This window comes from Halorubrum sp. T3 (assembly GCF_000296615.1).
In the GTDB taxonomy this organism is placed as follows: domain Archaea; phylum Halobacteriota; class Halobacteria; order Halobacteriales; family Haloferacaceae; genus Halorubrum; species Halorubrum ruber.
This window is the reverse complement of record NZ_ALWQ01000009.1, coordinates 1-57,671: the sequence shown is the minus strand read 5'-3', so window position 1 is coordinate 57,671 and position 57,671 is coordinate 1. Positions and strand designations below refer to the sequence as shown.

The 57,671-nt window shown below is 56.2% G+C and carries 41 protein-coding genes and 4 pseudogenes (1 of these 45 running past the window's edge); 19 read left to right on the top strand and 26 right to left on the bottom strand.

Translation table 11 applies throughout. The features are described 5' to 3' along the window. From B378_RS16130 to B378_RS0101580, 9 genes are all read right to left on the bottom strand, one after another. Positions 1–505: the 5' portion of a transcription initiation factor IIB family protein gene (locus tag B378_RS16130; protein WP_082224210.1), read on the bottom strand. 416 nt of this gene lie to the left of the window's left edge; the window shows 505 of its 921 coding nt (coding positions 1–505); its start codon is at positions 503–505; the stop codon falls past the left edge of the window. Positions 506–952: 447 nt separating this feature from the next. Next, a complete protein-coding gene (locus tag B378_RS16125; protein ID WP_237738309.1) occupies positions 953–2,311 on the bottom strand; it encodes a hypothetical protein in 1,359 nt (452 codons plus the stop codon). A gap of 224 nt (positions 2,312–2,535) precedes the next feature. Then, positions 2,536–3,753 (bottom strand): poly-gamma-glutamate biosynthesis protein PgsC/CapC, encoded by a 1,218-nt coding sequence (locus tag B378_RS0101605; RefSeq protein WP_026046121.1) that lies wholly within the window; start codon positions 3,751–3,753, stop codon positions 2,536–2,538. Continuing rightward, positions 3,750–5,807, bottom strand: a complete 2,058-nt coding sequence (locus B378_RS16120; protein ID WP_082224202.1) for a CapA family protein — start codon at positions 5,805–5,807, stop codon at positions 3,750–3,752. Before B378_RS16120 ends, B378_RS0101605 begins: the two co-directional genes overlap by 4 nt. Positions 5,808–6,175: 368 nt before the next feature. Further along, on the bottom strand, positions 6,176–7,744 hold the full coding sequence (locus tag B378_RS15685; protein WP_026046120.1) for a Mur ligase: 1,569 nt from the start codon (positions 7,742–7,744) through the stop codon (positions 6,176–6,178). Beyond that, positions 7,741–8,910, bottom strand: coding sequence for a poly-gamma-glutamate biosynthesis protein PgsC/CapC (locus tag B378_RS0101595; protein ID WP_017342079.1), 1,170 nt, complete (start codon positions 8,908–8,910; stop codon positions 7,741–7,743). Before B378_RS0101595 ends, B378_RS15685 begins: the two co-directional genes overlap by 4 nt. A gap of 401 nt (positions 8,911–9,311) precedes the next feature. After that, positions 9,312–10,445, bottom strand: a complete 1,134-nt coding sequence (locus B378_RS16600) for a homing endonuclease associated repeat-containing protein (RefSeq protein ID WP_155118165.1) — start codon at positions 10,443–10,445, stop codon at positions 9,312–9,314. A 211-nt stretch (positions 10,446–10,656) separates the two neighbouring features. Further along, positions 10,657–11,556, bottom strand: coding sequence for a DNA-binding protein (locus B378_RS0101585; RefSeq protein ID WP_017342076.1), 900 nt, complete (start codon positions 11,554–11,556; stop codon positions 10,657–10,659). A gap of 592 nt (positions 11,557–12,148) precedes the next feature. Continuing rightward, positions 12,149–12,409 (bottom strand): HalOD1 output domain-containing protein, encoded by a 261-nt coding sequence (locus tag B378_RS0101580; protein ID WP_017342075.1) that lies wholly within the window; start codon positions 12,407–12,409, stop codon positions 12,149–12,151. A 121-nt stretch (positions 12,410–12,530) separates the two neighbouring features. On the opposite strand from B378_RS0101580, the gene B378_RS0101575 reads away from it, so the two are divergent. Beyond that, a complete protein-coding gene (locus B378_RS0101575) occupies positions 12,531–12,791 on the top strand; it encodes a helix-turn-helix domain-containing protein (RefSeq protein WP_017342074.1) in 261 nt (86 codons plus the stop codon). 2 nt (positions 12,792–12,793) lie between these two features. Here the strand turns inward: B378_RS0101575 and B378_RS0101570 are convergent, their stop codons facing one another. Next, entirely contained in the window at positions 12,794–13,303 is a 510-nt protein-coding gene (locus B378_RS0101570) for a hypothetical protein (protein WP_017342073.1), read from the bottom strand. Further along, positions 13,300–13,692, bottom strand: a pseudogene (locus tag B378_RS15680) (ArsR family transcriptional regulator); the annotation flags it as partial. The pseudogene B378_RS15680 and the gene B378_RS0101570, both read right to left, overlap by 4 nt. Between B378_RS15680 and B378_RS17225 the strand changes: the two are divergent. Next, positions 13,681–13,854 (top strand): annotated as a pseudogene (locus tag B378_RS17225) (transcriptional regulator TrmB); the annotation flags it as partial. The pseudogenes B378_RS15680 and B378_RS17225 sit on opposite strands and share 12 nt — an antisense overlap. A 37-nt stretch (positions 13,855–13,891) precedes the next feature. Here the strand turns inward: B378_RS17225 and B378_RS0101560 are convergent. From B378_RS0101560 to B378_RS17220, 3 genes and pseudogenes are all read right to left on the bottom strand, one after another. Continuing rightward, positions 13,892–14,326 carry a PIN domain-containing protein gene (locus B378_RS0101560; RefSeq protein WP_017342071.1) on the bottom strand — a complete coding sequence of 145 codons (435 nt, stop codon included), beginning with the start codon at positions 14,324–14,326 and terminating at the stop codon, positions 13,892–13,894. Next, positions 14,327–14,578 carry an AbrB/MazE/SpoVT family DNA-binding domain-containing protein gene (locus tag B378_RS0101555; protein ID WP_017342070.1) on the bottom strand — a complete coding sequence of 84 codons (252 nt, stop codon included), beginning with the start codon at positions 14,576–14,578 and terminating at the stop codon, positions 14,327–14,329. It abuts the gene before it with no gap. A 91-nt stretch (positions 14,579–14,669) separates the two neighbouring features. Next, positions 14,670–14,864: pseudogene (locus B378_RS17220) on the bottom strand (hypothetical protein); the annotation flags it as partial. 250 nt (positions 14,865–15,114) lie between these two features. Here B378_RS17220 and B378_RS16590 point away from each other — a divergent pair. The 3 genes from B378_RS16590 to tnpA all read left to right on the top strand — a co-directional run bounded on the left by B378_RS16590 (position 15,115) and on the right by tnpA (position 17,927). After that, positions 15,115–15,963, top strand: coding sequence for a PQQ-binding-like beta-propeller repeat protein (locus B378_RS16590; RefSeq protein WP_237738308.1), 849 nt, complete (start codon positions 15,115–15,117; stop codon positions 15,961–15,963). Between the two features lie 174 nt (positions 15,964–16,137). Continuing rightward, a complete protein-coding gene (locus B378_RS16095; RefSeq protein WP_082224198.1) occupies positions 16,138–17,355 on the top strand; it encodes a PQQ-binding-like beta-propeller repeat protein in 1,218 nt (405 codons plus the stop codon). A 182-nt stretch (positions 17,356–17,537) separates the two neighbouring features. Beyond that, positions 17,538–17,927: an IS200/IS605 family transposase gene (tnpA, locus tag B378_RS0101545; protein ID WP_017342068.1), complete on the top strand. Its 390-nt coding sequence runs from the start codon at positions 17,538–17,540 to the stop codon at positions 17,925–17,927. A gap of 377 nt (positions 17,928–18,304) precedes the next feature. Here the strand turns inward: tnpA and B378_RS16585 are convergent, their stop codons facing one another. After that, positions 18,305–18,595, bottom strand: coding sequence for a hypothetical protein (locus B378_RS16585; RefSeq protein ID WP_155118163.1), 291 nt, complete (start codon positions 18,593–18,595; stop codon positions 18,305–18,307). Positions 18,596–18,839: 244 nt separating this feature from the next. Here B378_RS16585 and B378_RS16090 point away from each other — a divergent pair. After that, positions 18,840–18,989 (top strand): annotated as a pseudogene (locus B378_RS16090) (RNA-guided endonuclease TnpB family protein); the annotation flags it as partial. 78 nt (positions 18,990–19,067) lie between these two features. On the opposite strand, the gene B378_RS0101540 reads toward B378_RS16090, so the two are convergent. Next, on the bottom strand, positions 19,068–20,972 hold the full coding sequence (locus B378_RS0101540; protein ID WP_017342067.1) for an ABC transporter ATP-binding protein: 1,905 nt from the start codon (positions 20,970–20,972) through the stop codon (positions 19,068–19,070). 493 nt (positions 20,973–21,465) lie between these two features. On the opposite strand from B378_RS0101540, the gene B378_RS16580 reads away from it, so the two are divergent. Beyond that, on the top strand, positions 21,466–22,839 hold the full coding sequence (locus tag B378_RS16580) for a hypothetical protein (protein WP_155118161.1): 1,374 nt from the start codon (positions 21,466–21,468) through the stop codon (positions 22,837–22,839). Positions 22,840–23,081: 242 nt separating this feature from the next. Here the strand turns inward: B378_RS16580 and B378_RS0101535 are convergent, their stop codons facing one another. Then, the gene (locus B378_RS0101535) at positions 23,082–23,351 is read right to left on the bottom strand and encodes a hypothetical protein (protein ID WP_017342066.1); all 270 of its coding nucleotides are present in this window, start codon (positions 23,349–23,351) and stop codon (positions 23,082–23,084) included. A gap of 36 nt (positions 23,352–23,387) precedes the next feature. Further along, on the bottom strand, positions 23,388–23,744 hold the full coding sequence (locus tag B378_RS0101530) for a hypothetical protein (RefSeq protein ID WP_017342065.1): 357 nt from the start codon (positions 23,742–23,744) through the stop codon (positions 23,388–23,390). Between the two features lie 113 nt (positions 23,745–23,857). Between B378_RS0101530 and B378_RS0101525 the strand changes: the two genes are divergently transcribed. The 3 genes from B378_RS0101525 to B378_RS15670 all read left to right on the top strand — a co-directional run bounded on the left by B378_RS0101525 (position 23,858) and on the right by B378_RS15670 (position 26,089). Then, complete coding sequence (locus tag B378_RS0101525) at positions 23,858–24,679, top strand: CBS domain-containing protein (RefSeq protein ID WP_026046118.1); 822 nt, start codon at positions 23,858–23,860, stop codon at positions 24,677–24,679. A gap of 197 nt (positions 24,680–24,876) precedes the next feature. Then, positions 24,877–25,518 carry a hypothetical protein gene (locus B378_RS0101520; RefSeq protein WP_017342063.1) on the top strand — a complete coding sequence of 214 codons (642 nt, stop codon included), beginning with the start codon at positions 24,877–24,879 and terminating at the stop codon, positions 25,516–25,518. Between the two features lie 64 nt (positions 25,519–25,582). Beyond that, a complete protein-coding gene (locus B378_RS15670; protein ID WP_017342062.1) occupies positions 25,583–26,089 on the top strand; it encodes a hypothetical protein in 507 nt (168 codons plus the stop codon). On the opposite strand, the gene B378_RS16085 is transcribed toward B378_RS15670, so the two are convergent. The 5 genes from B378_RS16085 to B378_RS15995 form a co-directional block, all read right to left on the bottom strand. Continuing rightward, positions 26,073–26,513: a hypothetical protein gene (locus B378_RS16085; RefSeq protein ID WP_082224197.1), complete on the bottom strand. Its 441-nt coding sequence runs from the start codon at positions 26,511–26,513 to the stop codon at positions 26,073–26,075. The genes B378_RS15670 and B378_RS16085 overlap by 17 nt on opposite strands. Position 26,514: 1 nt before the next feature. Beyond that, positions 26,515–27,042 (bottom strand): hypothetical protein, encoded by a 528-nt coding sequence (locus B378_RS0101510; RefSeq protein WP_017342061.1) that lies wholly within the window; start codon positions 27,040–27,042, stop codon positions 26,515–26,517. 235 nt (positions 27,043–27,277) lie between these two features. Next, positions 27,278–28,672, bottom strand: coding sequence for a hypothetical protein (locus tag B378_RS16080; RefSeq protein ID WP_082224196.1), 1,395 nt, complete (start codon positions 28,670–28,672; stop codon positions 27,278–27,280). Positions 28,673–28,674: 2 nt separating this feature from the next. Beyond that, on the bottom strand, positions 28,675–31,896 hold the full coding sequence (locus B378_RS16075) for an AAA family ATPase (protein ID WP_082224195.1): 3,222 nt from the start codon (positions 31,894–31,896) through the stop codon (positions 28,675–28,677). An 85-nt stretch (positions 31,897–31,981) separates the two neighbouring features. Beyond that, positions 31,982–33,547 carry an ATP-binding protein gene (locus tag B378_RS15995; RefSeq protein ID WP_082224194.1) on the bottom strand — a complete coding sequence of 522 codons (1,566 nt, stop codon included), beginning with the start codon at positions 33,545–33,547 and terminating at the stop codon, positions 31,982–31,984. Between the two features lie 318 nt (positions 33,548–33,865). On the opposite strand from B378_RS15995, the gene B378_RS0101480 reads away from it, so the two are divergent. The 8 genes from B378_RS0101480 (at position 33,866) to B378_RS0101440 (ending at position 50,197) form a co-directional block, all read left to right on the top strand. After that, on the top strand, positions 33,866–35,980 hold the full coding sequence (locus B378_RS0101480; RefSeq protein ID WP_017342055.1) for a VWA domain-containing protein: 2,115 nt from the start codon (positions 33,866–33,868) through the stop codon (positions 35,978–35,980). Continuing rightward, positions 35,980–37,755 carry a HEAT repeat domain-containing protein gene (locus B378_RS0101475; RefSeq protein WP_155118159.1) on the top strand — a complete coding sequence of 592 codons (1,776 nt, stop codon included), beginning with the start codon at positions 35,980–35,982 and terminating at the stop codon, positions 37,753–37,755. Before B378_RS0101480 ends, B378_RS0101475 begins: the two co-directional genes overlap by 1 nt. 85 nt (positions 37,756–37,840) lie before the next feature. Further along, positions 37,841–39,691: an ADP-ribosylglycohydrolase family protein gene (locus B378_RS17455; RefSeq protein WP_082224193.1), complete on the top strand. Its 1,851-nt coding sequence runs from the start codon at positions 37,841–37,843 to the stop codon at positions 39,689–39,691. Between the two features lie 3 nt (positions 39,692–39,694). Further along, the gene (locus B378_RS0101465) at positions 39,695–40,168 is read left to right on the top strand and encodes a CRISPR-associated ring nuclease (RefSeq protein WP_155118157.1); all 474 of its coding nucleotides are present in this window, start codon (positions 39,695–39,697) and stop codon (positions 40,166–40,168) included. Then, on the top strand, positions 40,168–41,217 hold the full coding sequence (locus B378_RS16065; RefSeq protein WP_192812421.1) for a hypothetical protein: 1,050 nt from the start codon (positions 40,168–40,170) through the stop codon (positions 41,215–41,217). Before B378_RS0101465 ends, B378_RS16065 begins: the two co-directional genes overlap by 1 nt. 1 nt (position 41,218) lies before the next feature. Next, positions 41,219–42,607, top strand: a complete 1,389-nt coding sequence (locus B378_RS0101450) for a tetratricopeptide repeat protein (RefSeq protein ID WP_017342049.1) — start codon at positions 41,219–41,221, stop codon at positions 42,605–42,607. A 634-nt stretch (positions 42,608–43,241) separates the two neighbouring features. Continuing rightward, entirely contained in the window at positions 43,242–46,448 is a 3,207-nt protein-coding gene (locus B378_RS0101445; RefSeq protein ID WP_017342048.1) for a PD-(D/E)XK nuclease family protein, read from the top strand. Continuing rightward, positions 46,448–50,197, top strand: coding sequence for an exodeoxyribonuclease V subunit beta (locus B378_RS0101440; protein WP_017342047.1), 3,750 nt, complete (start codon positions 46,448–46,450; stop codon positions 50,195–50,197). Before B378_RS0101445 ends, B378_RS0101440 begins: the two co-directional genes overlap by 1 nt. 141 nt (positions 50,198–50,338) lie before the next feature. On the opposite strand, the gene B378_RS16575 is transcribed toward B378_RS0101440, so the two are convergent. Continuing rightward, positions 50,339–51,568, bottom strand: coding sequence for a hypothetical protein (locus B378_RS16575; protein ID WP_155118155.1), 1,230 nt, complete (start codon positions 51,566–51,568; stop codon positions 50,339–50,341). A 150-nt stretch (positions 51,569–51,718) separates the two neighbouring features. Between B378_RS16575 and B378_RS17180 the strand changes: the two genes are divergently transcribed. After that, positions 51,719–52,936: an HNH endonuclease gene (locus B378_RS17180; protein ID WP_082224192.1), complete on the top strand. Its 1,218-nt coding sequence runs from the start codon at positions 51,719–51,721 to the stop codon at positions 52,934–52,936. 103 nt (positions 52,937–53,039) lie between these two features. Here B378_RS17180 and B378_RS17210 read toward each other — a convergent pair whose 3' ends face one another. Further along, complete coding sequence (locus B378_RS17210) at positions 53,040–53,750, bottom strand: hypothetical protein (protein WP_237738307.1); 711 nt, start codon at positions 53,748–53,750, stop codon at positions 53,040–53,042. 312 nt (positions 53,751–54,062) lie between these two features. Beyond that, the gene (locus B378_RS15655) at positions 54,063–56,192 is read right to left on the bottom strand and encodes a phospholipase D-like domain-containing protein (protein WP_017342045.1); all 2,130 of its coding nucleotides are present in this window, start codon (positions 56,190–56,192) and stop codon (positions 54,063–54,065) included. Positions 56,193–57,671 lie beyond the last annotated feature (1,479 nt).

The following is a 57,671-nucleotide window of genomic DNA, read 5'->3' as shown; positions in this document are numbered from 1 at the left end:
CTTCGATAGATCTGCCACGAAGCAGATCCTCGGTCTGAGCGCTCCGAAAGAGCTGGCACGCCTGGTCACGAATCGACTCGGAGAGTTCGAACGCACTCGCCAACCGACGTACTTCGCCCAATCCGTGGGCGAGATTCCGTCCCGCTTTCGACCGCCAGCGACCACGGGTCTGCTCACGTCGCATCCGGGCCAGCCGCCGGCGCTTCTGCCCTGAGAGTTCGTTCCCGTGTACATCGGTTCCGTGGCCGATCTCCGTCGAGAGGCCTCGATCATGGCGGGCCGCAGTCAGCGGTGCGCCTGTTCGCTCGCGCTCGTCCGCATCGTACGCTCGCCACTCTGGCCCGTGATCGATACGTTGTTCCTCGATAACGAGTCCACAGTCCTCACAGACCGTTTCCTTGACCTTCGTAGTGACGTGTCCGTCGCACTCGGGACACTGGTTCGCACTCGATTCCGTTCGGATGTCTTCGTCGAAGCCAGTTCCGTAGATGTCTCTGGTTGCCATCATTTCACCGTGTTTCGGGAACCCTCCAGTACAGCGAGCCCCTCACCCATTGAGGGGCAAATAAACGGTATCGAGTACCGACCCCGATTCAGCTTGATAGTGGCTCAGAATGAGGTGCTTGGGTCACCGTAGTGTACCCGACTAATAGAGCCGATGTATTTACCGTTGACTCCGAAGGGGACTAAGGATCCACAGCTTGACTACCACTGTTGAGGGTGCGGCCGACTCTAGAGACGCACTCATCAGTGTAGATTTTTGAGCGCCAGCGGTCGGTTCCAACGCCGCAGGAGCGAGCGAGTAGCAGCTCTCGGTCCGCCTGCATTTCGAGGTGAACCAGTACTTTTGTGGTACAAACACTCGGTCATTTACCGGGAAACAGTGGGGAAGGGGAGAAACGCTGCGAGTCATTAAGACACAATAGGTGGCTATGAAAAAATCGCGTGAGAACTACGAAACTGGGACTTCATCTGGCCTTTCAACCCCCGATCTGCCCTGTGCTCGCGAGTCGATTTCTGAATCGATCTCTCGCATGAACTCGTCAACAGTGTTCCCCATAAGTATCACGGGCCGATCGTGATGGAGCAGCCGGTCTAACACAGCTTCTGGATCGGCGTCAACGTCTATCTCCGTGACCTCGCACTTCGTTTCTTTCGCGAATACGGAACTGTCACTACCCATCACGTATCCAGCGTCGATGATCCCCTGGTCAGCAAGGTGATCGAAGTACGAAACGAAGGAGGCAGTTCGACCGCGTCGGTCTGGCCGCAAGAATACAAATGGTGTAATACGATCAGAGTTCTCAAGAGCTTGTCTAACCGCTTCAGTACTCTCGACGTCGTTCACCTCCGCTGCATTAAAAATGAGCCCGTTCGGGACAGTAGTCCATGCGGGCTGAATCTCCTCGAGATACGCTTGGATCTCATCCGAAGGAACAGGAGATTCACCAACAGCCGTAAGAGTGTGGTTCACCGCGTGAGCTGTCTCCGCCCCAAGTAGCCCCTCGTGCTCTTGTGGGATTGCTACTTGTTCGATCGTCGCCCCCGTGGCCGTGATCTCACGTTCCAGATACTCATAGATGACCGGATGCTGTTCACCGCACACGATGTGGGTATTAGGTGGAACTGATTTGGCAAACGACCGTGCGATTTCGGCTCGGGTTTCGCCAAGCGTGTCTTGATGGTCACGCCGAATATTAGTCAGGACAATAACGTGGGGGTCTAGGAATGATTCATTAATCAAACGTGTTGTATACTCCGTAATTCCTTGATTCTCAAAAATTGCGACATCTTCTGGGGAATATTTCGCGAGCTTGGGGACGTACTCTCGAAAAACATTGATATTCTCATATAGGGTTGTTCTGGGTCCTTCGCGGTTCAACGGGACTACACCACCGTTGTGGATTAGGTGGGGTTGATTCCCAGTAATTTTTGTTAATGTGTCATATCCCCGTCGCCTGAACACGTCGTCAAGTCGGCGACTAGTCGAAGATTTCCCACGAATGCCAGAGACAACTATCCGTGTGTCTATCTTCTGGATCGTCCGACGGTGTTTGAATCCCCGAATTGGGAGCGTAACTAGGGAACGAAGCGCCGCTAGTACAGAGGTTGAGCCGACATCAAACGCTGATGACTGTTGGTTCTGGTTTCGAAGGAGGAACGCGGTTTCTGTAACGCTGGCAACCGAACAGAATGACTTAGCTGCCGTCACACCATCGGATTTGGCCTCGTATGCCTTGGTCGACCGCGCAAGTACATTGTCACCATCAACAAGCACCCACTCGTACTGGCCGCCATTATTGACGGTCATACACTGTACATCAGTAACCTGGTCACTCGCCGGAGTGCCATTGAACTGTTGCTCCGGCAGATCTTCGATGACAGATGCCGCTGCCCGGACGTGATTAACTGCCGCGCGAGCCTGTTCGGGTGAAGAAAACGTCTCTGTAGACTGGGTTAAAACGAGACTGTTGGTTCGCAATCTCCATCGCCACCCCGCTGAGGTATCGTACACCTCGAACCGGCTATCACGGGTCATGTATCTATCTCTCGTGACGTTTCATTGTTGAGTGCGGCAGCATCTTGGCTATTATCAGGCTGATTCAGAATAGACCGCTCAGAAATTTCCTCTTCGTCGGGTTTTCGGATCGTTCGCCACTCAACATATCCGAAGCACACGGCGACGATGCTCAGGCCGACTATTATCTCAGTGAGACCAAATTGGCGGGGAAATCCCCTTGGAAGGACTGCTCCGGTGAGTCGGGTCAAGCACAGCAAGAAGACGAACGATCCAAACTGAAGGGGGACGAACAGCCGTCGACTAGCCGGCTCTGCGACGTGAATGTTGTACGCGTTTACCCCCGCTAAGATACCGACAAAGAACGCTGAAAGACCACGTGTAATCCCCAGTTCAATCGATAACGGTATGGCTGCGACGATGCCAAACGCTGCGCCAATGCCGACGAGCACACGCCCGTACAACAACGACGAACGATGAACCAGTTGTACAGCAATATATGAAATAACGAGGAGACAAATGTATAGAAAGACGAGTCGGCGGTCAGCGAGCGAAAAGATCGCAAGCAGTGCCACCGAAACAACTCCAATTCGGATGTCGTACCGCTCACGGACACGCTCTGACAAGAGCATTCCAACCGCGAACAACAACACGGTTACAAGCCGAGGGAGGATGACCGGCGACAGGGGCTCACTGACGGCGACACCTTTCCAGGTTGCCACATCTGCTGTACGGGAGTAGAGCGTAATGGGGGCGGCAGTCGCAAGGGTGGGTGCGAACTCTGCCGAGACAAGGAACCAGCCAAGCCCGAACAAACATACGAACACCACCGCCGCAGTCAGTAGATCCCAATAACGGGTCTCGTCATCAAGCTGGTGATAGTTGTATGCGGCAAGGCCAGGCAGAATACTCCCGATAAACACAACTGTCTGGAAGAGATCTTGGATGAGAAAGCCGAATGTCAGGAAGATTGTGACCGGTATCAGGCTCCCAATTAAGATTGCGTAGATCAGTTCATCCCGGCCGTAAATCAATGTCTTATTCTTCAACAGCCCGAGTCCAAGATACGCGACGGCACTACTAAGAACGTAAATTGGGAACATTACAAAGCTTTTGAGGGTGTACACTGCGAGAATTGGTATCGCAATTGTACCGCCAAGTCGGTACCCGTATACCTGTGTCAATCCTGCCACTGCGAGGAGCCCGAACGCGGTGACGATGACGGCGACGATCACTGCCAGCGCACCTCGCCGCCAACCGGGATTGTGTGGATGGTTGCCCCCGATGGACCTCGGATAGTATCGAACTGCCTGCCGCCTTTGACATCAGCCGGTTCCCATTCAACGAGACTTAACGAGTCAAACGCTGCCCGCAGGACATTGACACCGTCAGGCGGACTCAAGAACAGGAAAACATCGATATGTGTGGCATCGACAGGACGCTCTAATTCAACTGAGAAATTAGCCCATTCACGCTCTGTTGGCGCCAGCGGCATTTCCTGTGATTGGAACGAACTCCCAGATGTATCGTCGTACCACGAGACTAGTAGGCGTAGCTCTCCCTCCGCGTTCGTTCGGTATGTTCCTGATAGTGTGAACTCCTTATTGGAAACCGGCAGACGGTTCCATGGTGACAGTAATGCTCGATTCTCGTTTGCTCGAACACGGACAAGTTCGATCCCGCCAGAATCATTCTGGCCAATCGGTTGATCACTGCTACGTGATTCACGGCCGTAGCGCCACAAGGTTCCCTCGTACGCGTCGCTGTCAACGTCGTGATCATCGAACGACCCGGTAATGAATCGTTCACGACCGACCTGTACTGAGTCATCAGAGTCAGTGATCCACCCACGCACTCTGCGTTGGATTCCACCATCGAGCGTTAATTGTTCTCGTGGGGGGCGTTCGACACTAGGCTGGTAGGTTAGTGTATCATCAGCGATCGTGAACGAACTGTCTGAGAGTCCGGCGAGTTCCCATGTCAGCCTGTTTCGGAGTGGTCCGGTCACGCCCCGTGGAGCGTATCCTTCAATGAGGATCGGTTCCGCTCGTGCCGACTGTACTCCGTTCTGAGTTACAGTCACCTGTAGGACGAACGATCGATATGTGGTCCACAAGTTTTGGTCAAAAAAGAGGTTACCCATCGACCACGCGATCAACGCGCCGTCACGCGTCTCAAGCCCTCCCGACACGTGTGGGTGATGGTTTACTACTAAGTCTGAGCCAGCAGCGATCGCGGTATCAGCCAGATCTTGAAGTTCCTGTGTAGGCGTCCGTTGGTATTCCTCGCCGCCGTGAATCTGTGTCACGACTACATCCGCACGTTCGGTCGCAGCCTGTACGCCGGCACGGATCGTCTCGGGCGTCGCTTCAGCGACTCCCGCACGATCCTGGACCCTGAGCGTTTCGCCGTCACGGTTGACTGTGTACGTCGCAGTCGTCTCATCAGCCGCCCAGTTGCGGTCATACTGTCTGCCCGCTGTCGTCGTTACTGAAACGAAGCCAACGGTTACCCCATCACGTTCGAGAACGGCCGGGGAGATAGCGGTGGAGGGCTCTAAACCGGCACCGGAGTGAGCAACCTCGGCCTCATCGAGAGCTGTTATTGTCTCTTCGAGCCCCGGTGTGAGAGCATCGAAGGCATGTGTGTTCGCAAGTGCCGCGTAATCGATGCCGGCATCAGCCATCGCCGCTGCAGCGACTGGATGGCTGGTGAAAACAAACGCCTTCGACGGGTGTCGCCATTCTGATGTCGTTAGCGGCGTCTCAAGGTTTATTGATGTAATATCTGCGTCTTCGAGGAGCGGCGAGACCGAATTGAGTAGTCGGTCATGAGAATCACGGCGGTCACCCGGTTGTAACCGATAGTAAAATCGAAGCGGATCGTCTCTTGGTTCGTAGTACCGCCGTCCAAACATCGCGTCTCCACCGAACGCTAAGCTGACTGCTCCCTCTCCCGATTTTAGTGTGACGTTCCTCGTCGATCCTGGTGAGAGTGCTCTCGTAACTGAATTGTACTCTGGGTGGTCGAAGCGAACCCAAGCTGGGAAGCCGCCGAGAGAAATATCGTATGACCCATCAACATCGGTGGTAGTTTGTGTGATTTCGCTGCCGTTCCGATAAGCGGTCACCGACGCGTTTGTTAGCGGATCGCTCCCTGTGGTGACGGTCCCGGTAGCCGCCGTCTTGACGCTATCGCTATCTGAGACTATTTTCCGAAGTCGGTGAGAACATCCAGCAAGAGAGGTCATTCCAGCGGCTGAAAGTCCCAAGTACCCTCTTCTATTCAACTTAGTTTGTTTGTCTTCTCTACATATTTGACTTCAACGATGTGTCGGAGGCGTTCTTCGTTATCAGATCTCGACAGGGAACCAACGGTCGAATCTTACTGTGTTCTGCTCCGTTGAATCCGCAGAAGGCGGCGGGATAGGGCCACTCTGTACTCGGTCTAGGAGCGCTGCCAAGAGAATTCAGAGATAGACTCTTGGCAGAGAGGAAGAAGATCAAGATCTCTGTATAAATCGATCCAACTCCTTGACGACGGAGAGCGAGATAACCGTGCCTTCAGAGATCGTACTCCCCGTGCCGTCATCGGATTCAACAGAGCACAGCGGTCTGTTATTTTATTCCGAGAGGCACAATAGAATCCCGGAAACTCTCAGTCGGCTTCCTCAATAGCGACTTTCGTCGCTCGCGTTGTGATTTCGTCTTCTAAATCTCGCATGAAGTCATCGACTGTGTTCCCCATCGTTAATACGGGATAGCCTTCTTCGAGCATATCGTCAAGTACCTCACCGGCGTCTTCGTCTCGATCATGTTCGGTCACCGGGACATCGACATTCGAAGCAAACACTCCCGTGAACGCGCCACCAGCACGCGCTCGCTCAATCAAGTCGCGTTCGGCTAGTGTATTTAGGTACTTGGCGAACGAAGCGGTTCGGCTCCGACGGTCGGCCCGGAGGTAGACGAACGGCAAGACGTGAGTATTACCAGCCAACGACTGCCGAATTGCCTCCGTACTCTCAATATCGTTGATTTCGGCGCCATTGAATATACGTCCATTTGGGAGCCGAATCCAGCTTGGCTGGATGGCGTCCAGATACGCGTTCAGCTGTTCTTCCGGTACCGGCTCCATGTCCAGCCATCGCAGTACGTCATTAACGGCGTAGACGGTTTCGGCTCCGATCCGGCCCTGCTGATCGTCCGGGATTGTGACCTGTCGCATCTCACCGCCCTGCTGTTCGATCTCTTCGCGCATATATTCGGCAAGGACTGGGTTCTGCTCGCCATTGACAACCTTCGTGCCTGGGGGAATTGTCCGGGCGAACGCCCGAGCGAGGTCACGGACGGTCTTGCCTAGCGTATCCTGATGGTCCTGCCGGACGTTCGCGATGACGACGACGTGGGGCTTGATGAATCGTTTGTTGATCAGGCGAGTCGTATACTCGGTAATTCCCTGATTCTCGAAGATACCAACGTCCTCTGGTGTGTATGACTCAAGCTGTGGGCCGAACTCGCGCAAGACGTTGATATTTTCGTATAGTGTCGTGTACGGCCCCGTCCGTTCGATAGGGATGACGTCCCCGTTGCGAATCAGCAGTGGATGGTTACCAGTAATTTTCGTGAGTGTATCGTACCCTCGCCGCCGGAATACGTCATCGAGACGCTTGACCGTTGAGGACTTCCCGCGAATGCCTGAAACCACAATTCGTGTGTCGATATTCTGAAGAAATTGTCGGTGTTCCCGCCCGCGAGCCAACAGTGATAACGCTCCACGCACGGTCGACATCCCAACCTCGAACGGGTCATATTCGACAGCTTCGTCCTCGATACCGACCAGATACACCGGAATTGCTCCCGTTGCGAGATGGCGAAACCGCCGCATTGCTTCGCGAGCGGTAGCTCGCTCGGTGTAGGTAAAGTTCGGAACGGCGAGTGTCTCACCATCGGCTTCGAGCGTCCATTCGAAGATTTCGAGTGACTCGTCACCTCGCACCCGAAGCTTCGGTGTCTCGCCGTCTGACGGTGTATCGACGTATTCGAACTCGTCGGGCTCGAACGATTCGAGTTCTGCCGCGGCGTCACGAACACGATCGATTCGTTGCCGTGCCGCTTGTGGCGTGTCATATCGGTCTGTCCCGATCGCTAGACACACGTCGGCGTCACTAAGCCGCCAATGCCATCCTTCCTCACTCCGCACCACTTCGAACATCCCCTGTTCGTTCATTCTTGATCACCGCCCGAGAGGATCGACGACTCGAACACGTCGTCGTGCGACGGCTGGTAGACGGTGTAATACTCGACAATCGCCAGACAGACGACCGCGACGAGCACACTCGTAGCGAGTTGTGGAACCGCAAACTGCTGAGGGAATCCCCGTGGAAGGATGCGACCCGTCGCTCGCGCGAGCGGCAACATTACCGCGAAGGTGCCAAGCTGTAACGGGATGAAGAGCCTGCGTTTCGGCCCCGGAGCAGTGTGCCAATTATACGCGCCGATCCCCGCGAGAATCGCAACGAAATACGCCGATAGTCCCCGTGTGATCGGGAGCAGCAGCGTGATGGGGACCGCTGCGATGAGCGCGAACGCCGTGGTGGTCGAAATCAAGACGCGTCCATATAGGAGCGTGACGTAATGGACAAGCGAGAGGAAGCCGAACGAGAGGGCGAGCATCACTACGTACAGTAGGACAAGCCATTTGCTCGCGAGTGCATAGATCGCCAGGAGCGGGAGAGCGATCAGGCCCATCCGGAGCCCGTAGCGCCCACGGACGCGTTCAGAGACGAAGAGTCCGAGCACGAAGAGCCCCACTGCGACGGGTCGAGCCAAGATTGTCGGCTCCAGTTCGGTCTGGAGCGCTGCGTTCTTGTACACTGCCACGTCGGTCGTCGTCGTGTAGAGCGCTGGCGGTGTCACCTCCCCCAGTGTCGTCGCCAGCTCGGGCGTGATGAGCAGCCACCCACAGGCTACCAGCCCAGCGTAGAGTCCCGCTGCCGTGAGCAGGTCGTAGATTCGGTACTCTGGTTTGAGTTGGTGGTAGTTGTACGCTGCAAGGCCGGGCAAAATACTCCCAATAAACACAACCGACCGGAGTGACTCCGGGAATAACGATCCGAACCCCACGAGCAGTAGTAGTGGAACGCCGCTCCCGATCCCCATCGCGACGAGTAGTTCATCCCGACCATAGAGCAGCGTCCGTTGTTTTACGATCCACAGACCGAGGTACGCGAGGATAGTACTTAGCACGAAGATCGGCAGCATCCAGATGTTTTTGAGGGTATAGACTGCCAGCACGGGAATGGCGATCGTGCCGCCTAGTCGGTACCCGAAAAGCTGAGAGATGATTCCGACTAACAGGAGCCCAAAGGCGGTGATCCCAGCTGCAACTAACACGGGTCACACCTCAGTTTACGAGTACCACGGCACACACATGTGGATCAGAATTGGAATGTAATATGACTATTCTTTTGGATTACCGAACGGAGACGTGTCCAACGATTAGCTGTCTTCTATCGCTTTGACTTACACGTGTGTTGCTGAAGCCGCTCCGGGAGACCGACCTTCCCGCAGACGGGACACTCCCGCAGGGGTGTCGGCGGCAGGTCGTCCCAGGCGTCCAGGGCGGCCTCTAACTGTGCTTCCACGAACGGCGAGTTGGTCGTGCGGCGGGCTTCGCGGAGGTGAATGCGAAGCCGATCACGGGCTGTGAGTGTCGTGTTGTCGGTCATAGTGAGACGGGATAGGGGGTGTCCCCGCCACCCATCGCTGGGGGCGATAAACACCACCGGACGCGGTTAGCGAAGATCCGGCTGGAGCGGAGCGAACTCCTCCCACATCGTATGGTGGCGCTGACAGAGCGTGATCAGGTTCTCAAGCCGGTTCGACCGTTCGTAGTCCAGAACTCCCTCCGCGTCGATGAATGCGCCAAGCGGCGTAATGTGGTGGACGTTCAGGTCACGGTTCCAGCGTTCCCGGTGGGTCTCGCGGTCAATCGAACAGCCCGGCATCTGGCACTCGAAGCCATCCCGTTCCAGCGCACGCTTGCGCTGTCGGTACCAGTTCGGGCCGTACGAAATGTCTCCGTAGCCGCCCTTCCAAGTGGGATGATCTGGGCCGCTCGGATGGCCGCGATATTCCATCCCGGCTGCCTCCACAGCCCGCTTCCATGATCCATATCGTCGGATGTACGGATAGATCGTGATCTCTCCGTGTTCTCTCATATCCACAGTTGAGGGGACATACCCCAGTTCATCGCGGAGCCGAGTGAGCTCCGTCAGTAACTCCTCTTCCGGGATATTTCGCCGCGTATGTGGGTCAAAACCTGCCTCCTGAAGTGCAGCGTTCCAACTACCGAATCGCCGCTGAGCGACTTTCGTTGCGTACTCTCCTTGTTCATCCATTTCGTAGGCGGTCGGTGGCCGCCCAAGGTCCTCTGCGAGCGCCTGAATTGCCGTGAGTACTTCTTTCGGTGTAACCTTGGCCGATTTCGTTGTCGACAGCCCTGCAGCGTCGAGGCCGGTATTCCACGATCCGAATCGCCGTTTCACCACCGCTGGAGATACTTCCCCATGTGCCTTCATTTCCGATACTGACGGAGAGTGACCGAGCATCTCGGCCACGCGCTGTAACTCGTCGATTACCTCCGTTTCTGAGTAGGAATGGTCGAGTGGTTCAAGCCCCGCCTCGTGTAGTCCTTCTTCCCAACTGCCAAACGTTGATTGGACGGCACCAGCTGTGAACTCTGTCTCTTCCTCAACCTCGGGTTGCATCGGCGTTCGGCCTTTTTGCTCGGCGACGCGTCTGAGTTCCTCGATGATGTGGTCCGGTGTGATTGACCGCTTGTGGCCTGCCATGTGGCCGGCAATCTCGACGTTCGTTTCGAACGATTCGCCACAGATGTCGCACGTGTAGTCTCCTTTGACTTTCATGCGTAGATCCGAGCGTTGGGCACGCCCGCACCCCTCGTGGGGTCGGACAAACACGCCCGGTCGCGCACCGTTTCCCCCGGTTTCAGGGATAAATCTCAGACCGAGTCTTGAGGTCGTGGCTGCGCGCGCAGCGAAGCGAGCACGGAGCGGAGGGTGGGGCGGCGGGGTCTGGGTCGGTCCGGCACACAGCAAAAAAAGAAGCTCCGACTGGCTATGCTTCCCACCACCGACCGCGCTCTGGGAAATGAAGGGTCGACCAGCCAGTGACGGCCAGTGAGACGCGTCCTTCGTACCAATTTCTCGCTGCTCCGTGGATGCGCACCCGTTCACCCTCTTCGACCCAGGGGGCATTTGATTTCTCCCAGATCGTTACCTTCGTTTGCCCACTTTCGTCTGCGATGAGGCCAACTTGAGCGATGGCTGGTGAGTCACTGTCCCAGAGCACCTCGATTTGCCCTTCAACACTCACCTCTTTGCGATCGACATCTTCGAGGGCGTCGATGGGCACAGTGCTCCCGGGGGCCGTCTGCAACTCCTCGAACACCCGCACAACCGCACTCGTCATGTCCGTGCCGTCGACGACTGCTTCGGCCAGCCGTCGACTGATCGCCGCACGCGACCAGCCATCCAACCGCGTCGCGAGTCGGTCTGCCTCCGTGTTCACTTTCGCCAGTTCATCCTGGGAGAGCTCCGCTCGGGGATCCTCTCGTTCGGGGTCGGCCATCGGGTCCACGCTTGCGGCCCGCCTCTGGAACTCCCGCCGGCGCTTCGCGCTCCCTTGCGCGGCGACCTCTCGCGTGCGCTGCTCCCGACCGTCCTGCGTTCCCAGCTCGGCTTGGGCACTGATGCGCTCCAGTTCGGCTTCCCGCGCCCGAATGCGCTCTTCCTGTTCGAGGGTGACGCCGTGAATCCGGTCCTCGCTCGTGTCCGCGATCCCGTCCGGGTGGTTTGCATCCACCTTGGCCTGCGTCTCCTGTTTGACCGCGGCCTCGAACTCCGGCGTCTCGTCGACGACCGGGAAGCCGTCTTCATCGACCGCCTGCTCGCCCGCTTTCTCGAATGCCTGTTCATCGACCGAAACGACCTTTCCGCTAGCGTTGTTACTGGACATTGGAATCACTCACAAGGTGATTTCCGACGAAGGCGCTCACGCGCCGACACCGCGATGCTCCTACATCGCGGTTTTCCGACGACAACGACCGACAGAACCATCTGCGCGCTCTCGCTCGCGCCTTCGCGAGCGCCCTCCCGGGCGCGAGCGAGAGCGCGCCCGCACGGAGGGACACAACCAGCGCCGCGCGCCGACCCGCCCGGAGCGAGCGACCAGCGGAGAAAGCGTGAGGGGTGAGCAGCTACGCCGCGCAACCCCTCGCGCTTACCCGCTGGCGTCGAGACCAGATTCACTTTAGCCCGGAACGGGCGCGGGCGGTGCGGAGAGCGCCCGCACGCCCGGAATGGTCGGTCGCGAGCGACGCGGAGGGCGGCAGCGGCGAGCGGGGCGGGCCGTTACGTACGCACCCGTTCAGCCGGCTACGTCGCTCGGTGGGCCATCCACTGTCTTGGCGGACTCAGAAAGGGCGAGGCCGCCTCGGCCGTCCCCGGACCCCGCAAGCACCGCAGGGACGAGGCGCGCAGCGGTGGTCGCGGGACGTCGAGCGGCCGAGGGCTTTCAGGAACGATCCCTATCTCGGACCCGCACGTCGTTATTCGCCGACGGACTGCGATTCGTCCTCGACGATGACGTCCACACCGTCCGGTGATACATCGAGTGGGATCCCCTCGACAGTGAACTGAACGGTGATGTTCTCATCGGCGGAGGCGATCACCTGTTCGAGCGCATCGGGGTCGACGTAATCGTGGAGCTGGTAGGAATCGTCCTCGAGTCCACACGTCTCCAGCGTCTCAATTATCTCGACGAGAAGGTCATTCGGTCCGCCCGAACTGTCCGATGGAGGGGAATGCATCTGAACGCTCGGAGGTTAGGGTGGCAGGCGTTTAAAACGCTAGGAGTCAACCACAGAAGCGCAGAGCTTTGCTACTTGACTTAGCGCGTTCGGGATAGCGTCGGCGCAACCACAAGCGATTATGCGCTTTGACGCCGACTGGATGTCTCGCGCCGATGACCGCATTCTAGAGCATCTCTCTGAAGCCGGCCCCGACACCCCGAAGGAGATGGCGGACAGCGATCGGGTCCGATTCTCCCGTCAACACATCAATGCACGCTGCAAGACGCTGGTCAAATACGGCCTTCTCGTCCACCTCGGCAACGGCGTCTACGACATCACGCGAACGGGAGAACAGTATCTCACCGGCGACCTCGACGCTCGTGGCCTCGACCCCGAATAGCGTCAGCTGTCGCCGTCGACCAGGTCCTCGATAAACCGGAACCCGTTCACGAACGTCACCGAGTCACCGTAGCCCTCGCTCGCGAGCACGGTTTCGGCTCCCTCGCCGGCCGCGACATCGGTCGTGTAGATATAGACCTCGGTCGCCGTCCCCACACTGAGGTGCTGGGCAGCTAAGGCGGCGAGGGCGGCGTCGGCCCGCTCGACCTCGTCGGCGGGTCGGTCGTCGGCGTTCGCGATGAACCGTTGGACACCGTCCATCACCCGGGAAACGACAGGCTCGGAGAACTCGAGCGGTGACGCAACGGTCGCCCAGCCCTCGTCGATCGCGGTGTCAATCGGTACTTCCTCGACGTCGGGGTCGTCGATGGTCAGCTCCGCGTACACCCGTTCGGGTAGAACGAAGGCGACGTCGTTCCGGCGAGCGAATCGGCGAACAGCCTGGTACTGACTGTTCAAGGGTTGTCCCATCGCGACGAACAGGCCGGTGTCAGCGATGTGGAGCCGGCTCACGCGTCGTCAGCGCCGTCGTCGTCGATGTCCAACTCGTCGAGTCCCGCTCCTGACTCCTCAATCTCGTAATGTTCGTGGACGACGGGGCGGAGTGCCTGGAGGATCATCTCCGCAGCTAGCGGCGAGATGTCCAGATCCTCGGCCATCAGGCGGTGGGTCACTTCGCCGCGCTCCCGAGCGACGGCGTAGGTGAGCGCCGTCGCGAGGCCGGCGACGCCGTGGCGGTCGATGTAGGTGTCGATGTCGGCGTCCGTCTCGCGGCGGCCGACGGCGTCGATGAGTGCCGGCGTGATCGTGTACTCGCGGTCGCCGGCAGCCGTCGTCACGGTCAGGTCGATCTCCCGGGCGGCGTACCGACGGGGTTGCTCGTCGTTGGTGACGTCGACGACGCGGACCTCCGAGCGCAAGCGGCGAAGTATGGACTCGAAGACGAAATCGACGCCTTGATTCGCTACCTCGAGACGCACGGCGAGGTCGACGGCGATCGGCTACCAGAGTGGGACGAGTTCCAGAAGCTGGCGGCTGAATACGAAGTGCTACTACCACAATGAGACCGAACATCGACACCAGCCGTGGCGTCTGCCAGCGTCAGTTCGGATCGTAGGGATTCGTTGCTGTTTCAAGTCGATAGACATCCTCCATAGTGTCGAAATCGTCGTCAAACGCATACAGGTAGCCGAGCCCCTCGGTGTACATATACGCGACAATACAGGCGTCCACGAAGGATAGCGGTTCGTGTTGGCGAAAGAGGGCCTTTCCTGTCGCAAGGGCGTCGGTGGTGAGTGAGTCGATGTGGAAACGGGCGTTTTCTTCGATGCGATTGAGCAGATCGACGGCTGCGTCGTGGCCGGCATGGGTCGTGAGACCGTTGAGCGTCTCAGCGAGAACGTAGTCGAGGACGACTGCCTCCGGGAGCGTTCCACTATCGATGCCTTCGAGCACGGGAAGCGCTGCATCGTGGGATCCATCCCGCCGGTATGCGGCGGCAAAGAGGACTGTCGTATCAATGAGCGCACGAGGCATTTACTCGATGTCGACGCCCCAGGCGTCGTGATCGCTCGTTACATCGGTCAGCTCCTCACCAGCGTAGCCGTCGAAGTCGGCGAACGTGCCCGTTTGCTGTTGGATCACTTGGACCCGGATGCTCCCGTCGTCTTCGAGATGCCAACGGAGTTGATCACCATCGTCGATATTGAGTTCACGCCGAATTCGGGCAGGGATGTTTGCCTGGTTTCCAGACACCTTGCTTTCGGCGTCAATTCTGTCGCTGCCCATACCTCCCGGTATGCGGCTGACCGTGAAAAGCCTAGTGTGCCGCCACACTAGCCCGTAAGAGTAAACCGATTCCGACGAAGAAAATGGTGATCTACCCTTGGTTCGTTGGGAGCCGGCCGTCTGGTCGGGGCACATGGCCCCGTTTGATTACGTGATCGACGCGACGCAGGTGCTTACAGCCGCCTTCAGGTGAGCGCTGCTGCCAGTCAGGACAGGACGATTCGTCGGTGACGTCGACTTTGTACCTGTTGCCGGACGCGGACTGTACCTCGTAGCGGCCACCTTCGGGAGCGACGCGGAGGGCGGCAGCGGCGAGCGGGGCGGGCCGCGAGGTACACACCTGTCCAGCCGGCCACATCGCTCGGTGAGTCATCTACAGTCCTGGCGGACTCAGAAAGGGCGAGGCCGTCGCGTCGTCGACGTCATCGAGCAGGGGTGACACAGAAACCGTGTGGCGCCGGCGAGCAGCTGCCGTGAGAATGTTGGCTTGGTCGGTGTACGATGTCGACGAGGCGGGAGGACCGTCAACGTCGCAGATGCGCCGACTCATCCGAGCGCATGTCGGCATCGCTGAGTCACCAGAGGCGGCCGATGACTCCAGCTTCCGGAAGCCAGACCTCCAAGCGATTGCTGACGAACTCGACGTCAACTCGGGGACGGTTGCGGCCGAGGCGACCATCCCCTCATCGTTCTCAGTCGTCACGGCATCGCACGGCCTCTATGTCCAGCGGCAACGGCCGGACGATGATTGGAAATACAGTGTCGTTGCGTTTGACCAGGACTTGACGCAGCGCTGGCAGGTGGACACGGAGAGCCAAATCGGCCGATCACTGGAACCGACAGAAAATGGAGTGCTCTACACGGTTGATGGTGAGCTCGCGGAGTTAGGCTCGGAGACCGGTGACACACGCTGGGCCGTCAGCGGCTGGGCCAATTCGCCTCGAAGCCCCGACGTGCTCCCAGGAGGGGCCATCTACGCTGGGAGCGATCCGATGAAACGCATCTCCTCAGCTGGTGAGGTACAGCACACCCTTCCGACCGGAGTCGCGGGCGATGTCGTTGCCGCCCCGGCGACAGGCAACGTCTATGTCGAAGACAACAAGCACATCTATCGGGTCGACCCGACGACTGGAGAACGCCGCTGGAGCTACGCCTCACCCGCTGAAGGATACACCAATATTGCCTCACTGCCCGGCGAGGCGGTTGTTGCCACACGAGGAAATACTGGAGTCACTGTCCTGGACGTGGTAGACGGAGCGACTGGCACCCGCAAGGGTGAGGTCAAACTGGACCGCGGGTTCTCCGAGGCTACCGCTGTCGGCGATCTTCTGATCGTGGCTAGCCACGGTAGAATCGGCGGTTACGATATTTCGACGGTCCTGTGACCTTTTAACCAACAACTAATCAAACAGCTCACGTTCGTTGGTTAAAACAATGGGGTCCGGCTGTTTCGATTACGCAGCGCTGTTGAATGTAGCGCGCGTATCTCGCAGGTAGCGTGAGTAGCCGAGGCCAACCGCGGGGTGGAATGAAGTGAGAGTAGGCTTTCTCTGGTGACAATGGCTGACCGGACCGTACGGATGTATAATCCAACGCACCGATTACAACGTCAGCAGGCGCCACCGCTAACTGACGAGCCAGTTGTCCAGTGGCAAAACCAATTCAAAAACGCAGTGCGTGAGGTCGCTGTCTGGAATCAGACAGTCTATGCTAGCATAAACAAGACCGGCATCGTCGCTCTCGATCTCGATGGCACAGAGCAGTGGCGCTTCGAGACTGATGCCGGCGTGTCCTCCTCACCGGCAGTGGTGGATGGCACTGTCTATGTCGGGAGTGACGATAACCACGTCTACGCGCTTGATGCGACCACTGGGAGACAGCAGTGGCGCCGCAGAACTAACGGGTGCGCGATGTCGTCGCCGGCAGTGGTGGATGGGACTGTCTACATCGGGAGTCGGGATTACAACGTCTACGCTTTGGATGCATCCACTGGGACACAACAGTGGTGCTTCGAGACTGACGGCCGGGTGGATTCGTCACCGGTAGTGGTGGATGGAACTGTCTATATCGGGAGTGATGACCACAACGTCTACGCTCTTGATGCGACCACCGGGAGCGAGCGGTGGCGCTTCGAGACTGGTTTCAAAGTGAGGTCGTCACCCGCAGTGGTGGATGGCATGGTCTACGTCGGGAGTGATGACAACCACGTCTACGCGTTAGATTCGGACGGGGGAGGACTGTTGTCTCGGTCGCCTCAACAGTGGTCCTTTGAGACTGATGGCCATGTGCGGTCATCACCGGCCGTGGTGGATGGAACTGTCTACGTCGGGAGTGACGACAACCACGTCTACGCTCTAGATGCGACTACTGGGAGCCAGCAGTGGCGCTTTGATGCTAACCTCAGTGTGTCTTCGTCACCGGCAGTAGTGGATGGCACGGTCTACATCGGGAGTGACGATGCCAATCTCTACGCGGTTGATGCCTCAGACGGCACTACGCAATGGGCCTTCGAAACCGGGGGGTGGGTCAGATCGTCACCGGCAGTGGTGGATGGGGCCATTTACATCGGAACAACGGACTATTCTGACGACAACCACGTCTATGCGCTGGAAGGCACTGGAACCGAAGTGTACAGAGAGAAACCTGAGCACATAGGGACCAACACCCGGGCCTCTAAAGCGTGTTCAAACTGCGAATTTGACCTGTCTGAGTACGATAATCCGCAGTTCTGTCCGAAGTGTGGGACCAAGACAACTGTAGGCAGAAACTCTGAATAGAAATCTATGATCCGTGACAGTGGGCCAGTCCGATCGTTGTAAAGGTACGAGCGCATACCTCCGTTTTTAGGTGCGGGTCAAGCGGACAATAGCCGACAACCCTATGGACGACGCCACGGCTAGATTTCCCACCGTTCTATCGATAGTGATTAGAAGCTGACAGGACATAATGTGTGGCACGGATGAAGCTCACACGGGACTCGACATATAACCTCGATTACCACATCGTATGGTTGCCGAAAGACACCACTCCGGTACTTGCCAACGAAGTCGCCAACCGTGTCCGGTCTATCCTTCACGAAATAGCTGAGGACAAAGGCCTCGAGATACTCGATCTCACCGTTCAGCCCGACCACGTTCACCTGTTCGTTAGTAGTCCATCCAAAAACGAACCGGCGCTACTCGCCGACTGGTTCAAAGGTATCTCCTCGCGGAAGTACAATCACCGGTACGCCGACCACGACGGCGAGCAAATCAGGTGGGCGGAAGGATACTACGCAGAGACTTCTGGGCAGGTGTCGAGCGAGACTATCGAGGAATATATTCAGCAACACAAGGAGACCGATTCTTGACCGAATTCACGAAACCGCTTGAACGCAAATCTGTGGATCCAAACGCCCACAACGGATGGACTCCCGAGAGATGCGAGAGGCCTACAAGCATACTCTCTAAGACGCCTTTGACGGCCGGTGTACCACGCAGACCGTCACGATTCACGTGGTGGTCAAATACGATCTGAGCGAATACGAGAAGCACGCGTTCAACATACACGTTCCGCAATTGACTGCCCCACAAGACACCCAAGCCGATGCTATCACGCAAGTGATACTCGGGACGTATGCGTCTTGAAATCAGAGGACAGGTCCTGGCCTGAAATCCCGTGGTGGGATTCTCGCGTCTTGAGGCGCAAGAGGAGGTAAATCTCTGGATTCGGTTCCGTTGACGGAGTTTAATTATCAGTCGTAGATTGAGAGGTATATACTCCTGTGTCACCGGTCGTATCACTGAAATCGTTTTCATCATCGTCTTGATTCGAGGTCACGATCGAATAGCCAAGCTGTCGGAAATAATCAGCAATCGCTTCTTGCTGAACGTTGTTAATAGTCAAAGCCCCGTCGGCAGATACAGCGCACTCTGTCGAGAAGCTATGTTCCACCAACTTCACCAAAACGTCTTGATCAACCTGTGAGAGGATGGATCCTTCAACTACGATGGTTGGGTCCAGTGTTTCGAGTGTCACTGATAGTTCAGCATCCGAGGATGGGGCACATACACAGCGATCTTCTGGTCCATGACAGTTCAGGCACCGCTCTTTGTCATCCGGAGGTAGATACTCCGGGCGGAATTGACATTCACAGGCGAATTTTGGCTTGCCACACTCCGAACACACTGTTGAATCGCCACTCATACTTCGGTTCTACTATGTGGGATCCGCGTACTTAACATGTGTTAGCAGACAAACTGTATACATCGGCTTCATTTTCCTTTCTCGCGGATACGACCAGCTAAGAGTGGGACACTCCGAAGAAACGCCTGTGGAGACTGCGCTCCCTGTGGATACATCCGTGTCTGTAAAGCGCGTCGTGGAAGCAGGAAGCCCCACCCTCAAGGAACCAGCGTCAGCTGGTGAGTAGGGTGGGTAGTTCACATGTTCAGGTACGTCATTTCCCCGAAGACTCACCAGCTGGCACAACGTCAGCGACAGCCGTAGGTCAGTCGTCAGCAGTAGACGCTTCAGCCTGCCCTTGCCAGAGGTTCGCATATGTTCCCGTGCCGGCGACCAGATCTTCGTGATTGCCCTGCTCGACGATCTCGCCTTCATCCATCACAACAATCTCGTCTGCGTTCTGAATCGTCGAGAGCCGGTGGGCAATAATGAACGCGGTCCGCTCCTCAACCAGCCGCTCAAGGCTTTCTTGAATCAACTTCTCGGTCTCTGTATCGACGTCCGATGTGGCCTCATCAAAGACGATGATCTCAGGATCATTGAGCAGTGCTCGGGCGATAGCGAGACGCTGCCGCTGGCCGCCTGAAAGTTTGATACCCCGCTCGCCAACTTGTGTGTCGTATCCATCCGGGAGGTCCATGATGAACTCGTCAGCTGCGGCGGCCTCTGCCGCCTGCTCAACCTGAGCACGGGCGCTTTTGTCAGGGTCTTCTGCCCACTCGGCGTCAAGTATCTCGCGGTCGCCGTACGCAATATTCTCTGCGACAGTCCCCGAGAACAGGTACGGATTCTGCTCCACAATGGCGATCGAATCCCGTAACGACTGGAGATCATACTCCCGGACGTCAGTCCCGTCAACCCGGACTGCCCCGTCATCGACATCGTGGAAGCGGGGAATGAGTTTCAGGAGTGTTGACTTGCCGGCCCCGGTCGCCCCGGCAAGCCCGATGGTTGTTCCCGCGGGAACATCAAGCGAGACGTTTTGGAGGACAGGCTCGCGGTCCCCGTAGGCGAACGTCACATCGTCAAACGTGACCCTCCCGTCGACCGACTCAGGGACGTACGCCGAGTCAGGGCTGGTTATTGTCGGCTCGCGGCCAAGTAACCCGAACACCCGCTCGGCACTCGACTTCGCAAGCTGGTACTTATTGGCTGACTTCCCGACACGACGCATCGGCGAGTACAGCCGCCGCAACAGGAGGAAAAAGAGCGCGAACCCACCAAGGGTCAGTGCCCCTGCCTGGCCAGGAATGCCGGTGATGATATCAGTGCCACCGATGTAGAGAACGAGGACGAACACGACGCCGGTTAACAGCCGCAGCGTCGCAAAGAACCCACGTCGGATTCGCAGCGCCGCGACCTTCTCATCGTGGTACGCCTCGCTCTGCTCAGCAACCCGATTCTGCTCAAAGCCATACCGGTCGAACGACTTAATCACCGCAGCGCCACCAAGGTTGTTCTCGAGCCGCGTGTTCAGTCGAGCGACGGTCTCGCGAATCGATTTATACCGCGGCTCGATCCAGGTGAGAAACTGGCTACTCGCCAGTCCGATGACCGGGACCGGTGCGAGCGCGATGAGCGCCAGCTTCGGCGAGTATGTCCACAAGATGATGGCAATCCCGCCGACCGTTGCGATCACGCGGATGAGTTGTCGAAACTCCGTGTTCAGGAACTGCTCAAGCCGATTGATATCGCTGTTAAGAATCGACATCATGCCGCCCGTCTGATGATCGGCGAAGAAATCCATCGAGAGCCGCTGGAGATGGTCGTACGTGTCGTTTCGCAGATCACGCTGAACCTTCTGCGCAGTCGCTTGAAGCAGATACCGGGACACAAACCGAGCAACCGACCTGACCAAGTACGCGAGAACCGCGATGAGCACGAGTTGTTCAAGGACCGCGAGGCGAGCCGCTTCGCCGGTGATCTCACCCGGCGGCAGTAAGCCCACGTCGGTCAACAGTCCCGCGTCGGCCGAACCGCGGATCGCTCGATCGATCGCGGCTGCGACGACGATCGGTGGGATCAGTCGGGCAAATCTCGTGAGGAACGCCGCGAGCACGCCGAGCGTGAGAGTTACCCAGTAGGGCTTGGCGTAGCTGAGCAAACTCACCATCGGGTGGCCGTCGACGTTCTCCCGAGCGTGTTCGAACCCGCCGTGGTCGTCTGTCACTGTGTTCGGTAGCCCTCTCGCGCACAAGTATCCGGTGACATGTGCTGTTGAAACACTCAGTTGTACTCGGGTGCGTCGAGGAAGTTCGTAGTCGACACCATCGTCGTTGCGACCCCTCACGTCACCCGCTCGCTTCACGGTGTACATTTGGGTAATCCGCTCACCAATGCTACGGGAACAAAACCCCAGGCGATTGAGGGGGGGCCAACGAACTCCAAATCGTCTGTTATGGGGGTGACCAGACTAATCCTGACGCTGAATAGTATTGATGAAGCACCGCACCGTTCTCCAAATTAGTGTCACTTGTCTGGCTTTGTGCCAGTCCGTAAATTCTCGCGGTACTCGGCCCACGCGTCGTACATTTCGATCACCTTCTAGTATGCTGTAACCTATTTTGAGAGCGGGGTGAGGACGTCATCAAGAAGTCAATCTTCTGGTTTCAGTTTCACTCTCCTTGACTAACTCTTTTGTCTGTCTTTAACCGTGTGTCTCTATGCGACGATACGGTCTCGTTCTGCTACTTATCATTGTGGTCCTCGCCGCTGGCATTACGGCTACAACAGCCCAACAAGCCCAGAACAAAGGCCCTGAAAGTTGTATAGATGCTTTTTCAGCCCAACAGTGGGAGTCGGCTCGGCTTACAGGAGAGGTACGACTCGCTGAGGAGGACACAGTCCAAATCACATATGATGGTCACGGTGAATTGAGCCCATTTGAGATCGACCCACCCGCTGCGGCCACCGTTGTCAACACGACTGGATTTTCGAAAACCGCGGATGGGACCTATTCCTTTGATGGACAGCAGGCAGCACCGACTCTCACATATCGTGTGCGAACTGGATTATCCATCAATGATTCCTATGCTAGCGGTGAATCGTGGCTTCATACACCGCTCCCCTCGTACATCCAGACGCGAGTCCACCACACCACCCCTGGAGGCGGCCACGTTGGTACGCGATTCGCCTACCTAGGAAATTATTCAGCCATCACTCTTCAAAATAGGTGCCACGAAGTGACGGCCATCATCGCTGCCGAGAGCCGATCGGCGGTTAACGGGGAGCAAATCGAGCAGCAACTCCAATACGCGATGACTGAGTACGATGTTGGACATCGTTACAGCAAGACAACAGTATTCGTAACACCAGGAAAAGTTGATCCCACTTCCAGTGGTGAAGCACACGAAGCAGACGCGTGGGCGTCCAGTCGGCATGGATCATTGACTACCACGCGTATCGTGCTTCACGAGTATTTACATACAAGACATTCTTTCGGTGATGCTTCATTGGGTGAGATGAGCTGGTTCAATGAGGGGACAACCGAGTATATGTCACTCCGATTAATGTTGGGCGCCGGGACGCTCTCGCCACGCGAATACAATAAGCGATTGGAGACTAGCGCAGGTAGCCACGGTGTTCTATCGAACCGGTCAACGTGGACCGATCATCGTGTTCCATACGAGCGAGGGATGTTGTTTAATGCCTACTTAGACAAACGCATTCGAAAGGCTACAGATGGCAAAAGTACGCTTGAAGATGTCGTTGCTCTAGCGAACGCTAAACAGGGGAATCAGTTCCTCCCGTCTGAACGTACGGTATTCGACATCGTCGCAAATGTTTCTAATACAGACACAGCCGAATGGGCAAACAGTACTGTTGACAGTAGTCGAGCCTTTGGAATTTCACCAATCCAACAAAAGACCTCCCCTGGATGGGAGTTCCGACTATCAATCGCTCAGGAGAATTTAGGCGAACAACCTTTGTTAGGTGTCTTTTTTGGATTCATGCTCGGGGTTCTGCTGATGGAGATCTCAAGAGAAGTCGACAGTGAACCGGAGGATAACAGTACAGAAGAATCAGAAAACGGCTAGTTAGGAGACGATAGATTCGTTAAGTAAGGAAGGCACTCATCTGGAAGATCCGAATCTACCAGTAGGCGCTGCGAAAGTGAGTGGGGATTTATGAGGTTAAGACCGATTTGACGGAGCTACCCATGTCTCACCTCCCGAAGAACAATCTGATTTAACAGTAGCGTAGCCTATTTATTTAAATAGAGCGACGGATAATATCACACAGAATATTGTTGACTGAGGGCCGTACAGGACGTTTCTGGTCACTTGTCGGGCTTCGTGCCAGTCCGTAAATTCTCGCGGTACTCAGCCCACGCCTCGTACATCTTGACCTGCTCGTCTTTGGACAGCGTCTCGTCGGTCTCCGGATCGAAAAACGGGAGGTCCTCTTTCTCCGGCATGGACATCACCTGGCTGAGCGGATAGAGCTCGGAGTAGTAATTCTCCAAGACCCATTCCTCGCCGTGGTCCTCGACGGCTTTGGCGATGAACGGGGCGGCTTCCGGGTATTCGTCGGCAAGTGAATCTGACATGGTGGGGTGTCGTGGAGGTGGTCGTCTCAACCCGGACTATGCGTCGGTGAACTCAGCAAGCGAGTGGTTGGGGCTGCTGTGGTGCCACTTGCCGATCTGAATCAGTTCGAACTCCTTGATGTAGTCGTCAATTGCGTCATCAAGCGTGGTACTGATTTCGCTAGGGAGACTGTCGACACGGATGGCCGTTACTGGGTGCCCCCCAAGTTTGTAGCCGGTCGCAAGACCCGTGGGAGAGACCACGATCACCGCATCACCGTCGACCGCGTCGAGTGCGAGGTGGGCATCTCGATACTGGAGGACTGTCGCATCCAGATCCTCGACGGGGAAGAGGTCGGACGCTGTCCCGTACTCAATACTCGCCCCCGCCGAATAGAAATGCCCTTTAGACATAATCAATTACTAATATATGTTCTATAGATATAATATTTTCGGCGCCCAGCGATACCGAGCTGCCGGTTCGGGCGGGCCGTACGTTGAATATCAAGCCCGTTTCAGCAATGTGTGTGGCTCGAGATCTGTACGAGAACACCGCGGCAGAACTCGCGACTGGGTCTGTTGAACACGTTTCGTACGAGACCGCACCGAGTACTGCTGCCGAGTGGCTCGCAACGAACGGCTACGATGCCGCGCCAGTCGACCGGGACGGCGACCCAGTAGGGTTCATCCACGAAGCCGATGTCGACACCGATGATACCGGTGATACGCTTGAGACGGCGCTCACGCCGCTCACCATAGACTACATGATTAGCGGTGACACGTCGTTCGCAGAGAGTCTCGCAGCGCTAATCGAGGAACCAGTCTATTTCCTTGGGGGCCACAACCGGATCACCGGCATCCTCACCCGTGCGGATCTGAACACACCACCCGCACGGATGTATCTCTTCGATCGCATCACGTACCTAGAAGAACACCTGCGAGAGCTCATTTCAGCGGAGGTTCCAGACTGGAAGCAGACTTCCGTGAGTACCGACGAAATCGATGGTATCGAAGCCCGGTATGCGGATGCCAAAGCGGCCAACGTAGAATTATCGGAGATCCACTACGCTCAATTTTCGACACTAAGTACGATTGTGTCGAGCGTCGAGGCCTGTTGGCAGGAGTGCGGGTTTTCTACTACAGGTGAGGCGCAGTCGCGTTTACACGATATTACGGAGCTCCGGAACGACGTCGCCCACGCGAACCTCCTTGTCGAGAACACAGATAGTGATGAGTTTCTGAGTAGCGGGCGGACGACTGAGAACCTGTATACAATTCTTGAGGAGATCGATCAGATTCTGACCAGCCTCCAGGGCGAGGGGTACGCTCCAACGACTGCCGCTGAGTAGCAATCCGCTGTACATCCGAATACTATTACATGTTCAACATTTCTGGCCTCTTTCGTCACTCACCGCACTGAACGACTCATCAGCCTGTTCTCTCGCTCTCCCGAACAATACCTCAATGTACATCCATACTTCGCAGATGGAAGTTCTCGACGGTCAATAATTTCTTGTCCTACCCTCTGGTAGATTCTGGCAAACTAATGGCTGATCTGTATGATGCGATTGGGACGCTTGCGTCGGCAGCTCACGCGAACGGGGACGATATCGATGAGAACACCTACCCCAGCGACGAAAACAACTCCCGGCACGGACTGGACGTGTTTGCCGACGGTCACTACGTAATGTTCCGTGCTGTCCCGGACGAACCGCGGTTTACCATCGAGTGTCCGTACACGTTTGTCTCCCGACTACGATCTCAGTACACCGCCGAGGAGCTCTCTGAACGGGCTGACGTTGATTTCGCCTCGCTGCCGGGCGACCAACAAGAACAGATTGTCAATCAGACGATCCAAACGGATCTTCAACTCGCCGAAGAGCACGAAACTGAATTTAAAACGGCGATCCACGACGAACTCGGCCCCGGCTCACCAGATGTGATTCGACTCGAATACGGCGAACACGATCGGTGGAACGGCGTCTTACTCCGTGACCGCGTGTTCCCACACCGTGCCGACTTCGGGCATCCAGAATACCGCGACGCGATAGATCAGATCAGGCACACAAAGATGACCGTCGCTGGACTCCTCACGTCCACTATCCCCCCGCTGAACGACGCCGAAGACCACACAGCCCCTTCAGCAACCCAAACCAAAGAAGACGCCCGACCAATCGGGTTTCAATAACTCGTTGTACTGTAGACGCTTCTCATCCCCCAGTTATATCAGCTGCCCGCTAGTTGACAGGATAATGGCAGTTTCGCTTGCGGAGCCAACGGTCCTCGCTGCCGCGAAAGACACGCTGTTTCCAGATATCGAAACGAGCCCGGATCAGTACGCATTCACGGAAACACAGTTCACGCAACCCACGTGGGGCGGCTGGACTATTCCACAAGCGCTTCGAGACCGGCTTGCGCTGTACAACACGATCCGACTCGCTGCCGGCGAACCTGATCTCCTCGGCGTTGGGGTGCCAGCCGCTGAGGTGCTGAACGGCCACGCAGCCACGACACCAGTCACGGTGATCGAAGCGAAAGGCCATAACACCAATCCTGCCGCTGCGGACGTCGCCCGCGGCATCACCCAAGCACACGCGCACCTCCCCGAAGTCAACCTCGGGTACGTCGCCGCGCCAGCCGCCAGCATCACCGACACAGCGCGCGCACAAGCCAGGAACCACAACGTCGGCATCATCGCCGTCGACGATACCGAATCAGCGCGTGTCATCGAGCCGGCGCGCGTTACCAGAGTGACTTGATGCGCTGTTCGATTGCTTTGAACACCGTTGAGTAGACATCGAGTGGGTGGAGTGAAGCGAGGTCGAGATCTGAGACGTCAGTACCGGTTGGTGGTTCGTGGAAATGAAGTCGGGTGTTGTGTGTGTTTGGATGCCGGTCCCAGCGGCACTCCCAGTGGGTGTTGTCTCCTCGGGTCTCGACGTAGTGGATGGAAAAATCACCGGTTGTGAACCATCGGATGTCAATCCTCGCGTCGGTGACCGCATCGGGGTACCGTTCAGTGTTGAGGGTGGCAGTGAGCAGTCGCGGTTCGTACGTATTTGGGTCGAACTGGGTGGTAGCGACGAGTGGGTCTGTTGTCAACTGTCGTTCAAGCAGGCGTAATGTTTGTCGATCGGGGGGGCCCGTTGAGTCAGCAGCTGCGTCCTCCGGGGGCGGACTCATTTCAGGCGGGGATGAGGTGTCCGTCGTTCTGGGAGAGTTGGCGGGCGAGTTCGTACAAGCGAATATCTCGAATGACGCCTTGCCAGTCGCTTACTGCAGTCATGCGGTCGTGGATCGTGTCGTGGTCTTCGGCGTCGAACACGGTAACGGTGGCTGGGTCGGTGGTGCCGAATTCGGCTTCGTACTCCGTCCGTCGCTGTTCGAGTGCTTCGACGCGGTCGATGATCGCGTTGACAGAGAGGTCCGTGGCGATCCGACTCGCCTCTTGCCATTCGAGATACCCGTTGTGTCGCTCGTACGTAGCCGGGCGGGTGTCACGATCAGCGCGGGCAATCCCCATCTCCGCGAGGCGATCGAGGTGTTTTTTTGCGGCGTTCGGAGAGCAGTCAGCGAGTTCTGCAACCCTCGTGTACGTCGTCGGTGACGTGAGACCGAGAACCACGTCGTAGACGCGGCCGAACGTATCGGTACCGTCTTGCCACCGTGGCGTCTCTGTCGGTGAGTCAGGAGCCGGATCGAACTCGCTCATGGACGCTTCTACGAAACGAGTGTCAATATATCTTTGTACCGCTCAAATATTTGTGAGTCCCGTACAGGAGACGTTTCCTTGACACGCAGACAGGACATGCCGATCGGTATTTGACGCGTAATCGGTACCTCAACAGTACATGCTGTTTACACGACGAACATGTAGCTCTCTGAGGATTTCAACAGAGCCGTTCGAGTCCATCTATGTGGTGTTCGCGCAGCATCGGTCATCTCTTTCATAATACTGATCCTGGCGATTCTGGAAACTGAATGATTTTCACGCCTTCAGTACGGTCACGACGTGTCTCACGCGTTAATTCATCAACAAACAACAGCCCCTTAACATCAACTGACTCCAGCAGGTTGTGCGCAGATTCAACGTAATCACCAGTTTGATTTTGCTTGACAAACGCCATGTACTCCAATAATTCACGAAGTCCGGTTGCGACGTAATCTGTATTTTGCGTGTATTTTACTTCCCCGAGGAACACCTGTTCGAGTTCTTCCTCACCAGCCTCTGTCTCATGGTATTGTTCCAGGACGATATCGGGCCGGCCACCCCACAGCGAATCACTGCCCCCGCGATCAAGGAGATCTTCTGAAACCGCTTGCCATCGGGAAAGCACCTCGTTTATGCGGTATAAGTATCCATCTGGCTTGATCTCTTCATCGCCGATCGATTCATTGAATGAGAGCCCTTCGCCGGTCGCGTCATGTGACAGAACAAATCGTGAGCCGTCTTGCCGCCACGTAGCGATCGTCGATGGCGAATCTCTGCTGTCTGTTAACACTCTATACTCCACGTCATCGTACGCCTCGAGAATACGGAAGACCCAATATAGTTCGAACAACGTGTCAGTGTTTGCTGGGGCAATGAGAGTGTGATTCAACACCTCACGCGCTTCAGTACTGTTCAACTCGTGGTTCATTAACTGCCGATAGCGATCCAACAGGATTGCTGCGTCCTGATAAAACCGCGATCGCGACCGTTTCACAGATTCGATCGTTCTATCCGTTATATCCGCTTCAGCGACTGAGATCCGCTGGAGGTAGATGTTCTGCTCATAAATTCGATCTAACATCTCTGCTGCCGACTCGACAGCCTGACTACTACCGCTGTTATTCGGGTCTACCCACCCGTTCAACCAGTCATACCCTGCTGGATTCTCTAATGCGTACTCAAGATCATTGGTGACTATATCGTGAATAACTGCCAGAAGTCGTTTCAATACAAGATTCTCGTCGATATTGTAGTGCTCTTCAGGCTGTGTACACACGAATACGGGTTCGTTTAACCGTCCAGCACGTGCCCGTGTTTTCATTGTTCCTTGCCAGTCGATTTGCCCTCGGATCTCGCCTCGGTATTGGAACGACTCTGGCGCCGTCGTCGTCTTCATTTTCCGAATCCGATCCTCCAACTGTCGCATGAAATCCAGAACCCCGACTTCCGAATGGTCAACATCAGCGTCGGTTAGGACAAAGTGGATTCGAAGCAGCGTTTCGATGTCATCGATATCAAGGTCCGCATGTGCCGATCCAATGACGCGGTCAAATCGAACGCCTTTCCGAAGATACGTCTGGAAATCATCGGCGATCTCCTGTACTAGTGTCTCTTCGCGTGTCTTCGCCATTATCAGCTGTTTCCTCCATCCTGATTCAGTTCCACCTGGAAGAAATCACGAGCAACTGTCCACAACTCGCCACTTTCATCCTCGACAATGTCGTCAAGCCTCTCAAGTACGTTCTGTAGCTCGTCGCGTCGCAGGCCCTCTAATTGCGGGAACACATACATAATAATCGGAGAGACGTAATCCGCATCCTCCACAGATGGCTCGGCTACAACATGTTCATAGATGTCTTCAACGATGGCAGGGCCGATCGCTTGCCGGTCGTTGATTGCTCGCCAGATACGCCCAACCGTCTCGTAGTGCTGGTCTGCTTCTGGCACGTCACCGTTTGCCGCCCACACTGAGACATAGTCTGCGACGAGTGATTCGAGTTCAGAGTCATCGCCATCCTCACGATTAGGCAGATCTGGGATTCCGACTGGAATGAACGCCCACCGCCGCATAAACGCATAGCTCATCTCATACAACGACGTTTTATCAAGCGTATTTATTGTCGCCAGCATCCGCCAATCTTCGGGAATGAAAAAGCGGTTTGGGCCGATTTCTTCATCGCTGCGAGACGCATCCAGAATCTCGATCGGCTCGCCCTTCGCGTCATCAAACGGTAGTGTGACACTTTCCCCCGTCAGTGCCGAGAACAACGACCCAAACGCCTTATCGATATCTGCCCGGTTGAGCTCGTCAATAATTAGCCACTCATTTGCTGGTGTTCCCTCATCGTCCGCCTGGAATCGGTCCAGCACCACGCCCGGTTTGAACTCAAGTGTATTCGAAGCCGTCGTTTGATACCCGCCCACCGTGTCAAACGTCGACCAGTCCGCCGACGCAGTCACAAGTTCTGACGCGTCTTCTCCAACTGTTGCTTGACACACTTGGCGGGCCAACTTGGTCTTCCCTGTCCCTGGCGGTCCAAACAGCAACACATGATTTCCGTTTGCTAGTGCCTGTTCGATCCGTCGCTTAATGCGCTTCCACTCTTCATCAGGGAAATACAGGTTCTCCCGATCTACCGAAATATCCTCAGTTGAGATAGAGAGTTCATCAGCAAAATCCTCGAACCGCTCAATGTCGCCTAATTCCAGAATCCGGTCGTACTCCCCTTTTGTGAGTTCTGTGATGATGAAGCTATTATCAGACTCGACGAGTTTGCTTTCCGAGAGTGGGTCATCATCTTGAATATCACTCCATTGCGCCCCATCTATTGATTCGTTCCAGCGTAGTGTGATTCCCTTAGCCGACTCAGTTGTACCGTCTGAGGCAGCTTCCTCGTGGAGACCTTGGGTCACGATTGCCCGTCCAACAACTTGCTTCACCGGGGAAATGCGATACACAAGCACCTGATCCCCGGGACGAGCGTCCTCATACGCGGCTTGATTCCGTCGCCGCTCTCCAGCTGAGTTCGTTATCCCGTAGAATACCTCACCGTCCTCGTGGTGCCAGTCCGTCGTCTCAGCATTTACCCAGAAATACTGTGTATCGACTGGTTCATCAGGATATGTCTCAATCAAGTATTTCGCTCCAACCTCTGTTAGATTACACAGATACCACGACTGAACTCCAGCCGCATTCACCGCATATTTTTCGCGACCTTGTTTGACGTCATCACGACGTAGCACAGGAGCGATTGTTTCGAAATCTCTCTCTGTATCGAAATACGTGAGATCAACATCCACCCGCCAGTACGTTTCCTCATCGTCGCCAGCTTCCAACTCTGTTCCTGAGATTTGGTAAGCCTCAGTTTGAACAACAGAATGCGCGCGAACGGCGCCATCCCAGTAGTGAACGAGGATATCTCCTGGCCGTAATTTCGTCAAATCACGTGTGTAATATTTGTCGCTGGACCGAAGGTACTCTCCCTCACGTTCGGCTTTGTTGCCCTGGTTTACCCAGTAGAAGGAGGGCTCGTTTTCTTTCTGGTCGCATATCTCTGAGAGCGAGGCTGCTGGCGGATCAGAGACCAATCGCTCGAGCTCGCTTAACCCCTGAAGCAGGTCCGGTCGTTTTTGTGTGAGCACTAAGCGCAGTTGTTCAAATGCCGTCGTTCGCCTGAGTGCTGTTCTAGATAGGAGATTCGTCGTAAGATCCCAATCACTGGTACTTTGTGGGCTATCTGGGGTAACAACCCAGTCGACTGGCCAGACATGCGGATGGTGGACTCCAGTTTTGGACTCTACAAAGTCGCCACAGTACTGATATCCACCTCCCATTGTGACTCCCATCCCGAGAATATCGTACCCATCTTTGGCGATTACAATCTGGCCAGGTTCCATTTCACGGGAGAAGCGCTTGTAGTAGGCGGCTACTTCTTCTCCATCCCACTTCGCTGCTTGCTCCTCAATTTCATCATCAGATAGATCAGTGAGATCAGCCGAATTCCACCCGAGCGAACAAATGCCCTGGTCCTTCCAGAGTGGCCAGAGTGCTTCTGGTTCTCCTTCGCTGGAGACACCCGCATTGATCTGCCACACTGTCCGATTCTCTATTTGATTCTGCTCAAACCATGTGGCAATTTCATTCCCTTCACCCTCGAGTGCCCAGTGACAGTACCGGTCTAGGTCACGGAAATGGTCTCGGAACCCAAACTGTTCTCGTACTGCGACATATTTTGGGATCTCTTCTCTGTAGTCTGCCAGCGAATCACTGATTGGCAGAGAAAAGAACTGTTTCAATCCGTCCCTTGTGGGGCCATTTGCTATCGGGAACAACTCCGGTCTTAAGAGGCTCAAGACAGGGCTCAAACGACCAGTTTTGGCCCCCTCTGTCTCAGCGGCGGCGATCTCATCAACAACATCTAATAATTCTTCCTGAGATGAGGACTCATCGAGAAGTACTGAAAACGCCTTCAGCAGTATTTTTTCAGCCTCGGCACTTGTTACTGAGACCTCCATTGTGGGGCCACCAACCACACCAAATGACTCCGGAACGGACTCAATGAGTGTCTGTTTTGTTGCGTTATCTAGTTCGAATTCGCGAATATATCCCTGAAAGGTGGATTTTGTTAGGTGATCGTTCGTCGCGTGGCAGATAGCTTTCAATTCTGCGGATCCAAGCGTCTGCGCGTCCACACAGGCTTCTATGAGTGAACGAACGAGGTTCGCAGTCTTTTCAAAATCATCGCGTACCTGCTTCCAGTTGACTTCGTTGTGGTACTTTTCAACAGTCCACTTCAGAAAGAACTCTGTATCTCGGTCAACATCGACTTCTGGGATATCCCCAGTAAATTCCATGTGTCCACATTAGTATTCTATCTGATAATATTTGTTGTCGCATTTTGTATGCTATCGCTGGAATCGAAAACATAGCGCGGTTGCGCTAACACAATAGGAGGTACAGCCAGTATGGCAACTGAATAACCCCTTCACCAAGATACTCAATCGGTTGGTTACCACCCACTGTATCACCAGCAAGAAGGAATCCAACAGGGACATTGTACGCCTCCTTGAACTCTCGAATAGCTTCGAGTGAGTCCTCACGCTCGCGTGGCTGATATGCCAATCCAATCGGGACAGGTGTTCCATCTATCTCGAAGACAAAGTCGACTTCACCCGTCCGTCCACGCCAATACTGGACGGATGGTGTCTCGTCGGTGCCTTGGGTGGCGTTGATCCCGTAGGCGAATCGCATCGTGTGGTCGAACGCCGCAACCCGAGCGAGGTCGGCTTCGCGGTCGAAGTCACTCCGGACTGTTACAGCGTCACCGTCTGCTAGTGCCGTTACCAACCCCGTATCTCGGAGATAGAGACGTACCGACCGGGGGCGACTATTGTCATACTCAGTAACCCCAGTCAACAGATATAGCTCTGCCAGCGCAGGGAGGTAGCTATCGGCGATCGTCCGCCGGTCGACGTCGAACAGTTCAACAAGGTCCTGATACCGGAACGGGTCAGTCCCTCTATTCCGGGCGGCGAGCGCACAGAGCCGTTCGAGATCTGCAATTGTCTGAATCGACTCGAAGCCGGGCACCTCCTGGTAGAGCGCGTCGCGAACGTCCTCTCGAAGCCGCGCGTAGTCATCCCTAGTCAGATCGGCCGCAGATTCGGCGGCGCCGTCAAGATCATAGCTGATGGTACCACCCATCGCGAGGTACTCGACGACCTGTGACTGGATGCGTCGTTCGACAGCTGCCACTTTCTCGTACTTCTGACGGAGCTCTGCGACGAGTGACTCGGTATCTCCACTCTTGAGAGCTGCTGGAAGACTGTTTTCCCCGGTACGGAGTGAGGTCGGGCTCACGCGAGTATCTTCTTCCTCAAGGTCTGGATACAATGTGAAGAGGTAGTCCCGGAACTTCTCGGGGAGAATCGGCTGGATGTCATAGTCATTGGCCGGCATTCCGATGCTTTCGAGTTCCCGTTCGACTTGGATGCCGGCGCTGGCGGTCACAACGATGTGTCGACCTGGGACATCTTCGAGTAATTCCGCGACGGGGCCACCCCACCCGTCGATAGTCGGCTTGCTCGGATGTTCGATTTGGTGGACGTCGTCGATCAAGATGAAGTGCGGGTGGTCTGCCTCGATGCGGCCCAAAATCCGACTTTCGTAGTACCGGACCACACGCCGCAGCTGTTCATCGGACTGGAGTTGGTAAAGCGGGTCCGCGTCGAATGGAAGATAGAGGAATCGTTCCGGATCGTCGCCAGCTTCGATGCGCTGGTGAATGAACTGGTGGAGAAGCGTGGTCTTCCCGGCGCCGCGTCGTCCTACGAGACCGAGCAGTGGTTGGTCCTCGAACTGGCTTCCGGACTCGTCGGGACGGGCCAAGTGATAGAAGTCGCTCTTCTGACGTGCTGGGAGTGAGAATGCCTCTGGTCCACGCTCCCACCACGGATTATGGTCGTGAAGCGCCCGGACGAGAGCATCACCAGCGTCGATAGCCATGGGTTTGTTTACTAACCAACGACTCCCTTCGCAATGATTGTTTCGACACAATACTCGACAGCATAGCGGCTATTTCCTTCACACAATCCATCCTTTAGAGTAGTATCTCTCCTCAATAACGATTTAAAGAACACTGTAGTGAGTCTTTTTTCTCTAATATCTGCTCTGCCTTGCTTATTGGCGAAGCATTTATCAAACTTTATCGCATACTGGTGGGTGTGAAAGTAGTAAAAGGCGCATCGTAATGGTGGTTACTCTCTCCAGCGATCCTGGGCGAGCGTCCACGCTGTCGTCAACCACCCGTTGGCTGTCCGGGGTATGACAGACCACACAGACACCATGGATACGATGTACGCGGACATAGCAGACGGGCAACGTCATGACATCGCAGTCGAATTCATCACCCGGCGACCCATCGACTGCGACGGAGAACACGTCCACCGGTTGCTGGTTGCCGATCAATCTGGCAGGCAGTTCACGGTACTCGTCTCGCCTGAGAGTGAGACTCTCCTCGACCTGAAAACTGGAGCAACCCACCACATTTCGGGGCTCCTGGGCGCTGCCCCCGTCTCCGCAGCAAACGAAAGTAGGGGAGAATGCCCTGACTGCGGGGGAGCGCTTCGACAAGGGCAGACTATTGACGCAGCTGGGTCAGCTGCCACGCGGGCGGCATCACAGCTCTCTCTCGACGAGCCGTTCGGAATCATCGATGCCGAGGCGACTATCCGTCGGGTTCGTGACGACCGGTCACTCGTCGATGACTGGACGTCGATGGATAACGACGAGACGATTTCCCCACCCGACTACGTTTGTGAGTCCTGTGGACGCCACGTCGACGCGTACGAACTTCGAGACCCCGCTGAGGACGATCGGATACTCCAAAATCAGCTGATGGAGAGCGCATCTCAGGCGCCAGCAAGCGCAAACTCGGCAAGCCAGGAGACAGTTGGACTCGCCGCTGGCGGGGCGAAAGACGTGGCCAACTTTCGGGAGAACCTCGCAAACGGGTACACGCCACAGCCGGGGGCGATCAGCGACGAGGGACTCTTCTACGATTACCATTTCGAGACAGGCACGCGGACCGAGTCGGACGCCTTGTTCGCGCCGCGCTACGCGGCCGCTGTGAGCGATCACCCACTCAGTGGAGAGACTGAGCGCTACCTGTCGGTGGGACTGGATTCGACGCTCTCGGTTGATGAGTTCGAGCGGCCACGGCTGGATCTTGTCGCCGTCCTCGACGTTTCTGGCTCGATGGACAGCTCGTTCGACGCGTACTACTACGACGAACACGGGCACAAGCGCGAGGCTGAGAACGGCGCGGCAACAAAACTTGACGCGGCGACGCAGTCGCTGTGCGCGCTTACCGAGCAGCTCCACGACGAGGACCGGCTGGGCGTCGTCCTGTACAACCACCGCGCCCACGTCGCGAAGCCACTCCGCGATGTCGGAACCACCGACATGCCAGCGATACGTCGTCACATCCGGGAGATCGCTGCTGGCGGCAGTACGAATCTCGAAGACGGGTTCGAGGCGGCGGTCGATATGCTGGTCGACGGAGCGTCTGGACCGACCGTTGAGCGTCGTGTCGTCTTCATGACCGACATGATGCCAAACACGGGGGCGACGGGAGAGAGCGAACTCACCAAGCTGTTCGCGGAGGCGGCTGTTGAGGGAGTTCATACGACGTTCATCGGCATGGGGCTAGACGCGAACGCGGAGCTCGCGGATACCTTGTCTGGTATTCGCGGGGCGAACCACTATTTCATCCACTCGGCCACGGAGTTCGAGCGCCGGCTTGGTGAGGAGTTCGACTACATGGTCACTCCGTTAGTGTATGACCTGAACCTCGATCTTGACGCCGATGGCTACGAGATCGAGGCGGTTCACGGCTCACCGTCCGCGGACGCCGCAACCGACCGCCTGATGCACGTTGGAACGCTGTTCCCTTCCGCCAAACAGGATGGCGAGGCTCGCGGCGGCGTCATCCTTGTTCGCCTCAAACAGATGCGCTCAGACGCGGATCTCGACCTGGTCGCCTCATGGACGGAACGAGATGGTGACGAGTACACCGAGCGCGTCACCGTCGATGTTCCCAACGAGTCCGATAGGTACGCGCACAACGGCGTCCGCAAGGCTATCGCCCTGGCGAGGTACGCTCGCGAACTCCGGACGTGGGCGGCGGACATCCATGGTCGGGCCGATAACACGACTGGCGTCGACGACTGGTTGCTCACCGATCAGCGCGGCGAGCACGAGCGCACGTCTGTGCCGCTGATTGTTCCCGAGCGATATGCGGGGCGGTTCGACCAGCTTCGGCGTTACCTCGCAGACGAGATGGACACTGTCGGTGATGAGACGATGGAACAGGAGGTGGAACTCATCGAACGGCTGTGCCAGCAGGCGCCCGCAACGCCCAATGAGGTGAGCGACTGATGCTCGTGTTCGCGTTCGACCGTGACTGGACGGTTGACGTGAATCCACATCCCCGCCATACCGCCGTGCCGTTGGAGTGGGTGCGTCATCTTGCTCATGAGACGCCCCATGCGGTCTACGCCATTGGGAACCAGACGCTGGCCGAGGAGGCCGCAATACCGGGTGTTGTCGACATCGTTGGTCGCCACCCCGATGAGTGGGACGAGTGGCTCGGCGAGAAACAACCCACTGGTCGGTATGAGCGGTTTCCGCGCCGTCGCGAGCGCCTGGCACTCATCGCCGACCTACACCCAGACGCGGACGACTACATCGTTGTCGACGACCTTGATCTGAGCGACGTCGACGAGTGGGAGCACTATCACGCCTGGGAGTTCGTGCCGGCAGTCAAACAGGGCCAGATTCACCCTGACTTTCCGTGGGCTCGTGATATCGAGGCTGACGGTGGGCTCCCAACCTCAGCCGGAATTATGCCGGCGGATGCGTCGTCGCTATCGTCGTTTCTCGACGAGTATGCAGATGCGGTTGGCTTTGAGATTACGTACTTGGATGATGGAGTCGAGCGGACACGGCTATGCCATTCAGTTTCTATGGATGCCGTGGCACTCGAACGACCGTCCGCAGCGCCGGCGCTCCAATGTACCCCGCTTGCGCCCGGTGATGACCAGTTCACTGTCCCCGTCGACGCAATTGAGTTGCTTTCTGTGGTTGAGCCGCCACCAAAGCTGTACACCGCCGGCGCAGAGACTCCTGCTGAGGAGGCCATCGGGCTCCGCCGTTTGGCCAATACACAGCCGGAGGCGGTCCGTATTTCTTCGGTTCTCACGCTTTTAGACCGTTCCGACGGTGACATGCGCCAAGATGAGAATGCGGTCCGGGCCCTGCGTCAGGTTGCCACGGTGCGACCGGCGGACTGTACGCCAGCAATTCCGATTCTCCAGACGCTATTGGAGAGTGGAGATCACTCCGCCCGGGCCGACGTATTAGCCACCCTCCGGGCAATTGGAGAGACCGATCTAGGGGCGATTGCTCCGCTCGCTGACGACCTCATACCATATCTCAACTCAAATATTGTCTCCGTCAGACGGGAAGCAACCCGGTGCGTTGCTACAATCGCTGCTGAAGACCCTGATGACGTGGTGGATGCGGTTCCGACACTTTCGACGATAATTGAAGATGAGGCTGAGGCACTGCCGTATGCGGTGTACGCACTGTCACGGATTACGCGCGAATATCCTGACGCGGTGAAGCCAGCTGCTGACTCACTCGGGGACGTGATACTTGATGATTCGTTGTCCGACACCGTCCGATTGAACGCGACTGCTGGACTCGGTCGTGTCGTTGGTGAATACCCGAGCGTTGGCGTCGACATTGTCGATGACGTCGCGACCCTGCTGACCGCTGAAGATCCCCAACTCCGGAATAACGCAATCGCGCTGATTGGCGACGTAGCGATCATCCACACCGATGTCGTTGAGCCGTACACCGAGGAGATATCTGAACTGTTGACCGTCGACGATACGTACACACGCGTCAACGCGAGTGGTGCGCTTAGCCGGGTCGCTGACGACTTCCCGGACTCGGTTGCGCACGTCACGCCGACGTTCATCGAACTACTGTCGGATGATGATCCACGGGTCCGTGAGAACGCCTGTTGGGCGCTGGGCTACCTTGCTGCTCAAGACGCGACTGCTCCGCTGGAAGAGCGTGCGCATGGCGACGAAAATGCTGATGTCCGCACGAGGGCCTCCTGGGCTCTCGGCCAGATCAACGGATGAGTGCGATCGTGAAATTCCGATCGTTGACTCGGTCGCAGGGGGCGCCCTGTGTAGAGTTATACGAGCAGGCAGATATCGTAGTCCCATGACAATTGAGCAAAGCGCCGAGGGATGTCTCCTCGGGTTGGCCTGTGGTGACGCACTCGGCCGACCAGTTGAGTTCAACAGCGCCGCGGAGATCGAATCCAAGCATGGCGAGGTGACGGAGATGCTTGGCCACGGCACGCATGCCCAGCCACCGGGCACGATCACTGACGACACTGAGATGGCGCTTTGTATCGCGGAGAGTCTCGCCGATCGACGTGGGTTTGACCCAGACGACGTGGCGAGTCGATTCGTCGAGTGGCTGGAGTCTCGCCCATTCGATATCGGAATGATGACGCGTGATTCCCTATCCCGGGTCAGAGAAGGAGCGTCTTGGGACGAGGCTGGCGCAGATGTCTGGGAATCACGGCCGGAAGGATCCAACGCCGGCAATGGGAGCGTAATGCGGTGTGCGCCGTACGCGATCGCCTTTCGGCACTTCGACGCAGAACTCACTCAGGTCAGTCAGCTTTCGTCGGCGATTACACATGCCGACCCGCGCTGCCGGTGGGGTTGTGTGATTCTGAACCGAACGCTCGCAAACCTCATTCGCAACGAACGCGACCCGCTCAGGACCGCGCTCAAGAATACCGCTTCAGCTCCAAACGAACTTCGAACGGCACTCACGCACGTACGAGACGTCATCACGGGCGACCGCGATGCGGCACCGTTTGAATCCCAACTTGCGACCTCTGGGTACGTCGTCGATTCACTCCAGGCTGGACTCTTCTACGGGTTAACCGCCGAGTCCGCCGAATCCGCGATCGTTCAAGCAGTGAACAGTGGTGGCGACACCGACACGGTCGGTGCGATCGCAGGCGCTGTGGCTGGCGCCCGATTTGGGACGTCCGGTATCCCGAACCGATGGACAACAGAAATAGAGGAATCTGACCGCCTCAAGCGACTAGCACAGCGGTTGTTGACGATCCGGATGCCGATTCCTGGGAAGCGATGTACGACGATGGATGACGGGACGATCGTCTTCAGGGAACGCACAATCGAGGGACCTGCGTACATTTCCGCTGGTGAATTCCAAGAGGCAACTATTGGACACCGTCCGCATCCGTCGCCACATCGCAGTATCGGAACTGCGTATCACGAGCTGACACCAGCGAGAGCGGCGATGCTTGACTGGGAACGGCGAGCGTATGCGGTCCACAGTGGTCGTACTTCCACCTATGCCGCCCCACAGATCGATCTTGATGAGAAGTTAGATCCTTCGCAGCCGGCACTTGTCCCTGTCCCACAGTATCCGTTCGTCGACGCCTTCGATGGCCTCCCCGAGCAAGACCAGCAACGAATCAAGCGTGACGGGCATGCGGCAGGGAATGCGTTCATTCGCGCGTATGCGGCGTTCGCAGGAATTCGGCACTCGATAACCGAAGGCGAGACTGAGACGGTTGGCATCGAACGAATAGACCCGATTGCGGGGGCGACGCGGGTCTTGGTTGGGGCGTTCGCCGACGCCGGTGAGGCGTTGTTGCGACGTAACGAGATCGGTGGCTACGACTCACCGGCGGACATCGAAGCAGCCTACGATGTCTCAGTTGCTGAAGAGATCATTGCTGCCTACCCGGATGCTGTCTCCGAAGTAGGCGATATGTTTTCGCAATTAGCGAGCGGAACGGGGGGTATTCTGGATTACATCACACAGCTTCGGCTCCCGCAGGAGCAACAGCCAGTGACGGACTCCAGTCCAGAGGATCAACTAGCGGACCTTCGTGACACCGCCCACACCATGGTCGGCGAACTCCACGTCATGTATGAGTCACTTCGACGCGTCGCAGTCCGGCACCCCGAAATCGAGTACGATCGATGGCAAGCCAGCAGCGCTCCGCCTGGAGGTCGGTGAGCCATGGTGGATGCGTGGCTCACAACAATGAGCACGAACTTGGAGGCGGTCATCAACCCGCTGATTGCGGCCTGCGAGGATGGATTTCGTCCCGACGAACTGTACGTGCTGGAGAATCCCGGAGTCGGCGACCAGTTTGTCGATATTACGTCGATGATGGAGCGTGTGGTTGTCGAATACGTTGGTGAGGAACCTGAACTCTCCGTGACGCACCTCGAAACAGAGACAGATTTCCAGGGGATCGTCGAGCACTTTCGTGAACCAATCGCTCAGATACAGGCCGATGGGGGTACGGCAGCGGTTGACGTTACCCCCGGTCGGAAGTTTATGTCGACGATCGCGTTCCAAGCAGGGATTCAGTTTGAGGCCGACCACGTCTTCTATCTCTACGTTTCGAACAACCGGTTCTACGGTCGATTGTACCCTGATGTCCCGAGACCAGTGGTTGAGCTCGTTGACTTCCAGGAGGTCTTCTAATGAAGCTTGCTCGCCACCATATTACGCATCTCCTCAACGCGCTATACACGGACGGGGTTACCTCGGTTAGTGTCCAGCACCCATGTGAGGAGATTGGAGAGCTCCTCGAGATCGAGCTTTCCGATCCTGTCGCAACCACGGTCCGATTCACACAAGGGGCGCTCACATACCAAGATTCCCGTGAGGAACTCCACACGACATATGGTGAACAGGCCTACGAAGACCTGCCTGACAAGGATACATACATCCGAGCGCTCGTTGCTGGGGGCCTTGTCGACATCGAAAATCACGAGGACGTGGCGACATTCTTCCGCCGGCAGGGGTATCCCGACCTTGACGCTGGCCATCAGCCTGTGGCCCTAGGCATTGATACGAATCTCCTTGCGTGGCGGATGCCGGATGTACTCCAACTGGATCCGGAGGGATACAGTGACGACAAAGGCCGAAGTCCAGTCAATGGCTTCGCCCTCGCGACGGGTATCTACGAGGAACTCAATTGGCATTACAACCACTACGAGACACGGGCTCTCGAGGATGCGTTCGGACCCGAATTCGAACGGTTAGACAACCAGCCAGCAGGAGCGAATCGTGAAGGATTCCTTGGGCTCTACGAATATCGACGGCTTCGCGATCAACGGTATGCGGACACGATCGAGAGTGAGACGGGCGACGAAGCGATTGTCGACGCCTATGCTGAGTACGATCAGGATAGTCGAAAGCAAGTTATCCTCCTTAGCAATGACTACGGCTTCGTCGATCTGGCTCGTGAGGCCGGAGTGCTTGCCCACCACGTGAGCTTCCCGGTTGACATCCCACGAAAGGTGACCGTAACTTGGGACGAACTGGCCCTGTTGAAATCCTCAGCGGCTGATACAAACGGCCTGCTGAATAGAGGGCGCGAATCAGTCACGGAACGAAGCCAGAATGAACGTTTGGTATGGGTAAGTAGTAATTCTGAGACACGGTCATTAATCCACGCACGAGCCACTGCCCCAAATCGATTCTATACACGAAACATTTGTAATCGTTTGGCGCGACTGATATGGTAACATGCCCCCATACACGCAGGGGCTCCTCAATCAAGCCGAAAAGGCCGAGGCAATAGCCGAGGAGGCCGCAGAGACGCTTCGGAGCGAGTTGGTCGTTAATCCCACCGAAGTCGAAGATGTAGCCGCGGTGGTTCGGACCGCTGTCAATGACGGCGATATGAGTGAGGTTTACGCCCGCTTTATCGACGCGCTGGAGCGAGCCCTACGGATTCGGATCGAAGTGTTTCTGCTTCAGCAATCCACCGACGATCTAGAGAACGCGATCGAGAACGTCGAACAGATTCTCGCAGATCATCGCCGGAAAGCGACGATTCCGTATACCGAACGCGAGGACGGACAAGAGAGTAGTGCGCGACTGCGACTCGAACCTGAGGAACATTCCCTGCGCGAGTGGGAACGGCAACGGCACAATTTGCTGGACGCGATACTTGGCGAGGAATCTGAGTCAACCGAGAGGTCATCGGTCTGGAACACCCTCGGGAAAGCGGGTGGAGTGATGGAGGGGGCTCCGGAAACCGTACAGACGATCCTTGACGAGTCGTTCGTCGCCCAGCTCGCTGGGCGAATCAATCCCAAAACTGCCCGCTTCGGAGTGGATCTCATCCGGGACTTTTTACTTGCGTTTCTCGCTACGCTGGCAGTCAACTCAGTCAAGGCGGATCACACCCCCGAGGAACGCGAGGCCCTCGCGTCGGCCCACGTTGAGACCGCTTCTGAGATGGACGGACAGACAGCCAAAGTCCACTACGAGCGGGCGCTAAAAATAGATCCCGAGAACGCGGTCGCCCATCACGACTACGCGGTGGTGCTGCACAAGCTCAAGCAGTTTCAGGAGGCTAAAGCCCACTACGAGCGAGCGCTAGAAATAGACCCAGATTTGGAGATCGCCCACCGCAACTACGCGCTGCTCCTGCAGTACAAGCTCAAGAAGTTCCAGGAGGCCAAAGCTCACTATGAGCAGGCACTGGAGATAGGCCCCGACTCCACTACGACCCAATTCTATTACGCGCGGTTGCTGCATTACGACCTCAAGCAATTTCAGGAGGCTAAAGCCCACTACGAGAAGACGCTCGAGTGGCCCTCCGCAGGGATCCTCTACAATTACGCGCAGCTGCTGCAATTTGAGTTCGAGCAGTTTCAGGAGGCTAAAGCCCACTATGAGCGGGCGCTGGAGAAGGATCCTGAGAATGCGGTCGCCCATCATGACTACGCGCTGCTCTTGCATTACGACCTCAAGCAGTTTCAGGAGGCTAAGGCCCACTACGAGCGAGCGCTAGAAATTGACCCCGGGGATGCGACAACCCATTATAACTACGCCCTCTGCCTACGAGAACTGAACTACCCGTTCAAAGCCAGGAAACACGAACGTAAGGCGAAGCGATTGTCCTAGGGGAATCTCGTCTGGATATTTCAGGCCGGATGGCTATTTGGAGTTCAAAGTATAACTCACTAACATAATAAATCATATTTACTTATTGAGGAAGTTCCGAAGAATATACGCTCTGTATTCAGCACGGCTCCAATAACATATCACTGGTTGAGGATTTCAACAGAGCCGACGAACTCCAAGATGTGCTCTATACGCTCTCGGTGCTGTTCGGCGTGTTGCGACACCCAAAGGTAACACTGTACGGAGTGTGGAACGGCAAATCTGGAGAGGATTGGCAACGAAAGCAGCTGGATGTCGACTGTCGAAGCGAGAACGTTCGTGAGAAACTGCGACGTGATCGCGCACTCACAACCGAATATGAGGTGACGAGATGAAATTTCCCGTAGATTGATGTATCCGTAGCTGCCTCTCCAAGTAGTGTCAATTCGTGTCAGAAACACGTTCTCTATTCTCGGGTCCCGATCCAGATCTGGTAACAGACAGAGCACTCACGTGGGCTGCCAATACCGCAGGTGAACACCCAGAAAGCATCCTCTGCCTCACTCAGTCCCGGGAGCGCGCAGATGCCCTCCAGCGGCGCTGGCGAGAAGAACACAACGAGATTCAGTTCTTTTGTACGACGTTCGACGATTACGTGAGTGAACTGTACGAGCGCGCGACGGGAAATATCGCGAATAGCACGCTCAGTCGTGTCCAACGGTTCAGGCTTGTCGAAGCAGCCATCGAACAGTACGGCGAAAACGTGAGTGATAGTCCGTTCGCAGGCACTGAATCCCCCGCGAACGATCTCATCGACCAGGTACAAGGGCTGTTTTCGCTCCTCGAATACGCTGGCTACGATACGCCGGACGCAATTGAGCACGCACTACAGGCTGCCGGTGCGGCTGGGAGCGCGTCAGTCGACGCCGCAGAACTCTATGGTTCGTTCCGAGAGACTGATCCGTCGATCACAGACAGTACCCTCACAGAGCAGGCAACCGCTTTCGCTGGGCTATACGCTGAGTACAAGCGTCTCCGAAGTGAACTCCACCCCGACTGGCAGAGCGTCGTTACAGAGCAGTATCTCACGCTCCTTGACAACGAACAGCTGCTCACGACGGTTCCGGACTCGGTTGATGCCGTCATTCTTGATGGACTCACGCGTTTGGCACCTGCCGAACGAGAGACCGTCGCCCGTCTGTCTCGGGCATATCCGACTGTCGCGACGCTCGCGCTCACACACGAATCATGGAACGGCTTGGGGGTCGACTCAGGTGTCGATCGGGCTCTCGATGTCTATCAGGCATTGGATTTCGAACTCGAATATCAGACGTCGAGCGGCACCAATGAAAGCCGGTTGGCGGCAGTGCGGAGTCTCTACGATCATACCGAGGAGCCCCCCTCGTATCGTGACAGGGAAACCGGAGTGACGTTCACAGAACCCCCAACAGAACGTGATGAGGTCCGAGCGACGGCCCGACGCATTCGGAGTCTGTTAGATGACGGCGTCGACCCTGCGGACATCGGTGTCGTTGTCACCGATCGGGCGACGTATCGGGGGATTCTGTCTGAGGTCTTTTTGACGTACGACATCCCCTTCACGTTCGTCAACCAGATTGGTATCGAGCAGACCTTGGTTGGCGGTGCGGTACAGGCACTGCTCGATCTGACCGACGAAGAGACACAGACGAGTAGTCTCCTAGACCTCGCCGCGAACCGGCTTGTCACACTTGACGCGTTCAGTATCGATCCTGACGCGCTGTCGACTGCCGCAGCGAAAGCGCCCGATCAGACGCTTGAACGCCTTCTCGAAATTTTAGAGCGGACCGATCATACGGCAACTGCCGAGGGGATTCGCGAACTGCTCACTACAATCACTCCCACAGACGATGGGCTTGCCGAATTCACATCGGGGCTCGAGGATGCTCTCGAGAAACTCGCTGTCGAGGACGCTGTTGACGCGTACGGCCCATCTGGTGAGGCGACAGGCTCACACCGTCCTGCGTACGAACAATCCGCGTGGAGCGCCGTTGAGCGTGTTCTCTCGTCGTTCGATGCCGTAGCTCCATATCTTACAGACCAAGAGCCTGCGCGACGTGTCCGTCGTGCGTTGCTCGCTGAACTCGTCAGTGGGCCTCGCCAACAGCAGGGGTACGTTCGGGTGTATCCGATTGCGGAAGCCGAGATGGCGTCGTTCGATCACCTCTTCACACTCGGATTGACGATGGGGTACTTCCCGAGTGAGTCCGACACGATGGCGTTCTTCGAGGCGGTCAACGACGCCGACGAAGAATTCGGTCGCGCACACTCCGGTCGACGGGCGCGATACATCCTTGGAACACTGCTCACTGGCTCTGATGAGGTTACCCTCTCGATTCCGCAACACACTGTCGAGGGAACTGAACACGTCCCAGCGCCCGTTATCTCAGAACTCGAACGCTACGTCGAACGAACCGACACTGAAGCTGGTGACGAGGCCCTCCCGCACGTGGTCAGTGAGGATATCCAACAGTCCTACAGGAGTTGGGCAGTTCGCGAGTCGTTCGAATCCCCGGAGCGGGCGACCCAACCGCTCAGCTCTGCCGACGGACTGCCAGCCGATTCCCGAGTCTTTGCGACACAGGGTGTCACCAGTTCGTGGCGTCGATCGCGTCCTGGCCTGACCGACCACGAGGCACAGATCGAGGATATCGTCGACACCGTGTTCCCCGAAGATCGGAGGGAGCCGTACAGCCCGAGCGCACTGGATGACTACGCCCGCTGTCCGTTCGTCTTCCTGATGAAGCGTGTACTCGGCTATGAAGAGGACTACGGGGACGAGGCTGGAATCACCCGCGCCGATCGCGGCACCTACGTCCACGAAGTACTGGCGGCATTTTTCCGCCGGTTACGCACTGGTGCTGACCAACCGGTCGACCTCACTACCTTCGATCGCGAGACGCTGGAGTCGACACTCCTCGATGTCGCACTCGACGAGCTCGCCGATATTGGCGAGGTGGAGACCCCATTCGAGCGCAGAACCATCGGGCGATTGCTGGCTGGACTGGGAGATCCAGCCCAGAATCCGTATCACGGATTTGGTGACGAAGCAATGGCAGGCCTCTTCGCTCGCTTCCTCGACACAGAGTTGGATCGCCAGGCCGGCATGGCGACGCAACCGATCTACTTCGAGGGAGCCATCGACATCGATTACGACGACGTCGAGACACTCTCTGAGAATCCGGTGACAATCGACACGCCAGACGGGCCGGTGGACGTCCGGGGAATCGCGGATCGCATCGATAGAACAGGACAGACGCCCCACCAATTCCATATCCGTGATTACAAGACCGGGAGCACACCCGGGCGATCAGACATCACCGGTGGAACAAAACTTCAGCTCCCGCTGTATGGGCTTGCCTTTGAGACGGCGCTTGAAGCGCGGACTGGCGACTCACATGAGGCCGTCGCTGGGTCGTACTATAAGCTCAAATCTCCCGACGATATTGACCCGATCGCTGGTGAACTGACATCGAAGGATGCTGTGAGTGATGACTCGTCCCCACTCGTACCGCCGCTGTCCCAGTCCTGGCGACTCCCGTTCGAGACTCGGGCGGAATTCTCTCGGTTCATTCGCGACGTTACACCGACTCGCGTCGGGCGTATCGGGACCGCGATCGAGAACGGGGCGTTCCAACCGACGCTCCTCTCTGAAAATCTCGCGAACTGCGAGAACTGTACATTCCGGCACAGCTGTGACGTGCGGCACCACCACCAGCGTGACACCATCGACGAACTCGATGACAGCGAGCATTACATCTCCGAACGAGCCCGAAACGAGGACCTGGATCTGGATGCTTACGCCGACGGGGGTGGTGTCTGATGGTTGACTTCGAGCAACTCGAAGCCGCACAACGGCGAGCCGCCCTCGCTTACGACCGGAATTACGCGGTCACCGCCGGTGCGGGGAGTGGGAAGACGACGACGTTCGCCGAGCGGTATCTACAGTTACTCGAACGAACGGACACCGACCCGCTCTCGATAGCTGCCATCACGTTCACCGAGAGCGGGGCGATGGAACTCCAAGAGCGTGTCCGAGAGTCTGTCAGCGACCGGCTCGCGAACGTCGATGGTGAGGCCTACGAGGAGTGGCGTGAGTACCACGACAAGCTCCCTGAGGCGTACATCCACACGATTCATGGATTCTGTGCGAGACTCCTGCGTGAGTACGCCCTGGAGGCCGACGTTCCGGTCGGTTTTGATGTGATCGAGGAGACGACTGCCACCGGTCAACAGCAAGATACAGTCGAGCGATTTATCGACCAACATCTCGAGGACGATCGACTGGAACTCCTCACGGAGATATACTATCGCGACCGGCTTGAGGAGTTGCTGACTGACCTTCTTCGTGAGCACCATCAGGCTCGCAACTGGGCCGACACCTGGGCAGACGCGGCGCCAGAAGACTACGTGGAGTACGTCGGTGACCGGTACTGTGCGATTGATATCGACGCTGCGCGGAAACACTTAGCACGTGACGAGGTCCGGGCTGCGCTCGAAGATATCTGCCACGTTGCGTCGAGTGAGTCGGCGGGTAGGGAACGTATCGGAATCGCTCAGAACGTCGCAGATGCGGTAGGAGCGCACAGTCTCGATATCGAAGCGATGGACGACATCGCGGTTCACGATGCGATGGCAGCCATCTGTGAGGCGCTGACGAGCGACGGTACAGCGTATCGCGGTGGCTTTGATGCGTGGTCGTATTCCGGACATGACGATTGGAATGATGAGAACGCGCGCCGATACGAGGCGGGCACGACCACGCTGGTGGACCAGTTACCCGTTGAGTCGTGGGCAACGTCTGATAGGCTCGGCGTGGATCGCAACGCTGCTCAGTACTACGTCGCGCTCGCATCGCTCTATCAGGACCTCCACGAGACGTACCAGCAGCGCAAGCGTGGTGAGTCATCGTTGGACTTTGCCGACCTCATCGATGCGGCGATCGACCTTCTCGAGTCGAATGAGACCATTCGAGACTCCCTTCGTGACTCGTTTGAGTATGTGATGCTCGATGAGGTCCAAGACACGGACCCACGGCAGTGGGAACTCGTACAGTTGCTCACGTCCTTGGACGACGATTATAGCAAGTGTAACGTCTTCGTCGTGGGTGACGAGAAACAGAGCATTTTCCGATTCAGGGGAGCCGATGTGGCGCAGTTTAGTCGCGAACGTCGGCGGCTCGAGACAGCGAACGGAACAAAGGATCTCCGTTCACTAGAAGAGGTTCACCCAGTTGACGGCGATGGGGGACTCGACCGGAACTTCCGCTCACTGCCGGCTGTTCTCGAACCAATTAACGACCTATTCGACGAGCTCTTCGGTGTCATTCCGCCTGCCTACCAGGACGCCCCCACTGGAATCCAGTCTGACGACACGAGTTTCGAGCCGACGGCGCAGCGTCTCACGCCCGACCGAACTGATAGCGAGGAGCTCAGCACCGGCGCCAGCTTCGTCGTGGTGCCGGAGGAAGCAGAAACTCGCGAGACCGTCCTCCCGGCCGGGCATGCGCTTCAGGATCTCCCGGCGGACGATACAGAACTCGATACGCGGGCCCTCGCAGCTGAAGTCGCAGCGGTACTCGAAGACGACACGCAACGGTACGAGACAGTCGGCTTCGAAGATGGGGAGCCAGTAGAGGAGCCAACCTCACTCGAGCCATCGGACGTGGCGATACTGCTCCGCAAACGGACGCATCTGAAAGAGTACGAGCGAGCGCTTGCGGCGTTGAATATCCCCTATACTGTCGCCTCAGGGATTGGCTTCTACGAAAGTACCGAAATCGTCGCACTCCGAAATCTGTTCCGAGTGCTTGCGGATCCGAGCGACGACTTGGCGCTGTATAGCCTTCTGCGGTCACCAGTGTTTGGATTCGAAGACTCGTGCATCGTCTCACTCTGGGCGGATATCGACCGGGACCAGATTGGGGAGGGTGAACTCTGGGAGGCTCTCGCAGCGACCGACGATGACCGGCTAACAGCTGCTCAGGAGAACCTCAAGCGGTGGCGAGCCCTCGCCGGTGTCGGGGATGGAGAGACTATCGTTGAGACCTGGGACGCGCTCCTCAGTCGAATCATTGCGGATGCGGGCTTCATCGCGAGTCTCGCGACAGACGAACGCGGTCAGCAGGCAGTCGCGAACGTCGAGAAGTTCCGAGCACGATTACGGGGCTGGAGTGAGGATGGACTCCAGACACTGTCGGCTGTAGTCGATCGGATTGAGCGGGAAGTTGAACTGTCGACCCGGGAGGGAGAAGCCGAAGTGGCCGAAGACGCCGACGGCGTTCGGATCATGACGATCCACGACGCGAAAGGTCGGGAGTTCCCCGCGGTGTTCGTTCCGGGGCTATCGAAGGACTTCAACCTCAAAGTCGGCTACGGGGAAGGGATTGCTGAATTCGAGACCATCGAACAGGCTGATGGCAATGACCGAACACCGCTCCTTGGCATCCGTGGCCCCGGTATCGAGGACGGCTTCGCACAAGAGGATACGATCCTGAAGCAGCGGTTGAAATTCGCGCGCAAGCGTGAAGCGATCGCTGAGGAAAAGCGTATCCTCTACGTCGCGATGACACGCGCTCGTGACCACCTGTATCTCGTCGGGACGGCGTCCGCTGACGACGGGTCAATGGCGAACCTTGAGGCGGGTGACGCAGAGGACCCATCGAGTTGGTACGATTTCCTCGGGTCGCTTCTCGTCGACGATGCGGCGACAGACGCACTCGACGCCGATGGAGAAGTTGCTTGGCAGGGGGAGTCTGAGGTTCCACTCACGATTCGGCTTCCCCGAACAGGACATCAACTTACCAGTAAAGAGGATCGCGAAGCGCCCTCACTATCAATCGATATTCCAGAACTTGAGTCGGAGCCGGAGTACAGCATTCCCGCATCGTATCTGGGATCGCTCATTCAGGACGGCGCACCGGGCGACGTCGTCGTCGACCACTCAGGGAGACATGTCTCCTACGTTCCGCCAGATGAGCAGGATGGAGAGGATTCAGAGGAGGAATCTTCTCCGGAGTATCTGCCACGGACCGTGTTCGGGAGCGCGCTTCACAAAGCCGTAGAGCTGGAGATTGAGCCGGATGACGCTGAGAGACTTCGGCAGCTGCTCGAGCAATTTGCCGTCCAAGCTGACGTTTCACTCACCCGGATTGACGAGAGCGATATATCCGAACTACAGCGGCACCTACGTGTAGCTCGCGAGTATCTGGATGGTCTCAACGCACCCACTGCGACTGACGAACGGCGGGTCCATGCGACGCTTGAAAACGGTGAGACGTACGGGGATATCGACCATCTCATCGTCACCGATGAGGCGTACCACATTGTCGACTACAAGACGAACAAGATTACCGACGAGGCGTTACTCGACGAGAAAGCTCAGCACTACGAGTGGCAGATGCTTGCGTACGCAGTTGCGCTGTACCAGAATGATTCGACGCGAGATGTGAAGGCGACATTGCTGTTCACAGAGGCTGAGGAGGCCCGAACGTTTTCGTGGACTCCAGAGGAGCTTTACAGGCAGCAGTCAGTTCTGAATAACAATATTTGTGAGCTATTAGATTTTGCTTAGTCAACGGTTTTTAAGCAGTCGCCCAAACTGATCCGAATCTCTTGGGTCCTCATCAAACATCTGTCTTCGCGATGTTTTCCTACACAGCAGAGACTCATGGATTATGCCGAATGAAAATCCGGAGATCCGCGGGCTCGGTGCTTATCTAAATAGCTCTTCGAACGATACCTCGGAACTGAATAAGGCTCTTCGTTGATGATCCGTTAGGCCACTATCTTCCTTCTGACTATTATAAGACAACGAGTAGAATTCGTCTCCGTCAAACATCGGCCGAGAACCCCTAAGAGCCGAATTTCCTTCTGACCACGTTTGGAAGGTCAACAGGGGTTTGATTTCATCATTACTGCTATCCTCGTCGCTATCATCATCTATTCGGAGTACTTTCCGCACACTACCTTGTTCCCCGATGCTGGCAATGATTGTATGAGGCCCTTCATCCTCGTAAGCGTCTTTGACTGGCTTCCAGAATGTGTCTCTATCAGATGTCTCTCTGAACGCATTCAAGAAATCGTATCCCATCCTCTCACCGCTCTCTTTGAGATCCTGGATGAGAGCCTGCCACTCTGACTCTGTAAATTGTACTCGAGGACCCCTGTTTTTGTCAGGGTCACTTGGAAGCGTTCGAAATTGTAGTACTACCTCCGGCTCCTTCGCGTCAATCTCACTACTTTCACGTAATGGTCTCTCATTCCGAACTAGTTTTACCTGATTCGTTCCACCAGTCCATCGTGAACTTGAGAGTTCAAACTCAAGGACCCAGTACTCGAGGTAGGTTCTGAACTCCTCGACAAGATATTCTGAGGTTGGGGTAATTTCATTCGAAGACTCACCGAGCCACTGGTAAATATCCCGCCACGAGATAGTGGCATACCGGGAACCATTTACCCCGAGTGCGGCAGCGTACGACTGAAGTTGCTCTGAGTTCAGATCATTAAAATTGAATTTCGACTCAATGACGACTGTTACGCCTGCTGTATCGTGTGTGATGACCGCGTCGAGCCGGCGTCGGGACTCGTTAACTGGTGGCGTCCCATCATCGATAGACTCCACCCCCAGAGGATCGTCGCCAGATTTTGAGAGGCCAATGAGATATGTCCTCTCCTTATTTCCAACCGCATTGAGTGGCTCTTGGGTGTTAATCTCCCATCCATTGGATTCTGGATCAGTAATGCTAGTCTTTCCTACCGAGTGCTCAATCCCTTTGAGGACCTGCTCAAGAACGATTTCATCTCTGGTGGCTGTCTCCTCGAGTACATTGAGAAGGCTCTTCGTTGCGTTGTCTTCAAGTTGTTTCCCAGGGTGATACTGCTCATCGTCACGATGAGACGGTCCCCGGTAAAAAGTGAATAAATTGTCAAGTGGCTTCCTCATCACAAAATGTCACTATTTCAGGCATAATCATACTGTTGAATATCAACCGAAACATTGTGAATGACAGAAGGCGAGTGTAGTACTCGCGGCTGGTGGAGTAGCTCTATCCAGCCTCGTGATTTTTCCCATCAGCCCCATTCCACGTAGTTGATGCGTGACGACATCCGTGAACTCCAAGATACACTCACTGCTACGCAATTTGCGTGCGTTCCGCCGGGTGTCCAATCCACAAGCGATGAAATCTACTCGGCAGTACAACGTGCCTATCCCGAACTCTGTGACGAAGACCTCCGATGTGACGATGTCTGTGCTGATGGCGCCGATCAACCGGAATGGAAACACGCGGTACGCCGAGTCCAACAACAACTCGGGCGGCAAGATAACACCCGAATCAGCCCTCACGACAAATACGGAATGTGGCGGGTTGAACTTCCAAACCTGTTTCTCGTCCCTGTGAACGACGAGTGGATAGACCGCTTCACTAGGACAGTCGGTACTCCGGTTGAGCCCTCAGATTCAGCCACAATTCCAGAATCGATTGCGCCACTACTACCGGCACGTATCTGGGGCTCGACAGCTGGTCCACAAACAGAGCGGTACTTCACCGAAATGCGGCCACGAGATTGTCTGCTCTTCTATCGTGACGGCGACTTCTTTGCTGGCGGTGTGGTTGGGCAGACCCTTGATGATCCAGAGGTTGGATCGTGGCTTTGGGGTAATCCAGAGAGTCGCTTCATTTTCACCATCGCAGAGTATTACGACTGGGCTCCAGCAATCACGCGCATTTGGGACGCTCTCGATTACAACGGGACTCCACGCGTTCAGGGCTTCCTCCGAGTCAGTCCAGACCGTCTTACCAGGCTTTACAGTGACGAGAGACTGCTCGAAGCCAAGTTGTTTGGCAGCACGTCAGGATCGTCGACACAAGCGGACACAGACGAGAATCATACAGCTCTGGATGGTCGCAATGTCGAAGACCCGGAACGAACGACGACGGTCCAAGACCAAATCCTTCGAGATCAGGCCCTCGTCACTGAGCTGAAATCGCTGTACGACCACACGTGCCAAATTTGTGGGCACCGGCTACAGAGTGGTCCCGACTCAGGTTATTCCGAGGTTCACCACATCAGGCCGTTAGGTGACCCGCACAACGGTCCAGATATCCCCGAGAATATGCTGGTGTGTTGTCCCAACCACCATGCTGATTTCGATAATGGGATGATCACTGTCAATCCGGATACGCACACCGTGACTCACGCCTACGACGATTCTATCTTAGGGACTCAGTTACAGATTCAAAACGGTCATCGGATCCGACCTAGCTTCCTCAAATATCATAACGAAGTCATTGTGGATTGGACTGACTGAACGTCGGTTATTTTCTATCTCACAGGCTCTGTTGAAATCCTCAGCCTGTGACACGTTTCAGTGAATATGCTGAATATAGCACGCAAATCGGGTACCGACTACTCTACGCCTCGATGTCCTGTGTGTCTGGATGCTGGACATACTTCTCCAACTCAGAAGAGAGTGAGGAGGACGGTTCAGTGGAGAGGGCGTCCCGCGTGCGCTGCCACTCTTCATGGCGGCACAAGACGTACACAGGAATCTCCTCTATTTCGAGAATTGACGCAATTGCGAATCGATGGTACCCCTCTACCCAGTATATCTCACCGGTTCGAGAGATAGCAACAAGCGGATCTAAATGATTCGCATACGCATCTTCGAATTCGTTATCCTCGGTCGCCATTTCGTGGTAAGCGGCTGCATTCGAGCGGTACCCGTCACCACGTATCGATTCGAAGAGATTATCGAGATACGCACACCGAACCTTCACGTACTCTGATGGGTCTTCATACCCTCGCACTGTCTCACGCTGCTCAAATTGCTCCGCTACGCACTGAAAGAGGGTTGTATCTTCCCATGCGTAGCTTTCCTGAAATCTCTCGCTGAGCCCGCGATAAATAACGGTGTCTCGGAGACGCGAGCAGTTGCTTGTGTCGTCCCACTCTCCACCTTCCACTCGACCGAGTCCCCAGTTAAGTTGAAGATTCGGGTGGTACCATTCCACTGCTGCTGGACTCACCGAGAGAAGCCTCCACGGGGAGGCTGGAGCCTCGTAAGAACGCTGATTTGCGTGGTGGTGCCACGCAGTATAGTAGCGAAACTGTTCAAGATCCATGTCCATACCTTGTATTCAGACGGTGGATATGTGCTTTGCCAGATACTCCCGACTGCGATACACCCCACGCAGTACTGAGCGATTCGTGAGTCCTCTGTATTGACCGCAGCCGCAACAGAATGTATCACCTATTGAGGATTTCAACAGAGCCATCTCACAAGCTTTGGGTTGATACTACAGATGTACACCACTGAGACCTTCTATCGCCGACTTCCCGGCTTACATAGCTGTAATCCAACACCTGAATGAGCTCAACACTAATCTATTGGGTCGCTAGTGTCCTAACAGCTGCCAACCGGATGAGAAGAGAGTTTATCCCAGTAAACGGCTGAAAAATCCTGGTGATGATTCTGTATCCTCGTTACCAGACAGTTCAGCGAGCTCTATCCACTCTTCGAAGCCGTCTGGGTTCTTGATGATGATGCTCCGCCCGCTCTTTTCCGGCCGCATCTTCGTCGGGAGGGTCTTCCGATAACTGTAGAGCTCGTGTGGCTCAAGATCGAATTCAGCAATAAGTCGGTTTTCACGCCGATCGAACGTTACGTCACCGCGTTCGTAGGCTTGTTTCCACTTGCGCTTGCCAATGTTGTACTTCCGGTTGGCTGGCTCTTTTGGGAAGAATTTCGGGACATTGCGGTCAGCATGGTCGTAGAACTCGAGAAACACTTGCCGAACGTCATCGACAGTTCCACCGGCATCGAGATACCGCTCGTCAGTAAGGATACGCCGTGACACATACGAGAAGATCGGGTTACGGGCGTCGAGGATCGTATTGAGATCCTCTTGGGCCTTGTAGAACCCCTCGTCCTCTGGATTCGATGGGAACGCAACGTCGAAGTGAAGCATCTTTGCTCGATTCCGGAACCAATCGTTTGGCCGGGAGTCGTTACTAGTGAAGATGAGCGTCGGATACGCGATCTCGTTCGATGGGTGCCACGAGTCCTGCCAGAAGTTCCGGAGCGTATCGACCCGCTCGATCTTTTGTTTGGAGATGTCTGAGACGACATACGGGAACACCGTATCGATGTTCCGGAGTGATCGAATCTGATTCTTTCCGACATCGTCCGCGTCAGCCCCACCCCGGACGAGGTCATCGGAAATCAGCCGTAACACGAACTCTGTGAACTTGTCTTTCCCCGCGTCTGACTCACCGAATATATAGAGATACTGAAGCGCATTATCGAGGGTCACACTCCCGTAGAACTGCTTTGCGTACAGATTCACGAATGGCGCCCAGAGCCCGTAGAGCACGCCCTCATACAGGTGCGCTTTTACTGCCCGTGGGTTGTTCGTTTCTCCCCAGCGGTCGATCGTCTTGATGTAGTTCTCGATGTTTTCGAGGGCGGCGTCAAGCAGGTCAGGGTCGGGTTCGTGGTCGGCGGTCAGGATGCGGTGGTGTTCGCCGTGTTGGAGGTGGACGCGGGCGTTCGATTCGTCGATCCACATCTTCGGCACGTCATAGCGCGTTTGGAGATAATTGGTGTACCCCTCAACGGGTGTTGTGATAGCGTCGGCGCCGACATCCGCGCCGCGACGCTTGAGGTCGGTTTCCATCTGGTCCAGGTAGCCGTCGTTTTCGTACCCTTGCGTCGAGAGGGTGATAGAGTATTCAGGCGTTTTTGCTGCGGTAATTCCCTCTACAGGTGCTTCATCTGGTTCATCTCCATTGGTAGTGCTGTCATCCTCTGGTTCGATCTGTTCGGGATCGATGCTAACGACCTCATCTGCTTCTTCGGGGTCATCAGTGATACTCACGACCTGGTCTACCTCGTCGCCTAACGCTTCGAGTTCTTCGCCGACATTGGAGTGGATCTCCCCCTGCTCTGAGAGCTGCGTGTTGCGGTTGTCTATCCACAACTCGATACGGCGTTCGACCTCTTCTTCATCCTCAAGTTCTTCCAGCTCTGCCGCGAGGTCCTCCATGAAGATGGTGTCAGCATACTCCTCGCGGTGGTCATCGATCCACTGTTTGAATTGTTGATCGAGTTGGCTCCCGACCTCCGTGTTGAACACGACGATGCTGTTGGTTTGGTTTTTCCAGCTGTTGTAGGATAGGTTCGCGCTCCCAGCGATGAGCGTCACTGTGTCATCGGCTTCCACTATCCGATACAGCTTGGAGTGGACGACTTTCCGGTTTTTGAGTCTGACAGTTAGTCTATCTTCCGCGTAGTAGCACTCAAGTCGGCGGGCTACCGTGGCATCGTCAACTGCGGACTGGTACTCATCTTTATCTCCGATCAGGACGTCCATTGTCTCCAGTGTGGAGTCCTCTTGATCAAATAATTCGAGGAGGAGCTCAGGCGATTCACAGTAGGTGACTGCGTCAATGTGGACGGCGTCGTCGAAGAAGTTGGTAAATGACTTCCAGCTCTTGACGGTTTGCCACTCCATCTGTGCGGAGTTGCCGAACCCGCCGAGATTGATCGTCGTGTCCCAATCCATTTGTTGGTGGAATGGGAGGACTTGTAATAAGAATTGGCGAGGTGTTTGGTCAGCAGTTGGGATGACTGTTCTTGACGCCAGATACCGTCACCGGATAGAGGCGACGTCAACTTCTTCAATTTTAGACAGTCATTGTGGCGCCTAGGGCCCGATCAATTCATCCAGGTTGAGAAATGTACACACCAGTGTGTGTTTCCTCTCGAAGAATTTGCGCTGTGAGTTCTTCCGCCCGGTAGGCATCTGACTCCCGTTTGAACCACTGAATTGAGAGCAACCGAGTAGGCGGGAACATCTGAGTGAAGTTTGCACCGTCTCCCCTCCCAATAGAGTGCTTCCACAGGCGGTTAGGAACACACGTTGAGACGCCAACATAGACTAACCGTCTGTTTTTTTGCGCCTCACCGACCCAGGACACGTCATTTTGAAGCCGGAGTTCCTCCCGAACTACTCGCTGAGAGACGGTTTTCCACTGACACTCAAGGACGTATACGGCGTTAGTCCTCTCCATGGACCCGTCTGAGAACTCGTTAACTAACTCAGCAACCTTCTTTCGGGTTATATCGTGGCAGAGACAGCTGTCGGAACAATCGCTATCAGTCCGTTCTTGGAGAGCGGTATTGACTCGGCTAGGAACCACATCGCGGACACGCTGATCAAGTTCCTGATCGGTCAGGAATCGGGGTCTAGACTTGCCGTGTCCGAACATAGTTCAAATCGAATCTTATACTACAAAAGTGTTAGTCAGTGTGGGATAAAGAATATACGACTGTTTGAGCAGATTAGTAAAGCATTGGCCGAAAGTTTGTAACTTGGAAATTTGCGGTCAACCACGGTAAAACCAAACACCACGTCGGTGTCTCTCCCTCACTCGATCCAGTCAGCAGCACACCCTAGCCGAGAGAAGGCCTTCGCAACGTGCTTCTCGAACTCCCCGTGGGCGTTCCCATCTGTGTTAACCGCCTGGGGTTAGTCAGCGAGGTCGGGAGTTGGTCCGTCGTCTTCGTCGTCGACGGGGTGAACACGTTCGCCGGCATCGGTCAGATCGGCAATAGCGGTCTCGACGATCCTTCCCCAGAGAGTTGGTCGAGGCGCTTGTCGGCGACTCGGGTAAATCCCTGGGGGCGGTAGGTCTCGTCATAGTCAACGAGTTCGTTGAATTGCTTAATGTCGACGTCGACTTCCTCAACATCGGTGAGGAAAGTCATGTACTCCCAGGGGCTTTCCTCGTTTCAGCGACCGTGTTCCACGTTCTCTCTCCAGAGAGACTCCGCAAGGTCGGGTCGTGTCGGAGTTGGAGGACTTGTGCCCTCGCGACGAAGGCGCCATCGTGGTAGAGGAGCGCGATGTCGTTGCGCTCGACGTTCCGCCACGTCCCGTCTACTGAGTCCCCCAGACGTGGACGAGATCGTCGTCAGATGTTGTCCGAAACAGTTCGAGGTCCTCCTCATTGAGATAGGACTCAATATCCTCAATTGGGTG

Coding starts and splice junctions, on each gene's coding strand:
- B378_RS16125 (WP_237738309.1), bottom strand. CDS start 2,311: ATGACCGTCAATAATGGCGGCCAGTACGAGTGGGTGCTTGTTGATGGT.
- B378_RS15685 (WP_026046120.1), bottom strand. CDS start 7,744: ATGAACGAACAGGGGATGTTCGAAGTGGTGCGGAGTGAGGAAGGATGG.
- B378_RS16600 (WP_155118165.1), bottom strand. CDS start 10,445: ATGAAAGTCAAAGGAGACTACACGTGCGACATCTGTGGCGAATCGTTC.
- B378_RS0101585 (WP_017342076.1), bottom strand. CDS start 11,556: ATGTCCAGTAACAACGCTAGCGGAAAGGTCGTTTCGGTCGATGAACAG.
- B378_RS0101580 (WP_017342075.1), bottom strand. CDS start 12,409: ATGCATTCCCCTCCATCGGACAGTTCGGGCGGACCGAATGACCTTCTC.
- B378_RS0101575 (WP_017342074.1), top strand. CDS start 12,531: ATGCGCTTTGACGCCGACTGGATGTCTCGCGCCGATGACCGCATTCTA.
- B378_RS0101560 (WP_017342071.1), bottom strand. CDS start 14,326: ATGCCTCGTGCGCTCATTGATACGACAGTCCTCTTTGCCGCCGCATAC.
- B378_RS0101555 (WP_017342070.1), bottom strand. CDS start 14,578: ATGGGCAGCGACAGAATTGACGCCGAAAGCAAGGTGTCTGGAAACCAG.
- B378_RS16590 (WP_237738308.1), top strand. CDS start 15,115: ATGCGCCGACTCATCCGAGCGCATGTCGGCATCGCTGAGTCACCAGAG.
- B378_RS16095 (WP_082224198.1), top strand. CDS start 16,138: ATGGCTGACCGGACCGTACGGATGTATAATCCAACGCACCGATTACAA.
- tnpA (WP_017342068.1), top strand. CDS start 17,538: ATGAAGCTCACACGGGACTCGACATATAACCTCGATTACCACATCGTA.
- B378_RS16580 (WP_155118161.1), top strand. CDS start 21,466: ATGCGACGATACGGTCTCGTTCTGCTACTTATCATTGTGGTCCTCGCC.
- B378_RS0101535 (WP_017342066.1), bottom strand. CDS start 23,351: ATGTCAGATTCACTTGCCGACGAATACCCGGAAGCCGCCCCGTTCATC.
- B378_RS0101530 (WP_017342065.1), bottom strand. CDS start 23,744: ATGTCTAAAGGGCATTTCTATTCGGCGGGGGCGAGTATTGAGTACGGG.
- B378_RS0101520 (WP_017342063.1), top strand. CDS start 24,877: ATGGCTGATCTGTATGATGCGATTGGGACGCTTGCGTCGGCAGCTCAC.
- B378_RS15670 (WP_017342062.1), top strand. CDS start 25,583: ATGGCAGTTTCGCTTGCGGAGCCAACGGTCCTCGCTGCCGCGAAAGAC.
- B378_RS16085 (WP_082224197.1), bottom strand. CDS start 26,513: ATGAGTCCGCCCCCGGAGGACGCAGCTGCTGACTCAACGGGCCCCCCC.
- B378_RS0101510 (WP_017342061.1), bottom strand. CDS start 27,042: ATGAGCGAGTTCGATCCGGCTCCTGACTCACCGACAGAGACGCCACGG.
- B378_RS16080 (WP_082224196.1), bottom strand. CDS start 28,672: ATGGCGAAGACACGCGAAGAGACACTAGTACAGGAGATCGCCGATGAT.
- B378_RS16075 (WP_082224195.1), bottom strand. CDS start 31,896: ATGGAATTTACTGGGGATATCCCAGAAGTCGATGTTGACCGAGATACA.
- B378_RS15995 (WP_082224194.1), bottom strand. CDS start 33,547: ATGGCTATCGACGCTGGTGATGCTCTCGTCCGGGCGCTTCACGACCAT.
- B378_RS0101480 (WP_017342055.1), top strand. CDS start 33,866: ATGACAGACCACACAGACACCATGGATACGATGTACGCGGACATAGCA.
- B378_RS0101475 (WP_155118159.1), top strand. CDS start 35,980: ATGCTCGTGTTCGCGTTCGACCGTGACTGGACGGTTGACGTGAATCCA.
- B378_RS17455 (WP_082224193.1), top strand. CDS start 37,841: ATGACAATTGAGCAAAGCGCCGAGGGATGTCTCCTCGGGTTGGCCTGT.
- B378_RS0101465 (WP_155118157.1), top strand. CDS start 39,695: ATGGTGGATGCGTGGCTCACAACAATGAGCACGAACTTGGAGGCGGTC.
- B378_RS16065 (WP_192812421.1), top strand. CDS start 40,168: ATGAAGCTTGCTCGCCACCATATTACGCATCTCCTCAACGCGCTATAC.
- B378_RS0101450 (WP_017342049.1), top strand. CDS start 41,219: ATGCCCCCATACACGCAGGGGCTCCTCAATCAAGCCGAAAAGGCCGAG.
- B378_RS0101440 (WP_017342047.1), top strand. CDS start 46,448: ATGGTTGACTTCGAGCAACTCGAAGCCGCACAACGGCGAGCCGCCCTC.
- B378_RS16575 (WP_155118155.1), bottom strand. CDS start 51,568: ATGAGGAAGCCACTTGACAATTTATTCACTTTTTACCGGGGACCGTCT.
- B378_RS17180 (WP_082224192.1), top strand. CDS start 51,719: ATGCGTGACGACATCCGTGAACTCCAAGATACACTCACTGCTACGCAA.
- B378_RS17210 (WP_237738307.1), bottom strand. CDS start 53,750: ATGGATCTTGAACAGTTTCGCTACTATACTGCGTGGCACCACCACGCA.
- B378_RS15655 (WP_017342045.1), bottom strand. CDS start 56,192: ATGGATTGGGACACGACGATCAATCTCGGCGGGTTCGGCAACTCCGCA.